Source organism: Terriglobus roseus DSM 18391, from assembly GCF_000265425.1.
Classification (GTDB): Bacteria; Acidobacteriota; Terriglobia; order Terriglobales; family Acidobacteriaceae; genus Terriglobus; species Terriglobus roseus.
Window position 1 is genome coordinate 4,089,938 of the sequence record NC_018014.1, and the last position, 57,671, is coordinate 4,147,608.

Annotated in this window: 51 protein-coding genes (2 of these 51 running past the window's edge); 21 read left to right on the forward strand and 30 right to left on the reverse strand. The window is 61.5% G+C overall.

What is annotated here, in order from left to right:
• Positions 1-659, reverse strand: the beginning of a protein-coding gene (locus tag TERRO_RS16755) for a PQQ-binding-like beta-propeller repeat protein (RefSeq protein WP_014786884.1). It extends 889 nt beyond the left edge of the window; only the first 659 of its 1,548 coding nucleotides appear in the window; it begins with the start codon at positions 657-659; its stop codon lies off the left edge, out of view.
• Between the two features lie 312 nt (positions 660-971).
• Between TERRO_RS16755 and tsaB the strand changes: the two genes are divergently transcribed.
• From tsaB to TERRO_RS16780, 5 genes are all read left to right on the forward strand, one after another.
• Positions 972-1,634 (forward strand): tRNA (adenosine(37)-N6)-threonylcarbamoyltransferase complex dimerization subunit type 1 TsaB, encoded by a 663-nt coding sequence (gene tsaB / locus TERRO_RS22310; RefSeq protein ID WP_014786885.1) that lies wholly within the window; start codon positions 972-974, stop codon positions 1,632-1,634.
• Positions 1,631-2,188 (forward strand): GNAT family N-acetyltransferase, encoded by a 558-nt coding sequence (locus TERRO_RS22315; RefSeq protein WP_014786886.1) that lies wholly within the window; start codon positions 1,631-1,633, stop codon positions 2,186-2,188. Before tsaB ends, TERRO_RS22315 begins: the two co-directional genes overlap by 4 nt.
• A gap of 44 nt (positions 2,189-2,232) precedes the next feature.
• Positions 2,233-2,895 carry a phosphatidylserine decarboxylase gene (locus TERRO_RS16770; protein WP_041592684.1) on the forward strand — a complete coding sequence of 221 codons (663 nt, stop codon included), beginning with the start codon at positions 2,233-2,235 and terminating at the stop codon, positions 2,893-2,895.
• Position 2,896: 1 nt separating this feature from the next.
• The gene (gene pssA, locus TERRO_RS16775; protein WP_014786888.1) at positions 2,897-3,751 is read left to right on the forward strand and encodes a CDP-diacylglycerol--serine O-phosphatidyltransferase; all 855 of its coding nucleotides are present in this window, start codon (positions 2,897-2,899) and stop codon (positions 3,749-3,751) included.
• Positions 3,752-3,812: 61 nt separating this feature from the next.
• Positions 3,813-4,814, forward strand: a complete 1,002-nt coding sequence (locus TERRO_RS16780; RefSeq protein ID WP_014786889.1) for an Asd/ArgC dimerization domain-containing protein — start codon at positions 3,813-3,815, stop codon at positions 4,812-4,814.
• 119 nt (positions 4,815-4,933) lie between these two features.
• Here the strand turns inward: TERRO_RS16780 and TERRO_RS23840 are convergent, their stop codons facing one another.
• From TERRO_RS23840 to serS, 4 genes are all read right to left on the reverse strand, one after another.
• Positions 4,934-5,065: a hypothetical protein gene (locus TERRO_RS23840; protein WP_014786890.1), complete on the reverse strand. Its 132-nt coding sequence runs from the start codon at positions 5,063-5,065 to the stop codon at positions 4,934-4,936.
• Between the two features lie 62 nt (positions 5,066-5,127).
• A complete protein-coding gene (locus tag TERRO_RS16785) occupies positions 5,128-5,805 on the reverse strand; it encodes a LolA family protein (RefSeq protein WP_014786891.1) in 678 nt (225 codons plus the stop codon).
• Between the two features lie 73 nt (positions 5,806-5,878).
• Positions 5,879-6,259 (reverse strand): hypothetical protein, encoded by a 381-nt coding sequence (locus tag TERRO_RS16790; protein WP_014786892.1) that lies wholly within the window; start codon positions 6,257-6,259, stop codon positions 5,879-5,881.
• A gap of 6 nt (positions 6,260-6,265) precedes the next feature.
• On the reverse strand, positions 6,266-7,630 hold the full coding sequence (gene serS / locus TERRO_RS16795; protein ID WP_014786893.1) for a serine--tRNA ligase: 1,365 nt from the start codon (positions 7,628-7,630) through the stop codon (positions 6,266-6,268).
• 85 nt (positions 7,631-7,715) lie between these two features.
• Between serS and TERRO_RS16800 the strand changes: the two genes are divergently transcribed.
• The 9 genes from TERRO_RS16800 (at position 7,716) to TERRO_RS23285 (ending at position 17,619) form a co-directional block, all read left to right on the forward strand.
• Positions 7,716-9,392, forward strand: a complete 1,677-nt coding sequence (locus TERRO_RS16800; protein WP_014786894.1) for an alkaline phosphatase family protein — start codon at positions 7,716-7,718, stop codon at positions 9,390-9,392.
• A gap of 11 nt (positions 9,393-9,403) precedes the next feature.
• On the forward strand, positions 9,404-10,309 hold the full coding sequence (locus TERRO_RS16805) for a dihydroorotate dehydrogenase (protein ID WP_014786895.1): 906 nt from the start codon (positions 9,404-9,406) through the stop codon (positions 10,307-10,309).
• Between the two features lie 27 nt (positions 10,310-10,336).
• Positions 10,337-10,642 (forward strand): hypothetical protein, encoded by a 306-nt coding sequence (locus TERRO_RS16810; RefSeq protein WP_014786896.1) that lies wholly within the window; start codon positions 10,337-10,339, stop codon positions 10,640-10,642.
• Entirely contained in the window at positions 10,629-11,000 is a 372-nt protein-coding gene (locus tag TERRO_RS16815; protein WP_014786897.1) for a HepT-like ribonuclease domain-containing protein, read from the forward strand. The genes TERRO_RS16810 and TERRO_RS16815 overlap by 14 nt, the downstream gene beginning before the upstream one ends.
• On the forward strand, positions 10,987-12,591 hold the full coding sequence (gene purH / locus TERRO_RS16820; protein ID WP_014786898.1) for a bifunctional phosphoribosylaminoimidazolecarboxamide formyltransferase/IMP cyclohydrolase: 1,605 nt from the start codon (positions 10,987-10,989) through the stop codon (positions 12,589-12,591). The genes TERRO_RS16815 and purH overlap by 14 nt, the downstream gene beginning before the upstream one ends.
• A 122-nt stretch (positions 12,592-12,713) precedes the next feature.
• Positions 12,714-14,810, forward strand: coding sequence for a tetratricopeptide repeat protein (locus tag TERRO_RS16825; RefSeq protein ID WP_014786899.1), 2,097 nt, complete (start codon positions 12,714-12,716; stop codon positions 14,808-14,810).
• 56 nt (positions 14,811-14,866) lie between these two features.
• Complete coding sequence (dgt, locus tag TERRO_RS16830) at positions 14,867-15,991, forward strand: dGTP triphosphohydrolase (protein WP_245536134.1); 1,125 nt, start codon at positions 14,867-14,869, stop codon at positions 15,989-15,991.
• A 94-nt stretch (positions 15,992-16,085) separates the two neighbouring features.
• A complete protein-coding gene (locus TERRO_RS16835) occupies positions 16,086-17,357 on the forward strand; it encodes a metal-dependent hydrolase family protein (RefSeq protein ID WP_014786901.1) in 1,272 nt (423 codons plus the stop codon).
• Between the two features lie 13 nt (positions 17,358-17,370).
• Positions 17,371-17,619, forward strand: a complete 249-nt coding sequence (locus tag TERRO_RS23285; RefSeq protein ID WP_014786902.1) for a hypothetical protein — start codon at positions 17,371-17,373, stop codon at positions 17,617-17,619.
• Positions 17,620-17,677: 58 nt separating this feature from the next.
• Here TERRO_RS23285 and TERRO_RS16845 read toward each other — a convergent pair whose 3' ends face one another.
• The 3 genes from TERRO_RS16845 to tsaE all read right to left on the reverse strand — a co-directional run bounded on the left by TERRO_RS16845 (position 17,678) and on the right by tsaE (position 21,277).
• On the reverse strand, positions 17,678-19,492 hold the full coding sequence (locus tag TERRO_RS16845; protein ID WP_014786903.1) for an ABC-F family ATP-binding cassette domain-containing protein: 1,815 nt from the start codon (positions 19,490-19,492) through the stop codon (positions 17,678-17,680).
• A gap of 4 nt (positions 19,493-19,496) precedes the next feature.
• Positions 19,497-20,756 carry an ATP-binding protein gene (locus TERRO_RS16850; protein ID WP_014786904.1) on the reverse strand — a complete coding sequence of 420 codons (1,260 nt, stop codon included), beginning with the start codon at positions 20,754-20,756 and terminating at the stop codon, positions 19,497-19,499.
• Between the two features lie 83 nt (positions 20,757-20,839).
• Positions 20,840-21,277 carry a tRNA (adenosine(37)-N6)-threonylcarbamoyltransferase complex ATPase subunit type 1 TsaE gene (tsaE, locus tag TERRO_RS16855; RefSeq protein ID WP_014786905.1) on the reverse strand — a complete coding sequence of 146 codons (438 nt, stop codon included), beginning with the start codon at positions 21,275-21,277 and terminating at the stop codon, positions 20,840-20,842.
• 39 nt (positions 21,278-21,316) lie between these two features.
• Here tsaE and TERRO_RS16860 point away from each other — a divergent pair, with 39 nt between their 5' ends.
• Entirely contained in the window at positions 21,317-21,562 is a 246-nt protein-coding gene (locus tag TERRO_RS16860; RefSeq protein ID WP_014786906.1) for a hypothetical protein, read from the forward strand.
• On the forward strand, positions 21,562-22,023 hold the full coding sequence (locus TERRO_RS16865) for a type II toxin-antitoxin system VapC family toxin (protein ID WP_014786907.1): 462 nt from the start codon (positions 21,562-21,564) through the stop codon (positions 22,021-22,023). Before TERRO_RS16860 ends, TERRO_RS16865 begins: the two co-directional genes overlap by 1 nt.
• On the opposite strand, the gene TERRO_RS16870 is transcribed toward TERRO_RS16865, so the two are convergent.
• The 3 genes from TERRO_RS16870 to ftsZ form a co-directional block, all read right to left on the reverse strand.
• On the reverse strand, positions 22,015-23,625 hold the full coding sequence (locus TERRO_RS16870) for a bifunctional ADP-dependent NAD(P)H-hydrate dehydratase/NAD(P)H-hydrate epimerase (protein ID WP_014786908.1): 1,611 nt from the start codon (positions 23,623-23,625) through the stop codon (positions 22,015-22,017). The genes TERRO_RS16865 and TERRO_RS16870 overlap by 9 nt on opposite strands.
• 100 nt (positions 23,626-23,725) lie before the next feature.
• A complete protein-coding gene (locus TERRO_RS16875; RefSeq protein WP_014786909.1) occupies positions 23,726-25,207 on the reverse strand; it encodes a penicillin-binding transpeptidase domain-containing protein in 1,482 nt (493 codons plus the stop codon).
• Positions 25,208-25,326: 119 nt separating this feature from the next.
• Positions 25,327-26,898, reverse strand: coding sequence for a cell division protein FtsZ (gene ftsZ, locus TERRO_RS16880; protein ID WP_014786910.1), 1,572 nt, complete (start codon positions 26,896-26,898; stop codon positions 25,327-25,329).
• Positions 26,899-27,191: 293 nt separating this feature from the next.
• Here ftsZ and TERRO_RS16885 point away from each other — a divergent pair, with 293 nt between their 5' ends.
• Positions 27,192-28,517, forward strand: a complete 1,326-nt coding sequence (locus tag TERRO_RS16885) for a sugar porter family MFS transporter (protein ID WP_014786911.1) — start codon at positions 27,192-27,194, stop codon at positions 28,515-28,517.
• Positions 28,518-28,601: 84 nt separating this feature from the next.
• Here TERRO_RS16885 and TERRO_RS16890 read toward each other — a convergent pair whose 3' ends face one another.
• From TERRO_RS16890 to murC, 4 genes are all read right to left on the reverse strand, one after another.
• Entirely contained in the window at positions 28,602-29,195 is a 594-nt protein-coding gene (locus tag TERRO_RS16890; protein ID WP_014786912.1) for a hypothetical protein, read from the reverse strand.
• Between the two features lie 532 nt (positions 29,196-29,727).
• The gene (gene ftsA / locus TERRO_RS16905; protein ID WP_014786914.1) at positions 29,728-30,957 is read right to left on the reverse strand and encodes a cell division protein FtsA; all 1,230 of its coding nucleotides are present in this window, start codon (positions 30,955-30,957) and stop codon (positions 29,728-29,730) included.
• A gap of 121 nt (positions 30,958-31,078) precedes the next feature.
• A complete protein-coding gene (locus tag TERRO_RS16910; RefSeq protein ID WP_169315315.1) occupies positions 31,079-32,470 on the reverse strand; it encodes a cell division protein FtsQ/DivIB in 1,392 nt (463 codons plus the stop codon).
• A gap of 137 nt (positions 32,471-32,607) precedes the next feature.
• Positions 32,608-33,978, reverse strand: a complete 1,371-nt coding sequence (gene murC / locus TERRO_RS16915) for a UDP-N-acetylmuramate--L-alanine ligase (protein ID WP_041592688.1) — start codon at positions 33,976-33,978, stop codon at positions 32,608-32,610.
• Positions 33,979-34,166: 188 nt separating this feature from the next.
• On the opposite strand from murC, the gene TERRO_RS23845 reads away from it, so the two are divergent.
• Positions 34,167-35,618: a YXWGXW repeat-containing protein gene (locus TERRO_RS23845; protein WP_014786917.1), complete on the forward strand. Its 1,452-nt coding sequence runs from the start codon at positions 34,167-34,169 to the stop codon at positions 35,616-35,618.
• A 263-nt stretch (positions 35,619-35,881) separates the two neighbouring features.
• Complete coding sequence (locus TERRO_RS16925; RefSeq protein WP_014786918.1) at positions 35,882-37,018, forward strand: YXWGXW repeat-containing protein; 1,137 nt, start codon at positions 35,882-35,884, stop codon at positions 37,016-37,018.
• A gap of 444 nt (positions 37,019-37,462) precedes the next feature.
• On the opposite strand, the gene murG is transcribed toward TERRO_RS16925, so the two are convergent.
• The 12 genes from murG to TERRO_RS16985 all read right to left on the reverse strand — a co-directional run bounded on the left by murG (position 37,463) and on the right by TERRO_RS16985 (position 51,414).
• A complete protein-coding gene (murG, locus tag TERRO_RS16930; protein ID WP_245536135.1) occupies positions 37,463-38,587 on the reverse strand; it encodes an undecaprenyldiphospho-muramoylpentapeptide beta-N-acetylglucosaminyltransferase in 1,125 nt (374 codons plus the stop codon).
• Positions 38,588-38,594: 7 nt separating this feature from the next.
• Positions 38,595-39,686, reverse strand: coding sequence for a putative lipid II flippase FtsW (ftsW, locus tag TERRO_RS16935; protein ID WP_014786920.1), 1,092 nt, complete (start codon positions 39,684-39,686; stop codon positions 38,595-38,597).
• A 192-nt stretch (positions 39,687-39,878) separates the two neighbouring features.
• Positions 39,879-41,231, reverse strand: a complete 1,353-nt coding sequence (murD, locus tag TERRO_RS16940; protein WP_014786921.1) for a UDP-N-acetylmuramoyl-L-alanine--D-glutamate ligase — start codon at positions 41,229-41,231, stop codon at positions 39,879-39,881.
• Positions 41,232-41,242: 11 nt separating this feature from the next.
• On the reverse strand, positions 41,243-42,379 hold the full coding sequence (gene mraY, locus TERRO_RS16945; RefSeq protein ID WP_014786922.1) for a phospho-N-acetylmuramoyl-pentapeptide-transferase: 1,137 nt from the start codon (positions 42,377-42,379) through the stop codon (positions 41,243-41,245).
• Between the two features lie 177 nt (positions 42,380-42,556).
• Positions 42,557-43,942 carry a UDP-N-acetylmuramoyl-tripeptide--D-alanyl-D-alanine ligase gene (locus TERRO_RS16950; RefSeq protein WP_014786923.1) on the reverse strand — a complete coding sequence of 462 codons (1,386 nt, stop codon included), beginning with the start codon at positions 43,940-43,942 and terminating at the stop codon, positions 42,557-42,559.
• Positions 43,939-45,435: a UDP-N-acetylmuramoyl-L-alanyl-D-glutamate--2,6-diaminopimelate ligase gene (locus TERRO_RS16955; RefSeq protein WP_014786924.1), complete on the reverse strand. Its 1,497-nt coding sequence runs from the start codon at positions 45,433-45,435 to the stop codon at positions 43,939-43,941. Before TERRO_RS16955 ends, TERRO_RS16950 begins: the two co-directional genes overlap by 4 nt.
• A 12-nt stretch (positions 45,436-45,447) precedes the next feature.
• Complete coding sequence (locus TERRO_RS16960) at positions 45,448-45,813, reverse strand: sulfite exporter TauE/SafE family protein (RefSeq protein ID WP_014786925.1); 366 nt, start codon at positions 45,811-45,813, stop codon at positions 45,448-45,450.
• Positions 45,810-48,116 carry a penicillin-binding transpeptidase domain-containing protein gene (locus TERRO_RS16965; protein ID WP_014786926.1) on the reverse strand — a complete coding sequence of 769 codons (2,307 nt, stop codon included), beginning with the start codon at positions 48,114-48,116 and terminating at the stop codon, positions 45,810-45,812. Before TERRO_RS16965 ends, TERRO_RS16960 begins: the two co-directional genes overlap by 4 nt.
• Before the next feature lie 98 nt (positions 48,117-48,214).
• Positions 48,215-48,718: an FtsB/FtsL family cell division protein gene (locus tag TERRO_RS16970; RefSeq protein WP_245536136.1), complete on the reverse strand. Its 504-nt coding sequence runs from the start codon at positions 48,716-48,718 to the stop codon at positions 48,215-48,217.
• Positions 48,719-49,012: 294 nt separating this feature from the next.
• On the reverse strand, positions 49,013-49,981 hold the full coding sequence (rsmH, locus tag TERRO_RS16975; protein ID WP_014786928.1) for a 16S rRNA (cytosine(1402)-N(4))-methyltransferase RsmH: 969 nt from the start codon (positions 49,979-49,981) through the stop codon (positions 49,013-49,015).
• A 45-nt stretch (positions 49,982-50,026) separates the two neighbouring features.
• On the reverse strand, positions 50,027-50,467 hold the full coding sequence (locus TERRO_RS16980; protein WP_014786929.1) for a division/cell wall cluster transcriptional repressor MraZ: 441 nt from the start codon (positions 50,465-50,467) through the stop codon (positions 50,027-50,029).
• Between the two features lie 389 nt (positions 50,468-50,856).
• Positions 50,857-51,414 carry a DUF2127 domain-containing protein gene (locus TERRO_RS16985; protein WP_245536137.1) on the reverse strand — a complete coding sequence of 186 codons (558 nt, stop codon included), beginning with the start codon at positions 51,412-51,414 and terminating at the stop codon, positions 50,857-50,859.
• A 268-nt stretch (positions 51,415-51,682) separates the two neighbouring features.
• Between TERRO_RS16985 and TERRO_RS16990 the strand changes: the two genes are divergently transcribed.
• Positions 51,683-52,234, forward strand: a complete 552-nt coding sequence (locus TERRO_RS16990; protein ID WP_014786931.1) for a fasciclin domain-containing protein — start codon at positions 51,683-51,685, stop codon at positions 52,232-52,234.
• 307 nt (positions 52,235-52,541) lie between these two features.
• Here the strand turns inward: TERRO_RS16990 and TERRO_RS16995 are convergent, their stop codons facing one another.
• The 3 genes from TERRO_RS16995 to TERRO_RS17005 form a co-directional block, all read right to left on the reverse strand.
• The gene (locus tag TERRO_RS16995; protein ID WP_014786932.1) at positions 52,542-53,222 is read right to left on the reverse strand and encodes a Fe2+-dependent dioxygenase; all 681 of its coding nucleotides are present in this window, start codon (positions 53,220-53,222) and stop codon (positions 52,542-52,544) included.
• A 314-nt stretch (positions 53,223-53,536) separates the two neighbouring features.
• Positions 53,537-54,205: a tetratricopeptide repeat protein gene (locus TERRO_RS17000; RefSeq protein ID WP_014786933.1), complete on the reverse strand. Its 669-nt coding sequence runs from the start codon at positions 54,203-54,205 to the stop codon at positions 53,537-53,539.
• A gap of 6 nt (positions 54,206-54,211) precedes the next feature.
• Entirely contained in the window at positions 54,212-56,815 is a 2,604-nt protein-coding gene (locus TERRO_RS17005) for a TonB-dependent receptor (RefSeq protein WP_157178422.1), read from the reverse strand.
• A gap of 354 nt (positions 56,816-57,169) precedes the next feature.
• On the opposite strand from TERRO_RS17005, the gene TERRO_RS17010 reads away from it, so the two are divergent.
• A protein-coding gene (locus TERRO_RS17010) for an SRPBCC family protein (protein ID WP_014786935.1) crosses the window boundary here: on the forward strand, positions 57,170-57,671 show its 5' portion. Its footprint extends 44 nt past the window's final position; only the first 502 of its 546 coding nucleotides appear in the window; its start codon is at positions 57,170-57,172; its stop codon lies off the right edge, out of view.

The window sequence follows — 57,671 nt, forward strand, 5'->3', positions numbered from 1 at the left end:
GCCTTGAAGTTCGCTGCATACAGTCCATTCCCAGCGCCGCCGCAGTTATTGATCGTCGCAGCGAAGAGCGTGCCGTCACCCGAGATATTCAATGCCGGAACATTGCTAGCCGCCGGCACCAGTTTCTGTCCCGGAACATACGTCGGATCGCCATCCTGCTGCCGCAACGGCATCAGGATCCCGTCGCCATTCAGCACGTAGGTCACGGCAACCGTACCGCGACCGAAGCCGCCGCCACCAAACCGTCCCACCGTGCTGCCACCTGCAAGAAGTGGCGGAGCCGTCATCCCACCCGGGCACATGGCCGAACTCTTAGCCGTTCCCTTCGCAGGCACCGTAACATGCTTGAAGTCGTAAGCCAGATCGGCATCCGTAACCCAAACATCGCCGGCCGACGAACCCGTCCACAGCAACTCATGGAACCCGGTAATGCCGATAATCCGCTCAAGGTCGATCGTGGAGGTGACAACACCCTTCGTCTCAAACTTGTGCTTGTAAAGCTGCTTGACGTCCTTGGCGTTCGCCGCGCTTATGTGCGTTTCCGGGTTGACATAGCCATCCCGCTGCGGATTGCCGCCAACGCTGGGCCAGTTGGCAGCCCAGACACAGGCGCAGGATCCGGCCGCCACACATAGCGACCACAACACTCTCTTCTGCATGCAGATGACCTCTCTCGTACCGCAAGTAAATTCAGTTCAGGAACAGCCCTCTGAGACGTCTCATAAGTGCCCGTTCCATCCATCCGACAGCTTGTTTTGCGGCCCAATTTACCCTAAATTCCGGGAATCTGGACGCCCCTGCCGCTCGTTTGGAAGCGCACTACTTATCCCATTGGCGGCAAACGATTGTCAAGCAATTCAATCCACGCAATCCCGCACCCTCACGAGGACGCAACCAAAGCCAAAGAAGTTCCAACCCGACCAACATTTCCCCAATAAACGAAGCAATCAGCGAGACGTATCATCAAAGCGATGCACACCCTCCTCCTCATCGACACCTGCGGTACCGGCGGCGGCATCGCCGTAGCCACCGTCGATGACGCAGCCGCAACCATCCTCGCGCAACGCGATCTCCCCGGCCGCGAAACACAAGAACTACTAATGTCCGCCCTCTCGGAAGTCCTCGCTCAAGCCCCAGTAAAACCAGCCAATCTCGACGCGATCGCCGTAGTCAGCGGCCCTGGCTCCTTCACCGGCGTACGCATCGGCCTGGCCGCCGCGAAAGGTCTCGCGCAAGCCCTCGACAAGCCGCTCATCGCCATCAGCCGTCTCGCCATACTCGCCGCGCAAGCGCCTGTGAACAACGGCGTTCAGGCCTGGATCGATGCCGGGCGCGGTGACATCTTCCGTGGTCGCTACCACAATGGAACCTGTCTCGAAGAGGCCATGATCTCCGGAGACACTGCCCTCGCCGAGATCGCTGACGAGCCCGTCATCGTCATGGAAGACCGCCTCGCAACGCTCCACCCAGCCGCAATCCTGATCCCACCCGTAGGAGTGCAGCAGGCTCTGCCGCTCGCCGCAGCCATGCTCCTCCGGGGCCACTTCGCAGACACTGCACTGCTCGACGCCAACTACCTCCGCATCCCGGACGCCGAACTCCATCGACTGCGCGCAGCAGCCCTCTCCTCATGATCAGTATTCGACCGGCTACGCCCGCAGACGTCCCGGCGATTCAGCGCATCACCACTGCCAGTCCAACCGCACCGCACTGGACGACCGAACAGTTCCGCGACTCCATCGCTGCCCCAACCACCGACTCCGTGCAGCGAATCGTCCTGATCGCAGAAGGTGACGAATCCCGTGTCGAGTTGGAGATCGACGGCTTCGCAGTCGTCTCTGCGCTTGTATCCATCTACCCCATCGAAGCCGAACTGGAGAGCATCGCAGTTGATCCAAATCATCGCGGCCGCGGCACCGGCGCAGCCCTGCTTCAGGCCGTAGAAGACTGGCTGGCTGCCCTGCCTAGCTCCGGCGACGCTGGGACTACCCTGCGACTGGAAGTGCGGACTTCCAATCTTCCCGCCATCCGGCTCTATCGCCGCAGCGGCTTCGCCGACGTCGCCATCCGGCCCGGGTATTACGCAAACCCACTGGAAGACGCGATTTACATGGAAAAGCAGATTGCACCCGCTATGGCACGAACATCTGACGGATTAATGCACTCAAAGGCTCCGTCTGCGCCCTGATGTTGAACCTGAGCGGACACCGAAAGCGGTATGATTACCGCTGTATGGTTCGTGACGGATACTTTTACGCTCTTGGCTTGCTCGTGGTTGCCGGTCTTCTGTGGCAACTAACCGGGTCAAAGGGCATCGGCGTGGTCCCGCTCATTTTGGCGGTCTTCTTTCTGTGGTTCTTCCGCGATCCGTCGCGCCGCATCCCCTCCGGGCCCGGCGAGATCGTCTCGCCCGGCGATGGTAAGGTCACTGAAGCAGAGTGGATCGAGACGCCGGACGGCAGCCGTCTCCGCATCAGCATCTTCCTCAGCGTCTTCGACGTGCATGTGAACCGCTCGCCCATCGAGGGCACGGTGACCGCCGTCAACCATAAGGAAGGCCTCTTCCTGAACGCGATGCGCGCGGACAGTAATGTGCTGAACGAGCAGAATGTCGTCGTGATCGAACACGGCGATTGCTCCATCCAGGTCAAGCAGATCGCGGGCCTTCTGGCACGCCGCATCGTCTGCACCGTGAAGGTGGGCGACCATCTGCAGCGCGGACAGCGCTTCGGCCTCATCAAGTTTGGATCGCGCGTCGATGTCCTGATGCCTGCAGACGCTAACCTCCGCGTTCGCCGCGGTGACCGCGTCCGTGGCGGTAGTTCCATCCTTGCAGTCGTTCCCACCCACTCCGCCTGCGACGACGGATCTTCGGTCGCAGCCACTGAGGTCTAGCGTGGGCGACACCACTGTGCGGCCACGCAAGCGACCGCGCCGCGGACTCTATGTCCTGCCCTCCATCTTCACCGGTGGCAACATCGCGCTGGGCTTCTACGCAATCGCGCAGAGCATGCAGGCATCTGCCGCAGACCACGCGCCGTTTGACCGGGCTGCACTTGCCATCATGTTCGCGCTGCCCTTCGACGCCCTGGACGGTCGAATTGCACGCATGACCAACACCGAGAGTGACTTTGGCCGCGAGCTCGATTCGCTCGCTGACGTCATCACCTTTGGCGTCGCTCCCGCCATCCTCGCGTACACCTGGGGCTTCCGCCTGCTGCCACCGCTGGCGAACGTATCACTGCATCACCGCATCATCGAGTTCGGCCTGGTCGCGGCCTTCCTCTTTCTGATCTGCGGTGCATGCCGGCTCGCGCGCTTCAACGTCACGCTGAACCCTAAGCCCAGCAACCCTGGCCGGCCCGGCCGCCGCTACTTCGTCGGCATGCCCATCCCAGCAGCGGCAGGCGTCATCAGCAGCGTGGTTCATTGCTTCAATGGGTCTCCGATCTACAATCCATGGATTGCACTTGTCTGGCTGGCGCTGCTGCTCTTCACAGGATTCCTGATGGTCAGCCGCTGGCGCTTCTGGAGCGGCAAAGAGATCACGCTGGTCGACAAACAGCCGACACGTATTCTCGTCTTGCTTGTACTGCTCGGCGTTCTCTTGACGGAATTCTCAGAGTATCTGTTGATCTCCATGGCACTGGCCTATATGGTCAGCGGCATGGGCGCTCGTCTGTTGTACGCCGCGCAGTCCCGGCGCGCACGGCGCCTCGGCATGCCGTTGCCCAACGCTACACAAGGCTAGCTCACCACCGTGCAGTCGTAACCTTGCATCAGCCACGACCCTACCGCATCAGATGAGAGCTATGAAAAAGATTCAATACCGCATTGCCGTGGTCGGCGCGTCCTCCCTGCTGGGCAAGGAGATCGGCGACGAGATCGCTGAAAGTCCGTTGGCCGCAGCCAACACCATCCTTCTGGACACGGAAGAGGCCGGCGGAACGTTGGAAGCCATCGGCGACGAAGCCGCCTTCCTGCAGACGCTGGAGCCGGCCTCGCTTGAGAATCTGGATGTTGCGATCTTCGCCGACGCAAAGATGCTCAAGGAGTACGGCCAGACCGCGCGCGCTTTGGGCGCCTCTGTCGTCGACGTGACCGGCTCCGACTTCGATTCGACCGCCCCAGTCCGCTCACCGCTGGTCGGCGACGCCGCTCCGCTGGACCTGGAAGCGAACTCCGTACGTGTCGCACACCCGGTCGCAACAATGCTCGCGCTCGTTCTCGGACTTGCCGGTAGAGCGGGCGACTTACGCAGTGCCGCAGCCACCGTCCTGCAGCCTGCCAGCGAAAATGGCCGCGCCGCTCTCGACGAACTGCAGCAGCAGAGCATCAATCTGCTCAGCTTTCAGGCAGTTCCTACGGAAGAGTTCGACGCACAGGTCGCCTTCAACTTGTTGCCCACGCTAGGCGAGGCCGCGCGCAATCCGCTTGCGCTCAGTGAAGAACGTATCCGGCGCGATCTCCGCGGGCTGGTTTCGACACTGCCGCAGCCCTTACTGCAGTTGATCCAGGCTCCCGTCTTTCACGGCTTCGGCGTCTCCCTGTTCCTTGAGTTCGATCAGCCGCTGACGCCCGGCGCCCTGCAGGCCGCGCTCTCGTCCGAGTACATCGATATCGCGGGCGAAGAGCCGCCCAGCAACATCAGCAGCGCCGGTCAGGGTCGCGTCCTGCTGCAGGTAAAGCCCTCACCAGACAATGCACGCTATGCGATCTGGATGACCGCAGACAATCTGAAGCTGACGGCGCGGACTGCAGTCGCATGCGCGCTGGAATTGACTCGCCTGAAACCCTTGGGCACCGTCCAGTAACCATCGCCCGTAACGCAACAAAGGGATCCGCCTTTCTGTCAGCATCAACGATGCCGACGAGAAGCGGATCCCTGTCGCATGGCTGCACGATAAACGGGATCGGTGGTTAGTCCGAGGGCCTAGTAGGTGCCGAACGGATGGGCATAGCCCGGGTGGTAAAGGGCCAGCAGCGCTACGGCGCCGACACCAAAGGCGATCACCAACACCTGCCAGTTACGCTCAATCCAGGGCTGCTCAACTTCATGGCTCATCGCAAGAATCTCCTCATCAACATCGTAAACGACAGCGGTGGATCCCCTGTACGAAGATCGGCCTAACGTTTCGGCGAGGCGTACTTCTTCGTATCCACTGGCGTGTTGTACCGAACGTTCCGGTAGAACGCCGTGCGGGTATCTCCTTCTGGCGTGTACGTGACCTGCTTCAACGGGATGTCGCGGGATGTGTCGATCCACATCGTGATGTGGCTGAACGTCTGAGCCGTCTCCGCGTCCTTGGGTACCAGGTCAAGCTTGGCCGTGGTCACACCGTCGACGGGCTCCATACCCTGCAACGCGACGGTGTACGACTTCTCAATGTCTTTGCCGCTGCCGCCAAAACCAAGAGCCAGGAAGCTCTCGACACGCGAACGGTTCTCGCCCGCGTTGAACCCCGTCACCTTCTTCGCGACGGCGTCGTACATATCACCCTTGCCGTTCGCAAAGTGGATGTACTTGGTGGGAGCCGCGCCCTGCTTCTGAGCCAGCGTGATGCCAACCTCAATCGTGCCGCCCTTGCGAAGGAAGTACGTCTGACCGTACTGCGAGGTCGTTTCCTTCACGATCTTCTCGTAGTTGTCCCACTGCAGGTCTGCCTCGGCGGACTGGAACTTTACCGAAGAAGTGTCAAGCTGACGCAAGACCTTGTCCAGTACGGGATCAGTCGCGGCGTGTGCGGCCACCGTGGTCGCGGACAAAAAAAGTGCGGCAATCGTCATTCGTGCAAATCGGTTCATGGTGTTCCTGAAGGCCTCGCATGTTTAGACACAAAGATGCGCCAGTAGGTGCGCTGACTCTGCGCGAATAAACCTACCGGTGCGCCCAGACGCGATAGGCCTGCACCGATCCGTCGGTTCCACGGATCGTCTCGTACCGTTCCACCAGCACGTCGCCCGCGATCGGTTCAATCAGCCGGCGCAGAGCGCGGCGCGTACGCTGTTCCGGATCGGAGCCGCCAACCTTCTTCAAGCTCTGATCTACGTCCGTCTGCTTTACCTGGTAGATCAGTTCGCCCGCGCCGTTGTTCTCGACGACGATCTGCGAGGGCAGGTTGTAGACAGGCTTATCGCGGAAGTTGATAAACCGCGGCGAAACGAAGATGAAGAGCAGCACCATCGTCACCATGACGTCATAGTGGAACGAGCCGCGCTCGTAGCTCCAGAAAAGATAGTTGCGAACGATCTTGAACATTGTCTTTTAAAGTCCTGCCTTGCCCGTGGCCAGCGAACCCTTGCCCGAAGCGAGCGGGTGTTGCTGACCGATCGTGGTCTGACCGCCCATATACGGCACCAGTGCTTCCGGCACACGAATGGACCCATCGGCCTGCTGATAGTTCTCAAGGATCGCCAGGTAGGTGCGGCCTACGGCCAGACCGGAGCCGTTCAGTGTGTGCACAAACTCCGTCTTCTTCGCGCCCGCAGGCTTGAAGCGGATATTCGCACGCCGTGCCTGGAAGCTGCCGAAGTTGGAGCACGAACTGATCTCGCGATAGAGCTCCTGCCCCGGCAGCCACACCTCAAGGTCGTACGTCTTCTGCGAAGCAAAGCCCATGTCGCCGGTGCATAGCAGCATGCGGCGATACGGCAGGCCAAGCGTCTCCAGGACGGTCTCCGCGTGCCGCGTCAGCGTCTCATGCTCTTCCGCGCTCTTGTCCGGCGTGGTGAACTTCACAAGCTCCACCTTCTGAAACTGGTGCTGGCGAATCATGCCGCGAACGTCCCGGCCATAGCTGCCGGCCTCACTGCGGAAGCAAGGCGTGTAAGCGCACAGGCTGATGGTCGGATCGCAATCGATCGTCTCGTCGCGGAACAGATTCGTTACCGGAACCTCCGCCGTTGGAATCAGCCAGTGATCGTTCTCCTGCAACTCACCGGGAACGTATGCGCCCTTGTCGTCGCAATGGAACAGATCTTCCGCGAACTTCGGCAACTGACCCGTTCCAAAGAGCGACTTTGAGTTGACCATGTACGGCGGCAGCACTTCCGTGTAACCGTGCTTGCCGGTATGCAGGTCGATCATGAAGTTCGCCAGAGCCCGTTCCAGCCGCGCACCTGCGCCAATCTGAACGACAAAGCGCGATCCGCTGATCTTCGCGGCACGATTGAAATCCAGAATGCCGAGCGCTTCGCCCAACTCCCAGTGCGGCTTCGCCTTGAAATCAAACTTCGGGACCTCGCCCCACGTCTTTTCCGTGGAGTTGCCATGCTCGTCGCGGCCTTCCGGCACGCTGGCATCGGGCAGATTCGGGATTGCCTCAAGGATCGTGCGCAACTTCAGATCATGCGCGGCGGCACTCTCTTCCAGCGCCTCAGTCTCCTCGCGAAGCGTGCGGACTTCTTCCGTCAGCGCGTCGGCGTCACCGCCCGTGCGCTTCAGCTTGCCGATTTCTTCCGACAGGCGATTGCGCCGCGCCTTAAACGTTTCCAGGCTGGTGATCGCCTCACGGCGGGCCGCATCAATATCGGCAAAGTTGCCCAACAGGGCAGCGGGGTCGGCGTTACGCCGGCGAAGTGCGGCTTCCACCTCCGGGAGATTGCCCCGGACGTATGCGAGATCGAGCATCCGTCTATGGTATCGGGTTTGGCGGTGGCGCGGAAAATCATCGGCCTGATACGTTCCTTCCGCGCGTCCGAATTAGCATGGGCGTATGCTCCTGCGCCGTCTTGCTGCTGCCGCCGTCTCTGCCGCCCTGTGCCTGTCCACCGCTGCGCCTGCCCGCGCGGCGGCCTATGACGGCTCGCCAAAGCTCGTCATCGAACTGGTCTTCGACCAGTTCCGCGGTGACTACCTGGATCGCTTCCGAGCCGACTTCAAAGCGAAGAACGGCTGGAACCTCTTCCTGAAGCAGGGCGCTCACTACACCGACTGCTACTACGACTACGCCAACCTGGTCACGGGCCCCGGCCACTCCACCATCGGGACCGGAGCGTACACGGACGGCCACGGCGTGCCCGTGAATGACTGGTATGAAAAGGGTCCGGACGGCAAGCTGCGCTATGTGCAGTCCATCGATGACGACCGCTACACCATCGTGGGTCAGCCGGCGGGAGCCAAAGTTTCGCCGGGAGCCTCGCCGCACTACGAGGTCGCCTCCACCCTGGGCGACGAACTCGTACTGGCGACAAGCGGCAAGGCGCGCGTCTTCGGCGTTTCGCTGAAGGATCGCGCAGCCATCCTGACCAGCGGTCACGCGACCAAAGGCGCCTTCTGGACCGACCATGAGAGCGGTCGCTGGATCACCTCAACCTATTGGCAGAAGCAGCTGCCCGCGTGGGTAGAGGCGTTTAACAGCGGCGATGCCGTGGCGAAGGCGCGGGCTGCTTCGAAGATCCCGGAAGGCAGCTTCTACGAAAAAGTGGGTGCGACGCAGGCCGGTGTGGCCTATCAGCTCGACTTTGCGAAGGCGCTGATCCAGAACGAACACCTGGGTCACAACGAGGCCGGAGTGACCGACCTCATCACGATCTCCGTCTCGTCGACAGACATCATGGGCCACCGCGTCGGGCCGGACGATCCCCAGCAGCGCGCCCTGATCGACGCCTCTGACATTGAACTTGACCGCTTCTTCACGTGGATCGACAGCACCATCGGCCTGAAGAATGTCGTGGTCTCCATGACGGGCGACCATGGTGTTGCGCCCAGCGTGAATGCAGCCGTGGCCATGGGCATGCCAGCCCACGGTGTACCGACGCGGCCCATGTGGGACTACGTCGAGAAGGCGTTGCAGGCAAAGTTCAAGCCTAAGGGCAATGTGAAATACGTCCTCGGCGGTGAATCGCCATGGCTGCAGATTGACCCGGAGCCCTTTCAGGCCCAGGGGATCTCTGAGCAGCAGGCAGAAGATGCGACGGCAGACGCTGTCCGCGACTACTTCGCCAGTCTGCCGGCCTCCACGACAGCCCAGACCGGCGCGCCGGCTGGCCGTCTGCCGGAGCCTTTGCGTGTGCAATTCGTCTACACCGCAAGCCAGCTGCGCAACGGACAGGTGCCCGATACGGATCAGGGTCGCCGCGAACTGCACAGCTACTCCCCCGCCATCCGCTGGGCAGTGCACATGAACTTTGGCGCCTATCAGTACTACGGCTCAGAGATGGGAACGACCCACTACTCCGCGAACTCCTATGACCGGCACGTGCCGCTCGACTTCTTCGGTGCCGCCTTTCAGCCCGGGACCTATCACAACCAGGTCGAGCCGGTAGATATCGCCGCAACCTTCGCATCGTTGCTCCGGGTCAACCGGCCCTCTGCAGCGGTGGGTCATGTGCGCCTGGAGGCTCTGAAGCCAGAAGTGACCTCGATGACCGGAACGGTGAAGCGCAAGTGAGCAAGCCGGATATGCGGGTCAAAATCGCCGGCGTCGAACTCCGCTCGCCCGTCATTGCGGCGAGCGGTACCTTCGCCTATGGCGTGGAGTTCGAGGAGATCCTCTCCACCGACCGCATCGGCGCGTTCGTCACCAAGGGCCTGTCCTTGCACCCCATGGACGGCAACAAGGCACCGCGCATCATCGAGACTACCGGCGGCATGATGAACGCTATCGGCCTGCAGAACATCGGTGTCGACGCATTCATCGCAGACAAACTGCCCGGCATCCGCAAGATGCGTGGCAGCGTCTGCATCGCGAACGTCTTCGGCTACAGCATCGAAGACTGCATCGGCGTCATCGAGCGGCTGAACAAGGCCGAAGGCCTTGTCATGTACGAGCTGAACGCAAGCTGCCCCAACACCAAGCACGGCGGCATGGTCTTCGGCACCGATCCTGAGTCGCTGGGCGAACTCGTCTCGCGCTGCAAGGCCGTCAGCAAGCGGCCGCTTCTGGTGAAGCTATCGCCCAACGTTACGAACATCGGCGGCATGGCACGCGTTGCGGAAGCCGCAGGCGCCGACGCCGTCTCGCTGGTAAACACCTTCCTTTCGCTCGCCATCGACACGGAGACGCGCAAACCGCGCATCGCCAACATCACCGGCGGCCTAAGCGGTCCTGCCATCAAACCCATCGCGGTACGTATGGTTTGGGATGTTGCCCGCTCCGTCAACATCCCCATCATCGGCATGGGCGGCATCGCAAAGGCTGAAGACGCCGTGGAGTTCCTGCTGGCGGGCGCAACCGCCGTCGAAGTCGGCACCGCAAGCTACGCCGATCCTCGCGCCGCAGAGAAGATCGCCAACAACCTCGAGCGCTGGTGCATAAGCCACGATGTCGCGAAAGTGGCTGATCTCACAGGCGGTTTGCGGCTGTAAGAGCGCGCATTGCGCTAGACTTTGGACATGACGGTCGAGGATAAAATCCACGCACACGCAGAAGAGATCGAGCATCTGCGTGTCAAGTCAGGCGCGTTGAGCATTTCTGCATATGTGCGGAACGTCAAAGATCAGGTAGAACCCGTTTTTGTCGTGGACTTCGACACCTCGAAGCTCTCCGGATATTCCGATCGATATTTCGAAATGATGTTCGGTCTGCAGCGCATCTTCCTCCGTCCTGTCGACTTGTGGGAGAAACACATGTTCGAGGAACAGTCTCGAATGCATGACCTACGGCAAGTCTCTTTGAGCGTCTTCCGTGCCACAGCGTGATCCGCAGGAGTGGCTGCACGATATCGTCCGGTACGGCAACCTGGTCCAGGCATTAGTTCAGGATGGCGGACTGGATGCACTCCGCGCTTCGGACGAACGCCTTCTGGCAATCGAACGTGGGTTGCAGATTGTGACCGAAGCGTTCACGCAAGCGCTGAAACAAGACCCCAACCTTGCTTGGCGGATCACTGACTCCGCGAAGATTATCGCGTTCCGTCATCTGCTTACGCACCATTACTACAAGACCTCCCTGTTCCTTCTTTGGGACATAGCAACAGTTAACCTGCCCGTGCTCGCGCAACAGATTTCCATGTTGCTGGAGCCGCAAGCTTTCGGAGAAGAACGTGCCAGCGAATAAGATCACCCGTGCCCTTTTAAGCGTCACCGATAAGTCAGGCCTCCTCGAATTCGCCAAGCGCCTCAGCGCCCTGGGCGTAGAACTCGTCTCCACCGGCGGCACCGCAAAGATGCTGCGCGATGGCGGCCTCGCCGTCCGTGACATCAGCGACCTCACCGGCTTCCCCGAGATGCTTGACGGCCGTGTGAAGACCCTGCACCCCAAGGTCCACGGTGGCATCCTGCACATCCGCGACAACGCCGAGCACGTCGCTGCCGTCACCGAGCACGCCATCCAGCCCATCGACATGGTCGTTGTGAACCTTTACGCCTTCGAAAAGACCGCGTCGAAGCCCGGCGTCGCCTTCGCCGACATCATCGAGAACATCGACATCGGCGGCCCCAGCATGGTCCGCAGCGCCGCCAAGAACTTCAACGACGTCGCCATCGTCACCGCTGCGGCCGACTACGAAGCCATCGCCGATGAGATGGAAGCCAACGGCGCCTCGCTCTCGCTGGCAACGCGCTGGCGCCTCGCCAAGGCTGCCTTCGCGACCACCGCCGCGTATGACACCGCCATCTCCAATGCGCTCGAAACACTCTCCGAGCCGGACGGCACGCACACCCAGCCCGCCACCGTCGACGAGGCTGCCGTGCCCCAGGCGCTGCGCCTGAACCTGCCGCTGAAGGGCACCCTCCGCTACGGCGAGAACCCACACCAGGCTGCAGCCATCTACACCGACGGAACGACCAAGGGCATCGCCAACGCCACGCAGCTCCAGGGCAAGGAGCTCTCCTTCAACAATCTGGTCGATCTGGACGCGTGCTGGGAGCTGGCCAGCGAGTTCACTGAACCCGCCTGCGCCATCATCAAGCACACCAACCCCTGCGGCGCAGCCACCGGCAAATCACTGGTCGATGCCTACCTGAGCGCCCTGGAATCGGATCCCATCTCAGCCTTCGGCGGCGTCATCGGCCTGAACCGTGAGCTGGACGGCGCCACCGCGGAAGAGATCGGCAAGCTTTTCGTCGAAGCCATCGTCGCCCCTTCCTTCAGCCCCGCAGCGCTCGAAGCGCTCGCCAAAAAGAAGAACCTCCGCCTGCTCCAGATCGATCCAGCCCACCCGAAAAAGGCTCTGAAGCAGATCAGCGGCGGCATGCTGATGCAGGATGCTGACCGCGGATCACTCGCATCGGTCGAACTGAAGGTAGTCACCAAGCGCCAGCCCACACCGGAAGAACTTACCGCGCTGCGCTTCGCCTGGACCGTAACAAAGCACGTCAAGTCAAACGCGATCGTCTACGCTCGCGCCGCAACTGCCGCGGATGGAACAGTCTTCGGCCAGACGGTCGGCATCGGCGCAGGCCAGATGAGCCGTGTGGACGCCGCCCGTTTCGGCGCCATGAAGGCCGTTCTGCCGCTCGACGGCACCGTCGCCGGCTCCGACGCCTTCTTCCCCTTCCCGGACGGCCTGGAAACCGTGGCGCAGGCCGGAGCGACGGCCATCGTCCAACCCGGAGGCTCCGTCCGCGACGCGGAGGTCATCGAAGCCGCCGATCGCTTAGGGATTGCCATGGTATTCACAGGAATGCGACACTTTCGACACGGATAAAATGCTGTTCTCCGCAGAACGGCATCCCCCTGCGCCCCATGTTCGTCTAACCTGAAGCACACCTCTTTGCAAGCCTGGTCGCGCAAGCGAGCGGACACCGGGCAGAAGGATTGGTTCTTCTGATGATTGGTCCGCAGAACGCTGTCAGCGTTTCCTCCCTCCGTACCCTGCTTGCAGCGGTAGCGCTCTGCGCTGCCGCACCGCTCATCGCCCAGAAAAACGTGCCCACGGCTCTGCCTCCGCAGACCGTGGCACCGTCTTCCACGGGCAGCAGCGCCGCTTACTATCACTACGGCCTGGCGCATATCTATGAGGACCTCGCGACCACGCAGGGCCGCAGCGACTACGCCACACAGGCCATCGAGCAGTACAAGCTGGCTCTGGACGCTGATCCAAAGTCCACCTTCCTGCAGGACGGCCTGGCTGACCTCTACTTCAAGCTGGGCCGCATCCGCGAGGCTGTCGAGGTTGCGCAGGACCAGGTCAAGAAGAATCCGCAGGATATCGAAGCGCACCGGCTTCTCGGCCGCGTCTACTACCGCTCGCTGGGCGATGCCCAGGGCACGGCGCAGTCGCAGATGGTGCAGCTTGCCACCGCAGAGTACGAAACCCTCGTCAAGCTTGAGCCGAATGTCGCAGAGAATCACCTGCTGCTGGGTCAGCTCTACGAGGTCAGCCACGAGTCTGCAAAGGCCGAGGCACAGTTCAAAGCAGCCCAAGGCCTGGACAACGGCAGTGAAGAATCACTGCTGAACCTCGCACGGCTATACAGCGAGCAGGGCGACACCCAGCGCGTCATCAACACGCTGACTGCCCTGCCCGAGGGCGATCGTTCCGTCCGCATCGAGCTCGCCATCGGCGCCAGCTACGATCAGCTCCATAAGCCGAAGGAGGCTGCCGCGGCCTACCAGCGCGCTCTGGACATCGAGGGCGAAAACACCGACGCGCAGCGTGGCCTCGCAAACGCTCTACTCGCCAGCGACCGCATGGATGACGCGCTGAAGATCTATAACGCCATCGTCGCCGCGGAGCCACAGGACGCACAGAGCTACATCAAGATCTCCGAAATCCAACGCCGCCAGGGCCACTACGACCTAGCACTCGCAACGCTGAAGAAAGCGAAGGCGATGGTGCCCGACTCTGAAGAGCTGGTCTTCAATGAAGCACTGCTCTACGACGCGTTGGGCCGATACACAGACGCCGAAAACTCGCTCAAGGGAGTGCTGACCGCCACCGCAAAGGCACCGGAAGCCTACACCGACGCCGAGCGCAACAATCGCGCCATCTTCCTCGATCGCCTGGCGCTGCTCTATCGCGAGGAGAACAAGATCACGGAAGCCGTCGACGTCTACAAGCAGATGGCATCGCTTGGCGGCGAAATGAAGATGCGTGGCATCGGCGGTGAAGTGGACGCACTCCGCGATGCGCATGAGTGGGATAAAGCAGCCGCCGTGGCCGCGGCAGCCGCGAAGGAATCCCCAAACGATCGCGAGGCACAGATCCTGTACGCAGGCCAGCTCGCCGACACCGGCAAGGCAGAAGAGGGCCTTACCCTGCTGAAGAAGCAACTCAACGGTAAGGCCGAAGATCGCGTCACCTACCTCACGCTGGCACAAGCCTTGATCCGCCTGCACCGCTACGATGAAGCCAACGCGGCTCTCGACAAGGCAGAGGTCTTCTCGCAAAAGAACGAAGACAAGGTCTACCTGTATTTCCTGCGCGGCACCATCGATGACAAGCAGGGCAAGAAGGACGAGTCCGAAACCTGGCTACGCAAGGTTCTGACCATAGACCCCAACAATGCCCAGACACTTAACTACCTCGCGTACATGTTTGCCGAGCGCGGCGTGAAGCTGCCGGAAGCTCTCGCCATGGTAAAGAAGGCCGTGGAGCTCGATCCGCAGAACTACGCCTACCTCGACTCGATGGGCTGGGTCTACTTCAAGATGGGCGAGTATGCCCTCTCCGAAGATCAGTTGCAGAAGGCAGTTGCCCGCAACGCCACGGACCCCACCGTCCACGACCACCTGGGTCAGGCCCTGGAGAAGCAGGGCAAACTGAAGCTGGCCGTCGCCCAGTGGGAGCGCGCGCTGACCGAATACAGCCGCTCCCTGCCGGCCGACATTGAACCGGATGATGTCAGCAAGTTACATAAGCGTCTCGACACGGCCAAGGTGAAGCTCGCGAAGAACGCAGCCTCTGTGAAGGTGACTCCGTAAGCGCGTCCGCTCCAACGCTAAGGGCATCGGACCTGCGCGCACTCAGCGTGCAAGGCGTGGAGGAGCACACCCTCTCCACGCGCGTTTGGAGCGAGCCCGCCGGCCGCACCACCATCGAGAACGACCCACGCAAACCCGCCTTCGCACGAGACCGCGAACGCATCGTGCAGGCGCGCGCTTTTCGGCGCCTCGCGGGCAAGACGCAGGTCTTCACCAGCCGTGAATCCGATCACTTCCGCTCACGCCTCACCCACACCATTGAGGTCGCACAGATCGCCCGCGAGGTCGCACGAGCACTGTGCCTGAATGAAGAGCTCGTCGAAGCACTCGCACTCGTGCACGACATCGGGCACCCACCTTTCGGCCACGCAGGCGAACGCGCCCTCGACAAATGCCTCCAGGCACACGGCCTGCGCTTCGATCACAACCTGCATGCCCTTCGCATCGTGGAGCACTTCGAAGACTGGTACGCCGCCCACCGCGGCCTGAACCTGACACTCGGCGTGCGCGAAGGCATCGTGAAGCACTCGCGCGACTACAGCTCCAGCGATCACCCGCTGCTCGCACCCTACTTCCTCGACCAGCGGCCACCGCTGGAGGCACAGCTCATCGACCTGGCGGATGAGATCGCCTACCTCACCGCCGACCTTGATGACGGCGTGGAGTCCGGCCTCCTTGAGATCGACCACATCTGCGCCAACATCACCATCATGGGCCGCGCTTACGAGCAGGTGGAGCGTGATCATCCCGGCGTAGAACCCAAGTTTCTCTTCCATGAAGCGCTGCAGGTCATGCAGACCGAGCTGACGGAAGACCTGATCACCAACACGGTCCGCAACGTCCGCGAGCACAACCTGCTCTCCCTCGCCGGTGTGCGCGCCTGCCCGCACCGCGTCGCGACCTTCTCGCCTGTCTACGAAGCGCAGCGCCGCGAGGAGAAGGCTTACCTCTTCCGCGTGCTGTACACCTGCGACTTTCTCGAGGCTGAGCACGACAAGGCAGAGAACGTGGTCACCACACTCTTTAACCACTACATGCGTTCGCCGGAGCATCTGCCTGCGGGCTACATCGAAGAGAGCGCAACCGACGGCCTGCCGCGTGTCATCGCCGACTACATCGCCGGTATGACCGACAACTACATCCTGCAGCAGTTCTGGGTCGCATCGAAGCTGCTCCGCTAACGAGCGAGACATCGGCTTCAGAATCAACCTGCAGTGTTCCAAGCAGATAGTCGTGACATCGACTGCACGCTCCCGTTATGCTTGCGAACTAAGCATGAGACTTCCCTTTTCGCTCGCCGTGGTCCTCCTCGGGCCCGTCTCCCTTGTCGCACAGGCTGTGCCGCACGCAACGGTGCTGCACGCTGCTCGTATGCTCGACGCAGCCGCCGGCAAGACGATCTCGCCGGGCGAAGTCCTTGTGGAGGGCAATCGCATCCGCGAAGCCGGCGCGCACGTCGCACGCCCCGCCGGCGCTGAGGTCATCGATCTGGGTGACGCCACGCTGATGCCCGGCCTCATCGACGCACATACCCACCTCTTCCTGCACGTGGGCAACGAAGCCGGCCAGACCGTGGATGAGTCCGTCCCGCAACGCACACTCATCGCCGCCGACGCCGCCAAAGCCGACCTGATGGCAGGCTTCACCGCCGAGCGCGACATGGGCAGCGAGGGCGCTGGATGCGCCGACGTAGCCGTACGCAACGCCATCAACAGCGGCCTGATCCCCGGCCCGCGCATGCGCGTCTCGTGCAATGCCGTCGACATCACCGGCGGCCATGAAGACAACAGCGGCAAGAATCCCGAGCAGCACCTGATGAGCAACGCCGACCGTGCCGATACCGCGGACGACCTCATCCGCGTCATGCGCGAGCAGCACAAGCAGGGCGCCGACTTCACCAAGATCTACGAAACTGGGCCGGACCGTCTGCGCGACCGTGTCTTCAACACACCCTTCCAGTACACACAGTCGGACTTGGCAGCAGCCGTCGCCGAGGCAAAGCGCACCGGCTCACGAGTGGCCGTCCACGCTACCGGCGAACCCGGCACAGGCTACGCTGTCGCAGCAGGCGTCGTCTCCGTCGACCACGCCGATAACCTGTCCCCGACCACGATGAAGCTGATGAAGGAGCGCGGCATCTTCGCGGTGCCCACCTTCACCATCGGCCAGTACTTCGCCGACCACGCCGAGACGCCGGCCTCGTCCGCACGCCGCCACGAGACCGAAGCCTTCCACGCCGCTGAGTTCAAAAAGCAGTTAGCAGCAGGAGTTCCCTTTGCCGTCGGCTCCGACGTGGGCCCCTTTCCGCACGGCACCCAGGCGCATGAGATGGTGCTGATGCACCAGTACGGCATGTCCGCTGCCGACGTGCTGCGCGCGGACGTGATCAACGGGGCCAAGCTGCTGGACTGGGAGAACGAGATCGGCCAGCTACGCGCAGGCTTCCTCGCCGACATCGTCGCAGTGCCCGGCAATCCGCTGGAAGACATCGGCGTCGTCGAGCGCGTCTCCTTCGTCATGAAAGACGGCACCGTGGTGCGTCGCTGATGAGGACGGATCGTTGAAGCTCATACCGGTGCCGATACGGCACCTCTACCATCAGATCTCAGGCTTAGGGCTCGCCAGCGAAAGGCGTCGCGTCTGCACCGGCTGCCGCGGCGTGCGCTTCGAACGCGTGCCACGCATCGGCCTTGTCCAGGCACAGATACTGCCCTTCTTCAACCTCTACCCATGGCGCTGCGTACTCTGCAACCGAGTCATCTACCGCACCCTGCGCACCAATGAACAGGATCCGGGAAACCGTTTCTAGAACCCACGGTGAGATGGGATCCCACATCTCACCGTCGAGACGTGGGATCCCGAGAAACTTACCCTGCCCGCTCCGCCAGCTCTTCCCAACGAACGTACATATCCAGCACCGCAGCCTGGGCATCCTGCTGCTCCGTCATGGCACGCTGCAGAGCCGTCGCATCGCTCGCAATCTTGGGATCCGCAAGCGCTTCGTCGGCCTTCGCCACGCGAGCCTCAGCCTCTGCAATGCGAGCTTCCAGCGTGTTCCATTCGCGCTGCTCGTTGTAGCTCAGTTTCTTCTTCGCGGTCCCATCGCCAGCAGCGCCCGCCGCTGCCGAAGCTGCAGCAGCCTTCGACTTCGCCGTGGGCACCGGTGCTTCCGACTCGCGCATCCAGTCTTCCCACTGCGCAAAGTCCGCAAACTTCTCCGCGCGTCCCTTGCCATCCAGACCAAGCACGGTCGTGCTGACACGGTTCAGCATGTAGCGGTCGTGCGTCACCAGGATCAGAGCGCCCGGATATTCCAGCAGGCTCTCTTCCAGGATCTCCAGCGTCGGAATATCCAGATCGTTCGTCGGCTCATCCAGCAGCAGCAGATCGGCAGGCTGCAACATCAGCCGCGCAATCAGCACACGAGCACGCTCGCCACCGCTCAATCGCTCCACCGGCTGGTTCAGCTGCTCCCCGGTAAACAGGAAGCGAGCAGCCCAGCTCGCCACATGGACCTCGCGTCCATTGTGCACAACCGCATCGCCCTCAGGAGCCAGTGCCCGGCGCAACGTCAGCGATGTGTCGATCTCACGCGCCTGCGAGAAGTACACAATGCGCAGCATATTCGCCGTCTTCACGGTGCCGCGTGTCGGCTTCAGCTCGCCGGTCAGCAGGCGCAGCAGCGTCGTCTTGCCGCTACCGTTCGGTCCCACCAGGCCAACACGCGTTCCCGCGCTGATCACGTAGTCCAGCTTGTCCAACAGCGTGCGTCCGCCCAGGTCCAGCCCCGCGCCCTCAAGCTCCACCAGTCGCTTCGTCTGGCGCTCGGTCGCATTGAACTCCAGCCCCGCGCTTGACTTCGCCGTCCGCTGATTCACATCGGCCAGTTCGCCGATCATCTCGTGCGCACGGTCGATGCGCGCCTTGCTCTTCGTCGTGCGCGCCTTGGGTCCACGGCGCAGCCACTCAATCTCGGTCTTGACCTCGTTCTTCAGGCTCTGCTGCTGCCGGGACTGCGCCTCAAGAAACAGTTCGCGATCTTCAAGGAACTTTGAGTAAGTCCCCTTCACCCGCAACACACCGCCCGGGTAGACGCGGTTCAGCTCGACAATCTCATTTGCCGCCGCTTCCAGGAAGTAGCGATCGTGCGAGACCACAACACAGGCGCAGCCGATACCGGCGAGCAGTTCCTCGAGCCACTCGATGCCACCCAAGTCCAGATGATTCGTAGGCTCGTCAAGCAGCAGCACATCCGGCTGGGAGATGACGCCTTCCACAATCGCCAGGCGCTTGCGCCAGCCACCGGAAAGACTCGTCGCAATGGCATGTTCGTCTGGAAATCCGGTGCGCCCGACGGTCTCGCGGATGCGTTGCTCGCGCTCGTTCTCAGGCACATTCGCGATGTCCAGAGCTCGCTCCAGCACCTCGCGCACGGTCGCGCCCTTGGGAAACTCGGACGTCTGCAAAATCGTGACGACACGCGCCCGCTTGCGGACGGAGACCTCACCGGTATCAGAATCCTCAGTACCGGAGAGGATGCTCAGCAGCGTCGACTTGCCCGCTCCATTCGGCCCCACCAGACCAATGCGATCGCCGTCGGCAACGACGAGGGAAACGTCCTGAAACAGGACCTTGGCGCCGTAGCGCTTACTGACTGACTGCGCGTTAAGAATCGGCGGCATCCGCCTAGTTTACCGGTAAAGCCGTGAATTCTTCTGCATAGGCGTTCGCGACTGTCGAAGTTGGCTTCGCAGGGAAGAAAATGCGCACTACCGTCCCCACCCCAACGCGGCTGCGGACACGCACCCGCGCGCCATGTTTTTGGAGGATTCCCTTGCTCACCCAAAGTCCAAGACCGGTGCCGCGAATGCCCTTGGTCGTCGTAAACGGCTGAAAAAGGCGGGCCATCGTCTCCGGTGCAATGCCGCGCCCCGTATCCGCGACGGTCAGAAAGACACCTTGCGCTCCGGAGATGATCCCATCCCGAACCCGAACCAGCAGCCGTCCCTTGCCGCCGCCAGACAATGCATCCAGCGAATTCGACACCAGGTTCGTCACCACTTGGCGCACATCGTCCGCAAGGCACACCAGCGGCTCCGTCTGCCCGTCCGTCACAAGCACTTCAGCCGACGCATGCGAGAGGCGCGTACGAAATAACAGCAGGACCGACTCCGCCAACTCCGCCAGCCGCACCGGTGCAGCCCGCTTTGACTGCCTGTGAAAATGCAGCGTCTGCGTTACCAGATGCGACACGCGCGCCAATGCATCTTCAGCCTGCTTCAGGTAGTTTCGGCGTTCCGCGGCATCTTCCGTGATCTCAACCATGTACAGCAGGTTGGTCACCGACTGGAGAGGATTGTTGATCTCGTGCGCCATCGCACTTGCCATCCGGCCCACCGCGGCAAGCTTCTCCGCAGTACGCATCGCGTCCGCGGTCAGCTTGTTTTCGCGCATCTGCCGGCGCAACTCCATACGAGCCATCACCTGCCGCGCCAATGCTTCCAAGGCTTTGACTTGATCAGGACGCAGCGTCCGCGGCTTCTGGTCGATCACACAAACCGTTCCGACAACATTCCCATCCGGCGTCACCAACGGAGCGCCCGCGTAGAAGCGAATCCCAAGCTCCCCCGTGACCAGTGGATTGTCCGTAAAGCGCTCGTCCTCGTGTGTGTCCTGCACCACCAGAACGGACGGACCACCGATCAGATGCGAACAGAAGCTGTCCGCCCGCGTCGTCTCCCGCAGTTCACCGGTGCCAATGGCCGACTTGAACCATTGCCGCTCGGTATCAACCAGCGTGACCAGGGAGATGGGCGTCTCGCAGATGTACTGCGCCAGGAAGGTGATGTCGTCGTAGCCCCGCTCGTCCAGCGTGTCCAAAAGCTCATAGCTGCGCAGGTCGGCTGCGCGCTCGGCTTCGTTCGATGGGATTGCTGCGGGTGGCACACCTTTATTTTATGTCCAACCGTCGCGCAGTATGTCGCCAGTCGACATATCACCCTACCCTGTGGACCTGCTACGCACGCAGATCAGAGCATTTGCACGAAAAACCAGCGCTCATCCGGCTCGTCACCCGGCTGGATCACCACCTGCCCGCGCGCCCGCTGCAGCAGCGACGGGAATTTCTCGCCCCACTCCACCAGCACCAGCGCGTCCGGCTCCGCCTCCATCTCCTCGATCCCAAGCGAGAGCAGCTCCTCATCCTTTTCCAGCCGGTAGAGGTCCAGGTGGTAGAGCTTCAGCTTCGTGCCCCGGTACTCCTGCACCAGCGTGAACGTCGGGCTGGTTACGTCATCTGCACTGGCACCGATCGCCTGCGCAATCCCCTTCACCAGCGTCGTCTTCCCCGCGCCCAGATCACCCCGCAGGATCACCAGCCGCGGCGCGGGCAGCATCAGCTCATAGATGTTCTGCGCCAGTGCCAGCGTCCCCGCCACACTCCTCGTCTTCAACCGCTTCTCAATCAAGGCTTCTTTTCCCTCTCACCCGTGCGATAGGCTATCAGCATGCGGGTCACCATCGAAGTTTCGGATGCGATCATTGCGCAGGCTGCCGCTGCCGGAATGTCGCCGGAGGCATATGCCGAACAGCGTATTCGCGAGCATATGGCCCGTGAAGCAGCCGCCGCTCAGCCAAAGACTGAAGCAGAGATGCGGAATTTCGTCGACGCGATGACGAGATATTCAGACTCGATTCCCGCGTCTCCCCGGGGGACATACTCTCGGGAAGAGATCTACTCCGACCGCGACTGATGGCGAGCTTCCTAGCGTTAGACACCAATGTCCTGCTGGCCCTCAGCGAGACCTCGAATCCAAAACACGAAGTCGCAACCTTGCTGTTTCTGCACCTGGCCACAAGTGAGAAGATTTGCTGCTTCACAGCCCAGAACATCCGGGAGTTTTGGAGCGTCTGCACGAAGCCACTGTTGAACAACGGATTCAATCTTTCGACCGACGACACAGCCTCCCTTGTCTTTGAGATCGAGCGGTCCCTCACGCTACTGGCCGATGATCAGCGAGCTTACGATCTTTGGATTCGACTGGCGACGCAACACAAAGTGCGTGGTGCGCAGGTCCACGACACCTATCTCGCTGCTACGCTCGCCGCGCACAATGTCAGCACACTTGCCACATGGAACACGCGCGACTTCAAGCGCTTCGAGTTCCTGACCTGCCTCACACCAGAACCAATCCTCGCCGGTGCCCTAGCCTAGCCGCAGGCCACACACCCACTCAGCCCCATTTGCATCCAGCGTCCGGTAGCGAAACGCATCGCTCAGGTGCGCAACTGTGTCCGTCGCCAGCACCGTGTGCTCGTCCATGCGGTGCGCCGCAAAATCCGCAGCCAGACCGTGCAGGTACACCGCAGCATTCACCGCATCCCGCACGTTGCTCTTCTCCTGCGCAAGGCACGCAGCGACGATCCCCGTAAGGATGTCGCCCGAACCACCCTTCGCCATCGATGGATTCCCCGTCGTATTCACCGCGACATCTCCATTGGGATGCGCCACCAGTGTCCGCCAGCCCTTCAGCACCAGCGTCACACCATGCTCCTGCGCAAACTTCCGCGCCAGGTTCAGCCGTTCCGCCTGCACCTCTTTCGTGGTCATGCCAAGCAGCGTCGCCATCTCGCCCGGATGTGGCGTCAGCACAATCGTCCGCGCACCACCTCTGCTCGCATCCTTCAGTAACGACGCCTGCCCTTTAAACGCATTCAACCCATCGGCATCGATCACCAGGGGCAGGTCCGTCGAAGCGACAAGCTGCCGCACGAACGCGGACGCCTCGCCCTCGGTCCCAATCCCCGGTCCAACGGCGATCACGCTGATCTTCTTCAGCAGCTTCTCCAGCCGCTCGGGCGATGCATTCATGAGAGCCACCGCCCCGCTCGCATCTTCTTCCAGCGGTGTCGTCATCAGTTCCGGCGTGATCAGCGCAACCGTACTCAGAATCGACTTCGGCACAGCAGCCGTCACCAGCCCGGCGCCCGCCCGCAACGCAGCCAGCGACGCCATCGAAGGCGCGCCGGCCTTGCCAGCGGCGCCCCCAACCAGCAGCACATGGCCGTACATTCCCTTGTTGGAATCGATCACACGAGGCGTCTCGAAGATGCGCTTCGAAGCGCCCGTCCAGGTCATCCCCGTCGCGCTCTCAACCGCAGCATCTGGCGATCCGATGGGCGCAACCACGATGGGCCCAAAGCCGTTCGAGCCGGTCAGGTGACCAAAGAGATGCGCCAGTTTGGGAGCCGTAAACGTCACTACAGCATCCGCGCGAAACGCGCCCTCGGCCGTCGGCTCAACGGAGTCCGCATCCCACCCGGAAGGCAGATCGACCGCCATCACGGGCTTGCGAATCTCCGTCAGCAACTCCCGTACCGCAACCGCAACGCCTCGCAGCGGCGGCTTGAAGCCCGTGCCCACCACCGCATCCAGGATCACATCCGAGCCATCCAGCAGACTGCGCAGCCCGGCAACCGCACCATCCTCCGTGACCAAGCTGATTGCAATCGTCGATCGGTCCAGCCGTGCAAAGGCATCTGCCGCAATGCCTTTTAGCTTCGATTCCTCGCCCAGCAACACCACGCGCACACGGATGCCCGCTGCCAGCAGCGACCGCGCCGCCACAAAACCGTCGCCGCCATTGTTTCCCGTGCCGCACAGGACGCAGACCGTCAACGCACGCGGATACCGCAGACAAACGAACGAAGCGACAGACGCACCCGCGCGCTCCATCAGGTCACGCAGAGGCACACCAAAACGATCAGCAGTGGCACGGTCCGCCGCGCCCATCTCTGCCGCAGTCAGTATCTTCATAATGTCTTGGATGCTACAGCCCTGGCCGACTGCTGACCCACGTCTCGCCGCAGAGACGAGGGAGCGGAAAATCTAGGAGGCACAACGTAAGCGGCTCCGACTAGCAGACGGTTGCGTTCACAGCACACGGCGCAGGCGATGTGCCCGGCAAAGGAGCCATCCGCGGCGTCCCCGTCGGTTCCGTCGCCGGAATGATCGACGAAGCCGGAATCGCCGCAGGCGTCGGACTCATTCCCGGAACCGAGGTCGTCGCTGCTGCCGGATCGGTCGCCGGCATCTGCGACGCCACATTCGGGATCGCGGTCTGCTGGAAGTAGCTCTTGTCCGCCAGCGCCCGATAAAACAGTCCCGTCAGCTCCGCTGCCTTCGGTCCAAAGGTCGGCCGTCCGCCTGTCAGGAAGAACACCGTCACAATGCGGCCATTCGGCCCATCGCCATACCCGGCGAACCAGCCAAATCGTGTGCCATTGTCGCTGCAAGTGCCGGTCTTGCCGAAGACGGGAAACTCGTGGAAGTTCGCGCGCAGACTCCGCGCCGTACCGTACGAAGCCTCAACCGCCCCCGCCATGCCTGGCAGGATCTCGGGAATGTGCTTCTGAATGTTTAACGTCCGCTTCAACCGCGGCGTGAACTGTGCGACCTCTTCCGGCGTCGTCGGGTGCTGCAGGTAGAACAAACTGCCGCCATTCGCAATCGAAGCCACAATCGCACCCAGTTGCATCGGCGTCATCTCAACACTCTCGCCGAACGAACACATCCGGCCCACGCCGCCCTTCGACTCCGGCAGCGCATGATCCGGATACCGCCCCAACTGCTCACCCGCAACGTTGTAACCGGCCAACTCTCCCAGCCCAAACTCATTCGCGTAGTGCTTCACACGCTCAAAACCAAGCTCGCGACCCAATTCTTCGAAGTACGGGTTCACACTCCGCGCAAGCGCATACGTCAGGTTCAGGTGATAGCCATGTCCCAGGTTGACCGGCGTGTCCTTCGTGATGATGCCCTCAGAGAGAGCCGCCAGCGCCACCGTCAGCTTGATCGTCGAGCAGGGCTCAGCCCCCGGTCCTAACGCGACCTTCTGGTTCACCATCGCCAAAATACGGCCATTCTTCGGATCGATCGCGAGCGCCGTGCCGTTCATGTTGCCTAACGCCTGGATCAACGAAGCGCGAACCAGAGGATCTTCGCCGGCAGTCACATCGCCCAGCGTAATGTTGTCCACGTTCTGCGCGAAGGATGGCGACGAAAAGTGCTCGACATACCGCGCCGGAACCGCCCGGCGACCACGCCGTCCGCGAACCACCACGACCACATTGCGTCCGGCGCCAGCGCGACCGGCAGACCGCCCGGCGACCGCTCGCCCCTTCGCTCCGCGGCTTTTCGAAGCACCCCCCGAGGACGCGGCGCGGCTATGCGAGCGCGATGACGCTGCAGCATGAGCAGGAGCATGGTGCGAAGCACCATAAGTTTTCGTCATCGCGGCGACAGCCTGCGGCGCGCCGGCGCAAACACACGCAAGTGCAACAGGAAGGATGGCAGCGACGGCCCGGTCGCGCAGTCTCTCGAACAGGTCAAACTTCATCGTCGCTTGCCTCCAGGTACGCGTACTTCACGGCACCGCGTGCCTAACGTGCGCTACCACTGAAGATATAGACGCAAGGAAAGTCGTGCACTGCAACCTTTGCGCAATAGAGAACCGTTTTACATACTTCCACGGCGTAAAAAGGCTGGGATATCCAGTTCATCGTGCTCATTCTGTTGCGGCTCAGCCGGAGCATGTCCGGCAAACGTCGGCACACGAATCTCCGGCCGAAAGACCGGCTCGTTCGAGACATGCGGCTCGGTCTGCTCGGCAGGCCGCCGATTCCGCAGGAAAAAGTCGTCGTCGAAGGCCGATGCAGGCACCGGCACCAACTCCGTCGGCTCCGCTGCGGCAAGGTTCTGCGCAGATTCGGTCGGGAAGGTAGGCGGTGTAGCAAAGATGGACGCCTCCTGCGAGAAAGTCGGCGTCTGGCCCGCAAACGCAGGCGCAGGTTCACCAAAGGCAGGTGCCGGTGCTCCCGACACAAACGTCGGATTCAAGGGGGCAGCAGGCGGCGTCACCGTCTGCATCACCGGCGGCGCTGGCGGAGGCGTAGGAGGTGCGACATAAACCGGTGCTTCCACGCGAGGAGCCGGCGTCGGCGCGACATACCGCGGCTGAATCGGCGGCACAAAGCCCTGCTCTACCGCCAGCGCGCCCCGCGAAAGGCCACTCTGCTCCAGCATCCGTTCGCGGCGGTCACCGCTATCCGCATTCGGCTGGCGGAAGCCCGTCGCAATGACGGTGATCTTCACCTCATCACCCAGCCGTTCGTCCAGCACCGCACCGAAGATGATGTTCGCATCCTCATGCGCCGCGTCCTGAATCAGCGTCGAAGCCTCATTGACCTCGCTCAGCTTCAGCGAAGACGAACCCGTAATGTTGATCAGGATGCCGCGCGCACCGTCGATCGCGCCCGCCTCCAACAACGGCGAAGCCATCGCTGCGATTGCCGCCTCGCGCGCACGGTTCTCTCCGCTGCGCACACCGGTTGCCATCACCGCATAGCCCATGCCCGCCATGGTGGTCTTCACGTCGGCAAAGTCGCGGTTGATGATGCCCGGAATCGTAATGATGTCCGAGATGCCCTGAACGCCCTGCCGCAGCACGTCATCGGCAATGCGGAACGACTCGAAGAAGCCCGCATCCTTCGCCACAGCCAGCAGCTTTTCGTTCGGGATCACGATGACGGTATCGACCGCGTCCAGCAACTCCTGCAGGCCGCGCTCCGCCTGCATCATGCGGCGCTTGCCCTCGAAAGCAAACGGACGCGTCACGACCGCAACGGTCAAGGCACCCATCTCGCTCGCCAGCGACGCAATCACCGGCGCAGCTCCGGTACCGGTGCCACCGCCCAGTCCCGTGGTGACAAAGACCATGTCCGCGCCTTCGAGCGCCTCAATGATCTTGTCCGAATCCTCCAGCGCCGCGCGACGGCCCACATCCGGATTGGCGCCCGCGCCCAGGCCGCTCGTAAGCTTCACACCCAGTTGCAGCTTCACCGGCGCCATCGACGACTTCAGAGCCTGCACATCCGTGTTGGCGGCGATAAACTCAACACCCTCAACATTGGCCGCAATCATGCGATTCACCGCATTGTTGCCGCCCCCACCCACTCCAATCACCTTGATCCGCGCGCCGCGTGGCATGTCTTCGTGGTAATGAATTCGCAGATCTTCGTCAGGCATCATAGGGGGCTCCTCTGTCATGCAGGCAGAACAATTCAATCTTGAATCGCCAACAGCACTGCGCATTTGCGCACGCGCATAACATCCTGATTCTGGCACGTTGAGACGACAGCACGCCCGTGCAAAACCCGTCCATACTTCGGGACGTTCCCCTCTAGATACCTCTTTGTTCGAATCCGTCTTCCCCGGGCCACTTTGCTCAGGTTTCCAGCCGCCACATGCAAGCGTCGAAGCTTCCGTGTACAGTGCGCTGAGAGGCGACGAGCGCCACCTGCACGCAGGAAAATCGGAGGCATATGGAGATCAACGCACAGGTCGCACGAGCGACCGTGGTAGCTGGACTGGGCGGCCTGCTCTTCGGCTTTGACACTGTGGTCATCGCAGGCGCCAACGCTGCGCTCACGGCCCTGTACCACCTCACCTCGGGCTGGCTCGGATTCACCGTGGCCTCTGCACTCATCGGCACCGTCATCGGCTCTATCTTCGCGGGCATCCCCGGCCAGCGGCTGGGCCGGCGAGACAGCCTCCGACTTATGGCCGTGCTCTACCTGCTCTCTGCCCTCGGCTGCGCACTCGCGTGGAGCTGGCCCTCACTCATCGTCTTCCGAGTGCTCAGCGGACTCGCCATCGGCGGCTCATCCGTGCTCGGCCCCATGTACATCTCGGAGCTCGCACCCACCAAGTGGCGTGGCCGCCTGGTCGGCTTCTTCCAGGTCAACATCGTCCTCGGCATCCTGCTCGCCTACCTCTCAAACTTCCTCATCGGCCGCATGCACATCGGCGCAAATGAGTGGCGTTGGCAGCTCGGCGTCGCCGCCCTCCCCGCACTCCTCTTCTTCATCGCCCTCTTCGGCATCCCGCGCAGCCCGCGCTGGCTCGTCATGGTGGGCCGCCGCGAGGAAGCGCTCCGCGTCCTGAATCTGCTCGGCGACCCCGATCCGGACCGGCGACTCGCGCGCATCCAGGCTGAGATCGACGAAGAGCGCGCCGCTCACTCCACCCCGCTCTTCACAAGACACCACTCGCGCGGCATCTTCGTCGCCATCACCGTCGGCGCCTTCACCCAGCTCGCCGGCATCAACGCGATCCTCTACTACTCCAACACCATCTTCGGCCTGGCCGGAGCAAGCACCATCTCCGGCTCGCAGCAGTCCGTCGTGGTGGGAGCGACAAACCTCATCGCAACGCTCATCGCCATGACCCTCATCGACCGCATCGGACGCAAGAAGCTTCTGCTGGGCGGGACGGTCGGCCTCGCGCTGACGCTTGCGGCTGTAGGCTGGATCTTCTACACACACTCGCACATGAACCTGCTGCTGCCGCTGCTCATGCTCTACATCGCATGCTTCGCCGTCTCGCAGGGAGCCGTGGTCTGGGTCTACATCAGCGAGGTCTTCCCAACAGCCGTTCGCGCCAAGGGACAAGCACTCGGCAGCAGCTCGCACTGGGTCTTCAACGCAGCCATCTCCTACGCGTTCCCGGTCATGCTGCGCTGGTCCACACCCGCAACCTTCTGGTTCTTCGCCATCATGATGGTCGTCGATCTGATACTCGTCAGCACCATGTATCCAGAGACAAGCAACATCTCGCTGGAAGACATGCAGCACCATCTACAGCACTAAATCCAACGGGCGCTCGCGCCCACGCAGTAAAAAGGGCACGGCTCGCGCCGTGCCCTTTCTGCTGTAACAAAAGATCAGCTGCGACTAGCGGCGAGGCATGTGGAAGACCACGCCAACACTCACTGCCTGCACGCCATTCGTCGGCTGACCGTTGTGACCAATGTTCTGGCCGATCTCAAACTCCGGCAGACGCAGGTCCATGAACGGCAGAGCATTCACATCCAGACCGACAAAGCCGCGGTAAGCCAGAAAATTGTACGAACCAAGCGGCTGCGGATTCACACGACGGTTCCATCCCAGCGAAACCTGGCCATACGCACGCACCGGCTTGATCGGCGTCCGGAAGCTCGCGCGCACACCTGCCAGCACAGAGTCCATGCGCACCGCGTTCGTTCCCGCAATCGGGATCGAAGCAGCCTTGTTGCCACGCAGCGTATTCGCCCGCAGATCGATGCCCAGCCGTGCCGGGCCAACGGTCATGAAGTCGTAGTAAGCGCCGCCACCGCCGCCAATGACGTTATCGGTCCCGGCGCCCGGGCACGAGGTCGTTGTGCTGGAGCACTGCACACCTGTTACCCGTTCGCCGGTGATCGTGCCATAAACAGCAAGCTGAGCGTGCGCGACGAACGAGGAGCCAACGACAAGCGTGGCCAGGGAAAGCAAATGCCGGAAAGTCATGAAATCTAGTCTACCGAAGTCGACCCCATGTCCATCTGCCAATCCCGACCTGCGTAGATCAGTGCCAGAATCGTCACAGTCTGCGACTTCACGCGGAAGTGTATAGAGACGCGGTTGCGAAATGCGACAACGCGATGATCAGGGCCAAGCTCCGTCCTCCCTCTTCCTCGCATCGGAAGACGGCAAGTGACCGGCACTCCGCGACAAGATCCTTAGTAAAAGCCGAGGAGATGCGCAAAGAAGACTGCTTCGTGATGTACTCGCGGATTTCGAGTACATCGTGTTTGCGGATGCGGACAGGGCGACCCTCTAGGTCACGCGGGGCGCTTGAGTGCAGCATCGTCCGCCGCGTCTGCTTCATCCAAATCTCGCAGAAGGCCTTCGATCTCCTCGATCGGGATACAGCTGGACGGTTCCCGCTCCGCCGCCTCAGCGATCGCAGGAAGTTCCTCACGCAACCAGGTTTCGCATTGTTCGCGGCTCTGGAAGACAGGCATGGTTCCCTCGTAGAAGGAGTTCTAGCCGAAAGCCGCTAGAAGCTACCCGCAAAGATCGACTTCAGCTTTTGCTTCAGACCCATCTCTTCGCTCGCGCGGCGCACCTGCGTGCGATGGGTATACAGCAGCATTCCAATCGCCGTCGCAAACTCCGGCTGTGCCAGTTCCTGCGGCATGCGCGACAGCGGCACCGGCGACCCGACCCGCGCAGGCGTCCTCAGTAGACTCTCCGCCACATCCAGCAGCCCGGCCAGTTTCGCTCCGCCACCGGTCAGCACCGCACCCGTCCCCAAGGCCTCCAAAACGCCGCCCTGCCGCAGATTGTCCCGCAGCATCGTGAACAACTCCCGCGCACGCGGCTCCAGAATCTCAGCCAGGAAACGCTGCCGCACCAGGCGCGGCGCCGTACTGCCACCCGTCGCCAGGTTGCCGCCTACCTCAATCTCATTCAGGGAAGGGACGCTGGTCACAACGCAATTGCCGTAGGTCAGCTTCAGGTACTCGGCCTCTTCGGTGCTCACATGCAGACCAACGGCCAGGTCGTTGGTAAAGTGGTCGCCACCAATCGGCAGCACAGCCGTGTGCGCGACCGATCCCTCAAAGAAAACGACCAACTCCGTCGTGCTAGCGCCAATGTCCGCAATGCAGACACCCAGCTCACGCTCGTCCGCGCTCAGCACAGATTCAGCAGAAGCCAATCCCTCGTAAACCGTGTCCACAACCTCAAGTCCCGCGCGATTCGCGCACGTCACCACGCTCTGCGCCACGCCACCGCTGCAGGTCGACAGGTGAAGATTCACCTCGAGCTTCGTCCCAACCATCCCGATCGGATCGTGAATGCCCGGCTGATCGTCCAGGATGAACTCCTGCGGCAGCAGGTGCAGAATCTCCCGATCGGCCGGCAGCGCCACGGACCGCGCACGATCCACCGCCGCACGAACTTCCTCACGCGTAATCTCCCGCATGCGGCTGCCCATGGAGATGCCGCCGCGCGAATTAATCCCGCGCACATGCGTTCCACCCACGCCAACCACTGCGGTTTCGATTCCCATGTTGGTAATGCGCTCGGCCGTCAGCGCTGCACGATTGATCGCATCCGCCGCCGGCCCTAGCTCCGCGATCAGGCCCTTACGCATGCCCTTCGACTTCTCAATGCCGTGGCCGCGATACCGCAGAACGCCATCCTGCAACTCCGCCACCAGCACGCAGCTCTTCGAGCTACCGGCGTCCAGAACGGTAATCAGGTTGTCGTTCTTTTCCTTCAAAGCAATGCCCTTGCGTGCATGATACCCGTGGCCAGCGGACCAACGCGTCGTTCGTTACGCCCGGGGCGCATCCTTCCAGATGCTCCCCCGCGTGGGGGAGGCGAAAACACACAGGCAACCGCTAATTGCCACCGGAAGAATGGTTCTGAGCCGCATGCCGCTTCGCCATCCACGCCTTGATGGCTTCTACCCGTTTGTGCGTCGCGGCATCCTTCGCAGAAGACTTCGTCGCGGGCCGTGCCGCATGAACAGGCTTTGCAACGGCGTGCACAGCAGGCTTCGCAACAGGAGCAGCCTTCGGCGGAACGGAAGCGGTCGTCGTCGGACCAGCAGTCTTCACCGGCATCGGAGCAGGCTTCACAGAAACAACAGGCCTTGCGGGAGCAACAGCCTTCGCGGGAGCAACAGGCTTCGCAGAAGCAATCGCCTTCGACGGCGCAGACGCTGCAAGCTTGGAGGCAGCAGCTCCCGTCGCGGCATCACCCTTCGGCGCAGCGCTATCCCCAGCGCCACCCGATCCACCCACCGTGGAATCCTTCGGCGGCATCTGCAGCACCACCTGCCGCTCATAGCGCATGTCCACGCTGCTCAGGCGCGCATACTGCGACCGCCACTCCGCGATGTGCTCCTCAAACTGCTTGTAGCGCGTCAGGAAGTGCTCTGTACCAAAGTGAACCAGCACCTCGCTGTTATGGTCCGGGATCAGCGCCTTCACGTCTTCCGGATCCGAAAGATCGATCTCGCTCAACTGTGCGCTCGTGCTCTTCCCATCCGAATCCAGATCCCTCAGAAATGCCGCATAGAGCCGCATCCGCTGCGCACGCGCCTCAGGCTCCTGCTCCGCCTTCAATCCGGTGAGCACCGGGAACGAGTAGCTAGGATTGCCCGGCGCATCCGGCGGAATATCCAGCAGAACGCCACTTTTGTCGACCAGGCCGATGTTGCTGCCCTGCCGCACAAACGCCACCGGCACCCGCTCAATCACATGAACACGCATGCGGTTCGGCAGCAGACGCATCACCGTCGCATGCTCCACCCACGGCATCTGTTCCAACTGCTCCCGGCGCTGCTCCATCGGCACGCGGAAGATGTTGCCATCCACATCCTCGCCAAACACGCTCAGCATCTGCGCGCGGGACAGGTGGCTGTTGCCATCCAGTTCAATATTCTGGGACGACGTCATCCGGAACTTCTCATTCGTCGTCATGAAACGCAGCGTCGCAAATCCACCCGCAGCAATCGCGCCCAGCGCTACGGCAGTCGCAACACCCGCGGCAATCCAGCCATTGCGAGTCTTGGGGATCAGACCACGGCGAATCCGGCGGGCACGGCCGCTCGCGCGCAGATACGCTTCCGTGTCTTCATCGTCGGCATAGTCATCCACCAGTTCGCGGCGCGGACGCGGCGCATCCGCCACGATCCGCAGCGCCGGAACCTCCGGGCGCGAAACCGCGTCGTCCTCAGCGTCCAACATCGCCGCTGCCGTCCCACCGAACTGATGTAGCTTCCGCATGCCTGAGCCGGGCCGCAGAGAATCGCCTGCGGCCATCTTACAAGCCCTAGAATGCCATCCCCATCGCAATCGCCGGACACGGGGAACCTACGTGGGTAATGAAAAATGCACCCGCGTCCCACTTTGTCGCTGAACAGCTACCGCTTCAAAGCCGCCAGAATCGTAGCCCCGGCCTGCGAAACGCTCCCGGCACCCAGTGTCAGAATCGCCTCACCCTTCGCCGCAACCTCGCTCAGCCGCAGCGCCGCAGCGTCAAAGCTCGCCGCATAGTTCGCATCGATCCCAACCGCCCGCATCGCACGCACCAGCGACTGCGCCGTCACGCCCTCGATCGGCTGCTCACTCGCCGCATAGATATCGACGATCTCCACCCGGTCCGCCGCCGAAAACGCACCCACAAAATCCTCAAACAGATCGCGAGTCCGCGTGTACCGGTGCGGCTGAAACAGCACATGCACCTTCTTGAATCCGCAATCCCGCGCCGCCGCCAGCGTCGCCCGAATCTCCGTCGGATGGTGGCCGTAATCATCCACCACCGTCACGCCGCGCTCCACACCCTTCGACTGGAAACGGCGATCCACGCCACGAAAACGAGCCAGCCCCGCGGCAATCTGCTTTGGCGGCACACCCAACTCAACCGCAATCGCAACCGCCGCAGTCGCATTTAAAACGTTGTGCTTTCCGGGCACATGCAGCTTGAACGGCCCCAGAACAATTCCCCGCGCATTCACCTCAAAGCTCGAATAGCTGTCCGTCTCCTTCGGCAGAATCACCAGCCGAAAATCCGCCTCGGCACTCTCGCCATACGTCATCACCCGGCGCTGCACCCGAGGCAGAATCGCCCGCAACATCGGATCGTCGATACAAGCCGTCGTCGCGCCGTAGAACGGCACCTTGTTCATAAAGTCCACGAAGCACTGCTCGACATCCGCCATGTCGCGGTAGTTCTCCATGTGCTCGCGATCCAGGTTCGTCACCACCGCAAGAATCGGAGAAAGCTTCAGAAAGCTGCGATCGCTCTCATCCGCCTCGGCGACCAGGTACCGCGACTGCCCCGCCCGGGCATTCGACCCGAACATGTCCACGCGTCCACCGACGACCACCGTCGGATCCAGCCCGCCCGCGTCCAGCACCGCAGCAATCATGCTCGTCGTCGTCGTCTTGCCATGCATCCCAGCAACCGCAACGCCATACTTCAGCCGCATCAGCTCCGCCAGCATGTCCGACCGGTGAATCACCGGGATCTTACGCGCATGCGCCTCGACAACCTCAGGATTGTCCTTCGCAACCGCAGAACTCACCACCACAACATCCGACGGCCTCACCTGCTCCGCCGTATGACCGGTGTAGATCGTAGCGCCCAGCTTCTTCAGCCGGTCCGTCGTCGGCGAAGTCCGCAGATCCGAACCGCTCACGGGAAATCCCAGGCTCAGCAGAATCTCTGCAATCCCGCTCATCCCGATGCCGCCAATCCCAATAAAGTGCACGCGTTGCGCCGCTGCGAACAAAGCCTGTGTCTCTCCTGTATGCAAACCAAAGATCAATCTAGCAGCGGTAACGTTGCCTAGAACCAACTTCTTATGCCAGGGCATTTCTTTTCAAAGCGTTGGCACAACATATGTCGCAAATCCGCGTTCCTACCACCATCGCCAATCTCACCCGCAAATGCGGGGCGATAGGTAAGAGGAGCAGGCCCATGAGCACGACACGTAATCTCCGCCGCACCCTCGTCGCAACACTCGCCATCGCCGCCACCAGCATGGCCGTAACTCCCCTCCACGCACAGTTCGGCCTCTCCATCAGCATCGGCGCGACCTCCCAGGTTCCACCGCCGCCCCTGCCGATCTACGAGCAGCCCGAAGCTCCCGGCGACGGATACATCTGGACGCCCGGCTACTGGGCATGGGATGACGAAGTGCAGGACTACTTCTGGGTCCCCGGAACATGGGTCATGGCGCCCGAACCCGGCCTCCTCTGGACGCCCGGCTACTGGGGCTTCGACAACGGCGCCTACGGCTTCCACGACGGTTACTGGGGTCAGCATGTCGGCTTCTACGGCGGCGTCAATTACGGCTTCGGCTACTTCGGCTCCGGCTACGAGGGCGGCTACTGGAACGGCAACAACTTCTACTACAACACCGCCGTCAACCGCATCAACCGCTCCTTTGTGCGCAATACCTACGACCGTCCGATGCGGCCCGAGTGGAACAATCGCGGACCTCGCTATGCCTTCAACGGCCCCGGCGGCGTCAACGTTCGTCCCAGCCGTGGTGAGCAGCAGGCCTTTCGCGAGCACCACTTCGACGCCACCGGATTCCAGCGCAATCAGCAGAGCTTCGCCCGCCAGGACCGTGGCCAGTTCTCTAACTTCAACCACGGCGCGCCTCCCGCCGCGGCAACGCCCCGCCCCGTGCAGAACGCCAACGGCTTCCGCCAAGGCGCAGCACCCGCACAGGGAGCACCCACCAACCCGCCAAACTTCACGCGCGGCAACGGCTTCGACCGCGGCAACGGCGGCTTCAATCAGAACCGCCCCGGCGGCGACAACCGTGGCCAGGACAACCGCTTCAACGGCGACAACCGCGGCAACACGCCCCAGGCAACTGATCCCCGCACAAACGGCGGCAACGGCATGAACTACAACGGCAACGGAGGCCGGAACGGCTTCAACGGCCAGCAGGGAGGACGTCCAACGCAACCAGGACAACCAGCCCAGCCGGCACAACCCGCGCAGCCGATTCAACCAGCGCAGCCAGTTCAGCCCAACCAGCCGAATCAGCCCAACCAGGGAAACCCGCGCGGCAACTTCCAGCCCGGTGACGGTCGCTTCCGCCCCCAGCCCGCCAACCCGCCGCGCATGCCGATGCCGCAGGACAACGGCAATGGCAACAACCGCTTCAACGGCGGTCAGCCCGGCCAATCCCAGCAGCCACGTCAGTTCCAGATGACGCAGCCGCAACCCGGCCAGCAGCCCGCACAACAGCAGCCCCAACAGCGGCCCGCCCAGCAGCAACCGGTGCCTCAGCAACCCGTGCAGCAGCAGCAACCGATGCAGCAGCGGCCCGCCGTCAACCAACCGGCACCCAACAACCCCGGGTCCATGCGCGATCAGCGTGGACCGGGTAACGCAAACTTCCGCCCGCGGTAATCTCACTCGCGACGGATTCACCAGAACGGCAAAAACAGGGGCATGGCGCACAACGCCATGCCTTTGTCCGTTTACCGTCGAGCACCCCGCCTTGACGCGCCGCCCTCCCTGTCATACCGCAACCCCCGGCGCAAACCTGTGTTCTAACCAATGAACCTGCACTCCAAGGCATGCGAAAGCGCCGGGGGCAAGTGGGCGACCCGTCTCTGAAGAAACCGCCGCACGCCGACGGAAACGGCGAGGACGACGGGAGAGGTGAACCAATGAACACGAAGATCAACATCGGACGGACGGCGAAATTCCTGGCAGTTGCCGCACTCGCGGTAGCTCCTCTCACGGCGCTGACCACGTCGACCGCGCAAGCACAGGTCGTTGAAGTCGGTGCCAGCTTCGGCGCACCGCCCGCAATCCCTGAATACGATCAGCCGCCCGCACCCGGCGACGGTTACATCTGGACACCCGGCTACTGGGCCTGGGACGACGCCGCAAACGACTACTACTGGGTCGAAGGCGCATGGGTTCTGCCTCCCTATAGTGGCGCACTCTGGACGCCCGGCTGGTGGGGCCCGGGCTACGGCGACGGCTTCCTCTGGAATGCCGGTTACTGGGGTCCCAGCGTCGGCTACTACGGCGGCATTAACTACGGCTTCGGCTACTTCGGCACCGGCTACTACGGCGGCTACTGGAACGGCGGTCACTTCTGGTACAACCGCGGTCTCAACCGCTTTGGACCCGGCTTCGGCGGCCACTTCTACAACGGTGGCTACGGCAACTTCCGCGGCAACATCCGCGGCGGCGGCTTCGCCTTCAATCGCTCGCCCGCAGGCGGCTTCGGTCGCGGTGGATTCGGCAACCGTGGTGGCTTCGGTGGTAACCGTGGTGGATTCGGCGGCAACAACTTTGCCGGCAATCGCGGCGGATTCAACGGTGGTGGCAACTTCAACGGCGGCAACCGCGGAGGCTTCAACAGCGGCGACCGTGGCGGCTTCAGCGGCAACCGTGGTGGCTTCGGCGGCGGTGACCGTGGCGGCTTCAACGGTGGCGCCAACGGCTTCCGTGGCGGCAGTCCCGGCGGAGCGCCCAACGGCGGCGGCGGACGCGGCTTCGCACAACCCGGCGGCCAGGGCTTCAGCGGCGGCGGAGGACGCGGCTTTGCGTCACCGGGCGGTGGTGGTGGCAACTTCGGCGGCGGACGAGGCTTCTCAGCTCCCAGCGGCGGCGGAGGCGGCAACTTCGGCGGCGGCTCTCGCGGATTTTCAGCCCCCGGAGGTGGTGGTGGCGGCTTCCGTGGCGGATCGCCCGGTGGTGGCGGCGGATTCGGCGGCGGTGGTGGCGGATTCCGCGGCGGCGGCGGTGGATTCGGCGGAGGCCGCGGCGGTGGCGGAGGCGGTCGCCGCTAAACAAGTTCCCTCCCCCAGAGGGTTAAGAGGAAGGCCCGGCGAAACTGCCGGGCCTTTTCTCTGTCTCATCCGCAAGGGAGTATCGACCTAAGGCTCACGGCTTGCTGCTGACAAACCGCGGACTGAAGGCCCGCGACTTCCCAGCCCAGGACAACGCCCTGGGTACGGTCACAACGACAAGGGTATGGTTACAACGACAACCCGTGGGGCTGAAGGCCCGCGACTTCCCAGCCCAGGGCAACGCCCTGGATCTGGTCACAACGAAAATCCTTTGCGGGCTGAAGGCCTGCGACTTCCATACCCAGGGCAACGCCCTGGGTATGGGTTACAACGCAAATCCCGTGCGGGCTGAAGGCCCGCGACAAAGACTGGAAATTGCCGACTACTTGTGCGCGAAGAGAGTTCGTCGCACCTTCGGAGGACCGTCGGTACGCATGAATCGCTCTACCGAACCGTCCCAACCGGCACACCCTGCGCCAGCCCCGCAATCATCATCCCGATACGCTCCAGCGCATCCGGCTTTCCAGCCTGTCGCGCATTCGTCGCCATTCGCTTCAGGCGATCGTCATCCTGCAACAGCATCAGCAAACCCTCCAGCAGCGAAACCGGCGTGATCTCCGCCTGCGCCAGCATCTTCGAGGCGCCCTGCTTCACCATGGCCGCAGCATTCTTCGTCTGGTGATCGTCCGCAGCCTGGGGAAACGGCACCAGCAGCGAAGGCCGGCCCGCCGCCGCCAGCTCTGCAACCGTACTCCCCGACCGAGCCAGCACCAGCGTCGCCCGATCCAACTGCTGCGGCATGTCATTCAGAAACGCGCGCACATCCACCTGCGCCTCATCGATCCCCGCGTCGCGATACGCCTGCCGGGTCGCCTCAAACGCACGTTCTCCCGTCTGGTGCACCACCGTCAATCCCGGTATCGCCAGCAACAGCTCCCGCGCAATCTGCGGCAGCGTCTCGTTGAAGACCTTCGCACCATTGCTGCCCGCTGTGATCAATAGGCGGGGCGTCTCCAGCGGCAGCGGCCCAGTCTTGAAGATCTCCTGCCGCACCGGCACACCCGTCACCACCGCATTGCGAAAGAAGTTCGCCGTATCGGCAAACGCCACGGCTGCGCCGTTCACAAACCGCCCAATCATCCGGTTCACCATGCCGGGCGCCGCATTCGGCTCATAGGCCAGCGTAGGAATGCGAAGCATCAGCGCCGCCAGCATCGCAGGTCCGCTCGCATAGCCACCTACACCCACCACCACCTGCGGCCGAAACGCACGCAGATACGTAATGCAATGCAGCACACCGCGCGGCAGATCGGTAAGAGTCTTCAGACGCGTCGCCAGCGACACATTCGCTAACTGCCCCACTTGAATCAGCTCAAGCGGAAAACCAGCCGCAGGCACCAGCCGCGTCTCAATGCCACGCGAAGTCCCAATCAGCCGGACTTCTGCCCCATGCGTATCCCGCAACTCCCGAGCAATGGCCAGCGCCGGAATCACATGACCGCCAGTCCCACCGCCGGCAATCAAAACACGCAGACGGTTCCCTGTTCCCGGTTCCCACGTCTCTGCCACAGGCACTTCAGTCAATCTCGCGCGTAATGTTCAACAGCACGCCCATACTCGCCAGCGTAATAAACACACTCGTTCCACCGTTCGAAATAAACGGCAGCGTAATACCCTTGGTCGGCACCAGCGCCAGCACCACGCTGATGTTGAAGAAAGCCTGGATCAGAATCGCGCACGTCAACCCGAACGCAAAGAACCGCGCAAACGGATCGGTCGATAGGTACGCAGCACGCAAGCCGCGATAGCCCAGCAGGACAAAGCCCGCCAGCACCGCCAGAGCACCCAGCAGCCCAAGCTCCTCGCACACGGTGGCGTAGATAAAGTCGGTATGCGGCTCCGGCAGGTAGAAGAGCTTCTGCATGCCCTCGGTCAGGCCGCGGCCAAAGAATCCGCCGGTACCCACAGCAATCAGCGACTGCAGAATGTGGAACCCGGCGCCACGCGGATCCGCATCCGGATTCATAAACGCCAGCATGCGAGCCCGACGGAACGCCACATGAAACAGCATCCAGTACAGCCCCGGCGCAGCCGCCACAGCAGCCAGCGCAATCCACCGCAACTGAATTCCCGCCAGCAGCAGCATCAATGCCGTGACACCCGCGCACACCATCGCCGTGCCCAGGTCTGGCTCTTTCAGGATCAGCAGGATAAACAGCACCGGCACCGCAATCGCGCGCAGCAACGTGTTACGCCAGTCATCGATCTGGTGGATGCGGCTCTGCAGAAAATACGCAAGAAACAGTACGATAAGCGGCTTCGCCAGCTCACTCGGCTGCAGCGTCAGTCCACCGATACGGATCCACCGATGCGCACCATTCATGCCGCCCATGAAGAACACGCCCAGCAGCAGGATCGCAGTGATCGCAATCGCCGGAAACACCACCTTGGGATTGTTGTATTTGCGGTAGTCGACGCGCATCAGGACAAACAACGCGACGATACCCAGCACCACAAAAACCAGCTGGCTCCACACAAACTTGTACGGCGATCCAAACTGCGCCTTCGCCATCACAGCCGAAGTCGAGAAGATCATCACCAGGCCAAAGAGCACCAGCGCCAGCACAGTCCCAAACAGCCACTTATCCGCGCCAACACGCTTCGCCATACACTCCGAAGCTTATGTCCTCACACGCAGAAATGATGCACCACGATCGCAGCAAGGTATCTCGCGTGGTTCGCGGAGCGAACGCCCGCCGAACCCTCGACCAAATGGGTGCCCCATTCATGACGGCTCTTTCGTCATGAGTGGGTTCGCAGAATGTCAGGACCTGCGCGCAAATTCCAAAGGCATCTGCCGCTAAAGCCCCGCCACCAACTCCATAAACACCCGCCCACGATCCTCATAACTCGTGAACTGATCAAAACTCGCACAAGCAGGAGCCAGCAAAACCGTCTCACCCGCCTTCGCCTCTGCCGAAGCCATCCGAACCGCCTCCGCCAAGGTCCCCGCAGGCGTCAACGAAACCTCACTCCCAATCTGCGCAGCAATAATCTCCGCAGCAGCACCGATCGTATAAACGGCCACCGTCCGCTCCTTCAGCAACGGCAGTAACTCCGTGTAATCCGACCCCTTATCCTTCCCGCCCAGGATCACCCGCACACCACCCGCAAACGAAGCCAGCGCCTTCGCAGTCGCATCCACATTCGTAGCCTTCGAGTCGTTGTAGTAGTCCACACCGCGAACGCTGCGCACAAACTGCAACCGGTGCTCCACAGCAGTAAACGTGCCCACCGCCTCGCGCACAACCTCCGCCGAAACCCCGGCAAGTCGAGCCATCGCAATCGCCGCCAGCACATTTTCCACGTTATGCGCACCCGGCAAAGGAATCTCAGCCACCGGCATCACCGGCTCCGGCGTACCGCCCTCTTTCGCCAGGAAGTACACACCATCCGCATGCACAAACGCGCCCTGCTTCACCCGCCGCACGCCGCTGAACCAGTAGATCTGCGGCTTCGTCTTCGCCGCCACCATCTGCGTCGGCTTGTCCTCCGCATTCAGGACAAGGAAATCCTCCGCCGTCTGGTTCTCCGTAATCCGAGCCTTCGCAGCCGCATAGTTCTCGAACGACCCATGACGATCCAGGTGGTCCGGCGTGATGTTCAACACCGCAGCAATATGCGGCCGAAAGGTCTCGATCGTCTCCAGCTGAAAGCTCGAAACCTCCAGCACACTCCACGTCTTCTCTGTCGATCCCTCGACCAGCTCCACCACCGGCAGGCCAATATTCCCGCCCACCTTCGTCTCCAACCCCGCATGCTCCAGGATGTGCCCCACCAGCGAAGTCGTCGTGGTCTTCCCATTCGACCCCGTAATCGCGACCACCCGGCCCCGCAGCCCCTGGAAAGCCAGCTCCACCTCGCCAATCAAAGGCATCCCCAGCGCCATCACCTGCTGAATCTCCGGCGTCGAAAGCGGCACCCCCGGCGACACCACAATCAGGTCCTGCCGACGAAACGTCAGCACCCCATGCCCGCCGGTCTCCACCATCACGCCCGCATCCAGCAGCGCAGGAATCTCCTTCGCCAGCGCCTCACCCGCCCGAGCATCGCTCACGGTCACACGAGCACCCAGCCGCCGCAAATACAACGCAGCGGACACCCCGCTCTTACCAAGGCCAACAACAAGGACGCGTTTGTTCTTCAGATCCATGGGCTATCAGCCTACCGCAGCTTCAGCGTAGTCAGTGCAAACAAAGCAAACACCAGCGCCATAATCCAGAACCGCGCAATGACCTTGCTCTCACTCCAACCGCTCAACTCAAAGTGATGATGCAAGGGAGCCATCTTGAAGATCCGCTTCCCGCCCCGCAGCTTGTAACTGCCCACCTGCAGCATCACGCTGACCGCCTCCAGGATGAACACGCCACCAATAAACGGCAGCAGCAACTCCTGCTTGATCAACACGGCAACCGTCGAGATCGCACCGCCCAGCGCCAGCGATCCCACATCGCCCATAAACACTTCCGCCGGGTGTGCGTTGTACCAAAGGAACCCGATCGAAGCCCCCACCATCGCCCCGCAGAAGATTGTCAGCTCACCCACCATCGGCATACGCTGCAGCTCAAGATAGTCGCTGAAGACAACGTGACCGCTGACGTACGTCAGCACAGTCAGCGCACCCGCCGCAATGATCGTGCAGCCAATCGCCAGCCCATCCAGACCATCTGTCAGGTTCACTGCATTCGAGCTGAAGCTGATCACCAGCATGACGAAGATCACAAACGGGATAAAGCTAAGCCAATAGAACCCATGCGTGAAATGCAGCGAATCGATGATCAGATCCGGCCGGAACTTCTTCACAAACGGCACCACCAGCCGCGTCGAATACATCCCCCGAGACTGCATCCAAACCAGCGCCGCGGCCACCCCAAAGCTCGCCAGAAACTGCAGCATCAGCTTCTGAATACTCGTAAGTCCAAGGTTCCGCTTGTGCAGCACCTTGATGTAATCGTCCGCAAATCCAATCGCACCAAACGCCGTCGTCGACAGCACCGCCACCCACACAAACGGGTTCGACAGATCACTCCAAAGCAGCGTCGGCACCAGGATCGAGATACAGATCAGCACGCCGCCCATCGTCGGAGTACCGGTCTTCTTCTGGTGACTCGCCGGTCCCTCTTCGCGTATGTACTGACCAATCTGAAACTCACGCAGACGCCGGATCACAAACGGCCCGATCAGCAAACCGATCAGCAACGCCGTCAGGCTCGAAAACACGCAGCGAAACGTAAGGTACCGAAAGATACGAAACACCCGGAAGACCGGATAAAGCTTTTGATAGAGCAGCCAGTAAAGCAACGGTCCTCCGTGCGCGAAAACTCAGCGCAGACACAATCGAGTTTCAGCTTACGCGGCCCGCACCAACATCGCCGCACGCACGCCCCAAATCAGATACTCCCGAAGCGCCACGAACCCGGGTGCCCCATTCTTTTGCGAAGCAAAAGGGTGGGTTATTCGTGCGACAGCACGAATCAACTAATGCCCTGCAGCAGCACCCAACCCAAGCGCCACCAGCGACCGCTCCAACCGAACCCCACGCGAAGCCTTCAACAAAACCGCATCGCCCTCCCGCAGATTCGCCAGCATCCACATCCCGGCATCCTCAGGACTCGCCACAAACACCCCGCGATCCCCCGCGCCCTGCACCAGCGCCGCCGCATGACCGCGGACACCCAGCACCACATCCACACCGCGCGACAACATGTAAGCACCACACTCCGCATGCAGCACATCCGCATCCGGGCCCAGCTCCAGCATCTCGCCCGCAATCACGATATGCCGCGTCGCCTCCACCGCCATCAGCGCATCTACCATCGCATCCAGCGCACGCGGATTGCTGTTGTAGCTATCGTTGATGATGCGCGCTCCGCGCCACACCACCTGCTCGCCACGCTTGTCGCTCGGCTGCAACACCGCCAGCGCATCGATACACGCCTGCAGCGTCATCCCACTCTCAAGCCCCACCGCAATGCCCGCCAGCGCGTTGTAAACATTGTGCTCACCCAGCAGCGCAATCGAAGCAGCCACCCGCTCGCCGCCAGCCTCCACAGTGAACCGCATCCCATCAGCGCCCGCACTCACAACATCCGTCGCCAGCACCGTTGCAGACGCACCACGCAACCCAAAGTACCGCGCCTCACGCCCACGCCCAAACGTCGACACATACGGATCGTCCGCATTTAGAAACGCAACACCATCCGGACGCAGCGACTGCACCAGCTCAAACTTCGCCGCGGCAATTCCCGCAATGCCATCCGCAAAATGCTCCAGATGCACCGGCGCGACATTACTCACCACAGCCCAATCCGGCTCGGCAATCTTCGCCAGCGCCGCAATCTCACCGGCATGATTCATGCCCATCTCAATCACGGCAACCTCATGCTCCGGTTGCAGCCGCAGCAACTGCAGCGGCACACCAAAACCATTGTTCAGATTCCCCGCAGACTTCAACACCTCGAACTGCGCAGACAGCACAGCAGCAACGCACTCCTTCGTCGTCGTCTTCCCAGCCGACCCCGTAATGCCGATCAAGCGCTTGCCCCAGTGCTGACGAACTTTATGCGCCAGCCCCTGCAACGCCTTCAGCACACAGTCTTCGCTCTCGGGCACACGCAACAACTTGCAAGGATCAACCTCCGCCGGCACCACCCAGTGCGTACTCACCACAGCCGCGGCAGCGCCTGCCTTCAGAGCTGTCTCCACAAACTCATGCCCATCGAACCGCTCGCCCATCACCGCGAAGAACAACTCACCGGCGGCCACCGTACGCGAATCGATCGAGTAGCCAAACACCTTCGTCTGCAGATCAAAATCACCCTCTGCATGGATCCAATCCGCAACCTGTCCCAACGTCAACATCATGCCTTTGCTTCCCTCTCGCGCAGCGCCGCCGCGGCAACCGCGACATCATCAAACGGCATTGCCACGCCGTGCGACGTCTGCGTCTTCTCATGACCTTTGCCTGCAATCAGTACGATGTCGCCCGCCCGCGCTTCGTTCACTGCCAGCGCAATTGCAGCCGCACGATCCAGCACAACCCGCACACTCATGTTCCCGGTCTCGCGAACACCCGCAAGCGCTTCGTCTGCAATCACCGCAGGATCTTCACTCCGCGGATTGTCACTCGTCACGATCACAACATCGCTGCCCTCACCCGCAGCGCGACCCATCTTCGGCCGCTTCGTCTTATCGCGATCACCGCCACAACCAAACAGCGTAATCACGCGAGCCTCACCCGCAAGCTCACGCGCCAGCACAATCAGGTTCCGCAACGCATCGTCCGTATGCGCATAATCCACCACGACGCTGAACCCAAGCGCGTTCGTCACCGTCTCAAAGCGTCCCGGCACCGGCGGCAACGCAGCCGCTCCAGCAACAACTTCGTCCAGCGTCAGTCCCCGGCCCATCGCAGCCGCAACCGCCGCCAGCAGGTTGTACACATTCACCCGCCCCGTCAGTTGCGACGTCACCTCCGCATCGCCAAACGGAGTGGCCATCACAAAGCTCGTCGCACCCGCACGCAGCACCACATCACTCGCCTTGAAGTCCGCCGCACCATCGACGCCGTAACTCCAGCGCGTCTCGCAATCCTTCGCCGCCGCCACCATTACTGCCGCGTAAGCATCATCCGCGTTGATCACCGCAACCCGCGGCGCAGCAGCACCCACACCCTCAAACAACCGCGCCTTCGCCGCCGCATACGCATCCATCGTGCCGTGATAATCCAGGTGGTCCTGCGTCAGATTCGTAAACACCGCCACATCCACCGGCAACGCCCACACACGCTCCTGCTGCAACGCGTGCGAACTCATCTCCATCACCGCCTCGGTCGCGCCCGCAGCCGCACCGTCCGCAAAGATCGCCAGCACATCGCGGCTCTCCGGCGTCGTATGCGCACTCGGCCTCACAGCGCCCGCTACGTGCGTCTCAATCGTGCCGATCAACACACACTTGCGCGCCACACTGTTCAGCAGGCCTTCCAGCAGGAACGCAGTCGTCGTCTTACCGTTCGTCCCGGTGATACCGCACAGCTTCACCTGCCGCTCAGGATGCCCAAAGAAGTTCGCACTCACCTCGGCCAGCGCACGCCGTCCATCGGCAATCAACGCAGCCGGCACGCCACGCGCATCCGCAAAGGCAAAGCTCTCACGTGAGTCGGTGACGATCGCGACAGCGCCCGCATCCAGCGCCGCACGCACATACCGGTTGCCATCCGTCGTCTCGCCACGCATCGCGACAAACAGCGATCCGGCACGCACGGCACGCGAGTCATACTCCACGCCCAATATCTCCGCGCGCGCTGCGTCGCCAACGGCAAGCACCGGTACACCGGCAATTATTTCGGTCCAATTCATACTCGCGCGATTCTACCGCTGGAAGAACATGCGCACAGCAACGGCTGCCAGCATCAGCGCGAACCCGCGCTTCAGGAAGACCGTTGGCAACTGCATCGCCAGCTTCGCACCATAGATGCTGCCCACGGCCATGCCCGTCGCCAGCAGCAGACCCAGCCGCCACTCCACATGGTTCGCACGCGCGTACACCAGCATCGGCGCAATCCACAAAGGGCAGGAAGCCATCAATAGCGCCGTTCCCTGCGCACTCGTCTGTGACAGCCCGAACACGAACACCAGCAGCGGAATCATGATCGCGCCGCTCGTCCCGATCGTCCCCACGACGACACCGACCACCGCACCAATCAGGATGATGATCGTCCAGTGCGCGTCCATCATCGCGTGAACCGCACAACCACTTCCGTACCCAGTGGCACCATCGTTCCGGCCGCTGGAACCTGCTCACGCGCCAGGCCACTGCCCACCGGCTGCACCCGCAGCCCTGCACCAGCAGCCTGCTGAATCACTGCGCGCAATCCACCCTGCATCACCGGCACCGCAACCTTCGTACTCGCATCCACCACCACCGCGCCGTCAGTCCGCTGTACATGGTCCACAATCGGCTTCGCTGCAATCTTTGCGTTCTCCGCCTCGTCCGTCATGAACGACGATCCACCATGGTCGCGGAAGGCCTTCAGCATCTTCTCCGGCAGCGCCGCAAAGACACCCTTCCTCTCCGTCGACGTCACAGGCTTCGGCGCGGCACTCGCGGTCGCTGCCACCAGTGCCGCATCGCTCTTCTGACGCAGCGGATCATCCGCAGGCAGCGCGTTGATCTCTTCATACATCGCCGTCAGATCGCCAGGGTCCTCGCTCGGCGCATCGCCCGCAATCTCCAGCTTTGGCTCGGTGCCAGGCTTTACCTCTTTCAACGGTTGATCGTGCGGTACACCCAGGTACTCCAGCACCTCCTGCGCAACCTGCTTGAAGACTGGAGCGCTGGTCTCAGCACCATAGCGCGTTCCAACCATCGGATCGTCGATAACCACCGCGACGGAGATCGCCGGGTTGTTCACCGGCGCGATACCGGCAAAGCTGGCCACCGTGCGAGTATGCGAGTAAGTGTGCGTGACAGGATCAATCTTCTGCGCCGTGCCAGTCTTTCCGCCCGCACTGTAACCGTTCAGTGCGCCCGACTTGCCCGTACCTGTCACCATGGTGCCCTGCATCATCGACCGCATCTTCGCAGCAGTCAGCTCCGTGATCACGCGGTGCGCTCCATCGGGCATCTTCGCGGGCAGCGAGTTGGAAGGATGAAAGGCAGCAGGCTTCAACCGGTTGTCGCCCTTCATGTACTCCGTCTCATCCAGCAGGATGTGCGGCGGTAGATACGTACCACCATTCGCAATCGCAGAGACCATCGTCACCAGTTGCACCGGGGTCACACCTACTTCATGCCCAATGGCGATCGACATGATGCTCGTCGCCTCCCACTTACGCGCAGGACGCAGCAGACCACGCGTCTCACTCGGCAGTTCAATGCCTGACCGGTCACCGAAGCCAAAGCCGCGGATGTAGTCATAGAACTTACTGTTGCCAACTTTCATCGCCATCTTCGCCGCGCCCACGTCGCTCGAGTGCTCCAGCGCATACTGCACCGTCACACGGCCAAAGTGATCGGACTTATCGTCATGCAGCGTACGGCCGTACATGGTCATGGCGCCGCCCTGGCAGTCCACGATATCCGTGGGCTCCACACCCGCACCATCCAGCGCCGCGGCATACGTCACCAGCTTGAAGGTCGATCCCGGCTCATACACGTCACTCACAGCCAGGTTCTTCAGGATGCTTGGATCCTGGTGCTTCAGATCATTCGGGTTATAGCGCGGCGAGATAGCCAGTGCCAGAATCTGCCCCGTGTGCGGATCCTGCACCACCACCGTGCCGTGCGCCGCCTTCATCTTCAGCATCTGCGCATCCAGCGCGCGCTCCGCCATGTACTGAATATTGGTGTCGATCGACAGCACCAGGTTCTCGCCCGGCAGCGGCTCACGCTCTTCACTTCCCAACGCGTGACGCTTCGCATCCACAGCCGTCAGCACATGGCCCGGCGTGCCATGCAGGTCTTCCTCAAACTCGCGCTCCATGCCACCCAGGCCGGTGTCGTCAATGCCCACATAGCCCAGCGTCTGCGCTGCAAGATCCGTGTTTGGATAGAAGCGCTTGAACTCCTTCTGCAGGTACACGCCCTTCAGATTCAGCTCCCGCACACGCTGCGCCTGCTCCGGCGTCAACTTACGAGCGATCCACGCAAAATTTCTCGAGGCAGTCAGCCGCGCCATGATGCTGCTCTGCGCGGTGAACGTATCGGTGGGATCGATGTGAACGATGCCGGAAAGCAGTTCTGCGACATTGCCCCTGTTATCGCCAAGCTCACTGGGAACGGCGTACACCGACTCCGCAAGGACAGTTACAGCCAGTTCGCGCAGATTCCGGTCATACAGAACACCACGCCGTGGCGCCACTTCAAACGTCCGCTGCTGCTGCTTGGAGGCGCGCTCCATCCAATCGTGATGCTTCACCACCTGCAGCCAGACCAGCCGCAAACCGATAGCCGACGTCCACAACGCAAAAAACAGCGCGACATAGACAAAGCGAACGCGCCGGATAGGTGCAGTCAGTGGTTGGCGAATGTTACTCATGGCGGGCTCGACCTTATCGAAGCTGGGGAACGAAGTCGTAACGGCCGGTTCCCTCGACTATCGCAGCGGAGCCTGCCGGCCGTTACAAAAAATTGAACTTAGCGGAGAACCGCCGAAGGTACCTGCGCCTCAGCCAACACCGGGCCGTTATTCGCAAACGATCCGTCCGGACGAACGACCTGTCCAGGCTGCGGTGTATCCAGGCCAAGCTGCCGTGCAATCCGATCAATGCGGTCCGGATCCGACAATTGGGCCTCCGACAGATGTAACTGCCGGTTTTCCTCGCGCATGTGTTCCACCTGTAGCTTCTTCGCCTCAATGGCATAGCCCATTTCAATCGAGGAAAAATGCTGCCAGACATACGTCATTACCAGGAAAAACAACATACCCATGGCAATGGTGAACTGCCGCATCTCCTTGCGGCGCTCAGGATCATCCGCCTTCACAATGCGGCTGTTGTCGAGATGCTTGGTGAAGAAAATCTCAGGCGTGGGACCGCGGCGCGCACGGCGCTGCTGATCGAACACCGAACGGTTGTGATCACGAAACGACTCGGCGCGCTCGCGCTGTGCGCGTCCCGCCACCATTCCAACTGCCGGCATCGTCTGTTCCATCACGCTCGCCACCCTCTCACTCTTCAGGGGAATCAAGGTTGATTCCCAGCCCGTTTGTTTTCTGGACTTAGCCGCTTCTCTCGCGTACGAGGAGCGTCTTATCTACCAGAACCGGATTGGTTACTAACCCATCCGATGTATTACCCGCTACTTACTCGGCGGTCCTTCGTCCTCGTGCCCTGAGCGTCTTCTGCTCTAACCATGAGGACGGATGAGCGCCCTGTTTTACACCGTGGGGAGGAGTTTTCCTAAGTTCCCACAGGTTATCCACAGTTACTGCCGTCAACTTACTCCGGGTCGGCTACCGCGACTACTTCCGCCAACCGGAGGAACCTTCTTTGTAAATCTCGGACCGGATTTCACCCGCTCCGCAACGCGTAACTTCGCACTCCGTGACCTTGGATTGCGATCGACTTCCACTTCACCCGCAATCACCGGTTTCCGCGTGATCACGTTCCAAACACCACGTTCTGCGCCCTCTTTCAGCGCATCCTTCGCCAGCCGGTCCTCCAGCGAATGAAAGCTGATGACCGCCAGACGTCCTCCGAACTTCAAAAGAGATGGCGCGCTCTCAAGCAGCGACCGTATCTCCCCAAGTTCATCATTCACACGAATTCGAAGTGCCTGGAAAGTTCTGGTCGCTGGATGAATCTTGTCCTGTTTCATTGCTGGGGCAGCGGCCGATATCACTCTGGCTAATTCCGCCGTCGTACGTATCGGCCGTGCCCTCACAATGGCTCTGGCGATTCTCCGCGACCTCCTTTCCTCTCCGAATTCGTAAATCAGGTTCGCGAGATCTTCTTCGTCCGCCTGATTTACCACTTGCTCGGCTGTCTCACCGCTGCGCGTATCCATGCGCATATCCAGCGGTGCATCCATCCGAAAACTGAATCCTCGGTGCGCCTGGTCCAACTGCATGCTGCTCACGCCAAAATCGGCGAGCAGTCCATCCAGCGATGCCGGCTCCAACTCCTCTGCAGCCGATGAAAAAGCCCGCGGAATCAGCCGCACCTGCGGCATCTCCGATCCAAGCTCCTCACGCAGCGCATCCAGTCGTGCTGTGGCAAGCTCCATCGCCTGCGGGTCCCGATCGAATCCGATCAGCAATCCCTCCGGCCCAAGCCGCCGAGCAATTGCGCTCGAATGCCCTGCCAGCCCCAGCGTCGCATCGGCATAAGTCCCGCCGCGGCGCACCTGTAGAAGGTCTAAAACTTCCTCTAAAAGAACCGGCACATGTTGCGGACCGCTCACTCTCCGCCTCCATGCGGGCCCACTCGGGGCCTTACGTTCAAATCTCTAAAGTCCCAAATCCGCCAACGCCGTCATATCGGCCTCGGTCAACGGCTCCAGGTCCAGCTTTGCCTTGAAGTCGTCATGGTTCACGACCTCCAGATATGTCTGCGATCCCAGCACCACCACCTCGGCGGTAACCTTCGCGCTCTCCCGCAGAATTAGCGGCAGGGTCAAACGCCCCTGCGCATCCAGCTCTGCCATCTGGCCGTAATAGTTCGTCACGTCCAGAAACTTCTTCTTCGCGGGATTCATGTTCGGAATCTCCGCCAGCTTCGCCTCCACCAGCTCCCACTCACGGATCGGGTAGATCTCCGCCCGCTTGCCGTCTTTGCTGGTGATGTAGAACTGCGGACCGTAGCTCTCATCCACGCGACGCTTGAACTCAGCCGGCAGCTTAAGCCGGCCTTTGTCGTCCACACGCGCTGGGTGATTGCCACGAAACATCGTCTTCAAACCCCGCCGGTACCGCTCTGGGTTCGGGTTTTGTACCGCTGGGGCCCGAACCGGCTACTATTTGCGTGTGAGATCAAAAGATCGTTCCCTTTTGCTCCACTATTTACCACCACGCTCCACATCGTTACTGATACCGAGCAGAAGAGCAAGTGGATATTTGCCCCTCTTTTCCTCGGTAAATTCAGCTGAATGTGGAAATCACAACGGGCAGGGCCGATAAACCCAAACAGCACTACAGCTTGTGTTGATGAGGCCGGTTCTGTACGCCTGTTGCTACTTGTGGATAACACGGAAGACGTAGTACAGCAAAGAAAAAGCGAAAGTTATTCTGCACAGATCGCACACCGTCCTCGCGGAAACGGCATTCCCTCAGCTTTTGATTAGGAGCGACCGCCCTGGCGGCTCTTCTTCCGCCGCAGCATCCACAGCAGATACGCCACAACCACCAGGTTCGCCAGCAGAATCGCCGCATGCCACAGGCTTGGCACGCGAGCCAGCTCCCACGCCTCCCACGGCACAAACGACACGCTTAGCCAAAGCGTAACGAACTCCGCCCACACCTTCCGGCGCAGCAGACCGTACGCCTCCGTGCAGCAAAGCCCCGCATACAGAAACGTACCCAGGCTGATCAGCCGCAGCTTGTGGTGGGTCAGCAGCGCCAGCTTGTCCGTCACCAGATCCACGACACGACTCTCAGGATCGAAGTGCAGCTCCAGCAGGAACCGCTCCGCCGTCTGGGACAGGTCATGGTGAATGAAGTGGAGCGCACCCAGGCTCACGCCCAGGAAGAAGACAGCCTTGCAAAGCTTGAACAGGCCGATCACAAACAGGCCGGAGTCCCGCGCTTCAATGTGCGGATGATCGTTCTCGTCTCCGTGGCGGTGTCGCACGAGTACCCGCGCCTCACCGCTGTCCTGCTCTGATCCTGTCAAGAACACCCCTGTAGTTTTGTAGCCCTGCAGCAGCTTGTCAATTGGTGGACAGTCCGAACACCCAATTGGTCAACACAGCCATCTTCACGTCAGATGCACCGGTACCCGTGCTCGTCGTTTCTTCATCAGTATCCGGCAAGTACCGCAAAGAAAAATGCAAACCCACGCAATCCGCTTTCGCTCTGTACTCGTTCCTACAGTGCAGCAAGCGATTTCCGCCCGGCCGGTGGACAGGTTCAAGCACAAGTAAGTTACGCACAACAGGAGAGTCACCATGAACAAGTTTGCAAAGGTAGTACTGGCCGTAGCTCTGATGGGCGGCAGCATGACCGCAATGGCACAGAAGGATCCCGATGTCGGCGGCGCTCCCATGTACCCCAACAAGACCATCGTTGAGAACGCGGTGAACTCGCCCATCCACAAGACTCTCGTCGCAGCCGTCAAGGCAGCAGGTCTCGTCGACACGCTCAATGGCACCGGCCCCTTCACCGTCTTCGCACCGACCGACGATGCCTTCGCAAAGCTCCCTGCAGGCACCGTCGACACGCTCGTGAAGCCTGAGAACAAGGCAACCCTCACCAAGATCCTCACCTACCACGTCGTCCCCGGCAAGATCAGCTCCAAGCAGCTCGCAAAGATGATCAAGAAGGGCAACGGCACGGCAACGCTGAAGACTGTTCAGGGCGGCACGCTCACCGCGAAGATGTCCGGCTCCATCATCATGCTCACCGACGAAAAGGGTGGCTCCTCCACCATCACCACCGCAGACGTCTTCCAGAAGAACGGCGTCATCCACGTGGTCGACACCGTCCTGATGCCCAACTAGTTCACCGCACCACTTGGCAACCAGGAGCGCCCGGAACATCGGGCGCTCTTCTTTTTTGACCGCCAGCAACTGACCGGAAGAATCCTGCGTACGCCACAAACCGTGTGCCCATTCTTTGTGAAGCAAAGGGTGGGGCATCGCGAGGAACACGCGACCCGTTCCCAAAGCTGCGCACCGAGTTTCTTACATCCAAAAACAGCGAGGGACCGGTGCCGTGAGGGCGGCATCCGGTCCCTCGTTTTCTGCCCACATCAAATGCGGACAGCTCATTGGCACGCTGTTTCAGGGGGAAGCGCGTGCCTGATCTCTAAAGCTCCACCCACTGCCGCAGCAGGTTGTGATAAACCCCCGTCAGGTCAACGCCCGACGGATGATCCGGCACATCCTGTGCCAGCCGTTGGATCGCCATATCCAGCGTCAACAGCAACGATCGCTGCTCATCGCTGCGCACCATGCTCTGCAACCAGAAGAACGAGCACACACGCGCTCCCGCCGTCACAGGACGCACATGGTGAAGACTGGTCGATGGATACAGCACCGCGTCGCCCGCAGGCAGCTTCACGCTCTTTGTCCCGTACGTGTCTTCAATGACCAGTTCACCGCCGTCATACTCATCCGGATCGCTCAAAAACAGCGTCACCGAAAGGTCCGTGCGAACGTACTCGCCCGTCGAAGAAATACGGCGCACCGAGTTATCCACGTGGTTGCCAAACGACTGACCGCCTTGGTACCGATTGAACAGCGGCGGAAAGATCTTCTTCGGCAGCGCAGCAGCCACAAACACCGGCGAGCTGTTCAGCGCCTCGACAATCTGCCTGCCCAGATCGGCAGCGACCGGATTGTTCTCGTTGAGCTGTGCGTTGTCCTTCACCCGCGCAGACTGGTAGCCGGCAGTAACCTTGCCATCGATCCACTCCGTCGCATCCAGCGCTTCGCGGAATCGCTTCACCTGCTCACGCGTTAAAACATCAGGAACCTGTACCAACATTTGCTTCCTCACCGCCGGTTCGTGTCGACCGACATACGCATAGGTGTCCGTTTTCGGAGACGCATAGCTTCAGCCATGCCATTCCGCACCGCCCTAAGGTTGGGCCACAGCCCCTTAGGGATATCGCCGATCTGTGTCTACCGACATACGCAATGGGTGTCCGTTTTCGGAGGGGCATGGCTTCAGCCATGCCATCTCCCGTCGCCCTTAAGACTGGGCTTTAGCCCCTGAGGGATTTCGCCTCTTCGGCTATAGCCGGAAATTCTTACTGCCTCGTATGGCCTGGCGAAAGGCCAGCGTCCACCGCTTCACCTTCATAGTTCGACCGCGAAAGTCCGTAACTCTGCCACGGGCATTTGTTCTAAGAAGCGCTTCATCTTCAAAAGAAAAGCAGGCGTCGCAGTCTGTGGCACCTTCTGCAGCCATGACAGTGCGCTGCTGATCTCGCCCGCATCCGCCAGCAGACGCGCGTAATTAAACTGCCCGCGAAAGTCCCCTGCAATCGCGGCTCTGCGATAACAATCCTTTGCAGCGGCCATATCCACCGCCACAACCCATCCATCCTCGTAAAACCCACCGACAATGTTGATCGACTTAGCATGACCAAGATCGGCAGCCTTGCGGAACCAGTGCAGCGCTTCGTACTTGTCTTCGTTCACGCCGCTACCCATCGTCAGCAGCGTTGCCAGGTTGTACATACCCCAGTCCAGCCCCCGCTCCGCAGCCTTCCGAAACCACGGCGCGGCAAGGTGCGGACTCGCAGCCACGCCCCATCCCTGGTCCAGGCAACGGCCCACCATGTTGATGGCCATCACGTCGCCACCCACAGCGGCACGCTCGAACCAATGCAGCGCCAGCGAAGGATTCTGTGGCACCAGCTTGCCATCCAGATGCATCTGCCCATAGAGCGCCTGGGCCTGGCACACGCCGCGTTCCGCTGCGGCGCGTACCAGTTCCAACGTCTTGTGATCCGCTACCTGCATCGCGTGTTAGAAGTGCACGTTCAGCGTCAGGCGACCCTGGCGGCCCGGTGCCATCTGCGCATAGTGCGTCGTGTAAGCCTGCAGGAAGTAAGTCTTGTCACCCACGTTCTGCAAGTTAGCCTGCAACTCCACGTGCGGGTTGAAGCGATACGATCCGTACAGATCCACACGCGCATATCCAGGAACCCACTTCGGTGCTGTCGGAGAATCGGCACCAAAGACCTTGCCCGCACCGTAGATACCGCCACCCAGGTTCAACTTATGCGTGACCGAGTAATAACTCGTCACACTGAAGCTATGCTCCGGAGTATTCGGGAAGCGCCGGCCATCCATCAGGCCCGCCGCTGCTCCCGCACCACCAGAGTTCAGCAGAATGGCATTCATAAAGGTGTAGCCGCCAAACAACTGCCACTTACGACTGACATAACCAGTAATGCCAAAATCAAGTCCGCGATTACGGCGTGTTCCCACCGCTGCGATCGTGCTGTCCGCCTGCGTGATCCGGACATTCTCCGTATTCGACTGGAAGTAAGCACCGGTTGCGAGAGCCTTCGCGCCGAACAGCTCCCACTTCACACCACCCTCAACCGAACGCGTCTTCTCAGGCGGCAGCGCCTGGTTCACAGCGCTTGTAATCGCAGATGGATCCTGTCCCTGCCCCAGAGAGTTACCCGGCGGCGTCGCAGAACTGCTCACCGAACCGTAGATCGTAGCCGCCGTCACCGGCTTATATCCCACACCCACCTGGTAGTTCACAAGGTTCGAGATCGTCGGGAACGTCGTGACCGGCACCGCCGTCAGCGCAGAACGGTACACCGAATCGTAGTGGTCATACCGGATGCCCACCGTCGCCTGCAGCTGCTTGATAAAGCGGATCGTATCGAAGCCGTACACCGACCGTGTTCCAGTCACCTGCTTGTTCGGTGCAAAGTTCTTGACGAGTGTGTTGGTAACCGGTGCACTCGGTGCTGCCGTCGTCAGGTTCGTCGCAGACGTCACACCATAGAACGGATCGTCCGGCGTTGGGTTCGTCAGATCCGTGCAGTAGTAACCGCCCGCCGCGCCCGTGCCCAGCGGACAACGCGTTGCACTCACGGCCGTCGCAGCACCCGTCGCCACATTGCGTACCGTGTACGTCGGAATCGCTACAACACCGGCCGAATTACGGCCGCCCAGCGTGTACGTGCTGTTCCAGCCACGCTCCCGCGAGAACTCAAAGCCCGTCGCAAAACTGTGCTGAATGCTGCCCGTCTTGCCATGGCCCGAAAGGTCCGTCTGGTTGATCGAAGTATCCACCGCCGAGAAGCGCTGCTGCGCGCGGCGATAGACCAGCCCGTAGTAGATGTTGCCCTGGCTGTCATCCACCATCGAATACACGTAGTCCTGGTTCGACTTGCCGAAGCGGTAGCTGTTCCGCAGCACCACGCCTTCCGTCAAATCCACTTCCACACGGCCCAGAGCAGTCTTCACCTTCTCATTGCGGAAGTCGCGCGAGTTGATGCCGTAGAAGTTATTCCGGTTCACGACCAGCGGCTGTCCATCGCCAGCCTGAAGCGTCCGCGCTCGGCCGTCGATACGCGCAAAGAACGTCGGGTTGTTGTACGGCATACCCGGATCAGGAACGTCGTTCGTCATCAGGTGGTAGTAGTTCGTGTTCAATCGCACGCGGTGGCCCAGGTTGAACAGCAGCGCCGGTGCAAAACCATAACGGCCGTTGCGAACATAGTCGCGGCCCGCCGTGTCCGAATCCTGCCACACGCCATTGAGCCGGCCTGCGATCGAGTTCGTCAGCTTCAAACCGCCATCCGCACTTCCACGGAAGAAGTTCGCCGTACCGGGACTAAACGTGCCAGCCAGAAAGCTCTCACGCCGAGCCATCTTCGTGTTCAGGTTCAGGCTGCCGCCCGCAGCACCACGACCGGCAAAGCCGCCGCTCGGCCCCTTGGACACTTCCACAGATTCCAGGTTGAACACTTCGCGCGACTGGGCGCCGATATCGCGCATGCCGTCGACAAAGGTGCTCGACTGCGAGTCCACACCACGAATGTAGGGACGATCGCCAACTGGATTGCCACCCTCACCCGCGCCAAACGTAATACCGGGAACCGTGCGGAGCGCCTCCACCAGAGTGGTCGAACCGGTGTTCTCGATGATCGCCTGCGGAATGATCGTCAGCGTCTGCGGCAGATCACGCAAAGGTGCTGTGTACTTCGGCGAGATCAGCTCAGACGTCGCCACAACCGACACACTCTGGTCCGCTCCCAGCAGATCAAGCGAAACACGCTCCGGCGACACAAAGTTCGCCGCCATGCTCGTGTCCTTCAGCGCCGCCGTCAGCGCCTCTTCAATAGTCAACACGCCCTGCACGCCCGGCGACTGCACACCAGCGTAGCGCTTGGACGAGATCACCATCCGCAGCCCGGTCTCCTTCTCCAGTGCTGCAGCCACCTCGGCCAGCGTCCCGGGAGGAATGTTGAAGGTATGAACCGTCTGGCTCGGCCGCGTCTGGTCGGCGACTTCGTCGTACACGCGCCCGCCATTCGCGTTCGGCTCCGGCTTGTGGTCGTCCTTATCGGTAGAAATGGCTGCTTCGGCACGAAGGCCGCTCATGGCAAACATTGCAAGGGTACCGGTGAGCATAAGTTTGCTCCGCCGCCCGTTCAGTTCTTCTTTGCACTTCATACTGGATACGCTCCGGGAATGGGCGCGCTTTCACGCTGCCTCAAAAATCAACTTGCGATGTCCCTCAACGTCGCCTCGTTCGTTTTCCGGACCGAGCGCGGAGAAGCCGACCGGGTCTCCCCAGGAATCTCCGACAACATAGGTCCGATATGGATGAGATTACATGATCTAGGACTGAATCGGTCCAGTATTTTTCGGACCGAGGTGGTCCTGATTCGATTACCGCCGAAATGCTCTGCCGGCACGGTCAACCTATAAGGGTGATCTGGACTCATATCGCTCATGCGCCACAACTTCCAGGCCGACCAGTGGCTGCCCTTTCCGGTTCCCATCGTCTTCGCGTTCTTCGCCAATCCGCAGAATCTGCCGCCGCTCATGCCTTACTGGCAGCGCGCGAAGATTGAAGAACTACGCTTGATCGCGCCTCCCGCACCGCCACCCGGATCACCCGTGCGCCTGGGCACCGGCGTCGGAACCACCATGATCCTCAGCTTCCGCATGCTCCCCGGCCTGCCCATCCGCATGAACTGGCACGCCCTCATCCCGGAGTTCGAGTGGAACGACCACTTCTGCGACTCCCAGACCTCAGGGCCCTTCCAGTACTGGCGCCACTGCCACACCGTCCGAGAAGAGACACGCAACGGCATTGCGGGCACCCTCGTCCACGACAACGTCGACTACGAGTTCCCCGGCTGGCTCCTCGGCGACCTCGCCAACTGGGCCGCAGGACGAGCCCAGATCCGCTACATCTTCCGCTTCCGCCACCGCCAGACAGAGAAACTCA

What these genes read in the sequence shown, in the direction of transcription:
- tsaB (WP_014786885.1), top strand. Translation starts at nt 972, where the DNA reads ATGCACACCCTCCTCCTCATCGACACCTGCGGTACCGGCGGCGGCATC.
- TERRO_RS22315 (WP_014786886.1), top strand. Translation starts at nt 1,631, where the DNA reads ATGATCAGTATTCGACCGGCTACGCCCGCAGACGTCCCGGCGATTCAG.
- TERRO_RS16770 (WP_041592684.1), top strand. Translation starts at nt 2,233, where the DNA reads ATGGTTCGTGACGGATACTTTTACGCTCTTGGCTTGCTCGTGGTTGCC.
- TERRO_RS16780 (WP_014786889.1), top strand. Translation starts at nt 3,813, where the DNA reads ATGAAAAAGATTCAATACCGCATTGCCGTGGTCGGCGCGTCCTCCCTG.
- TERRO_RS23840 (WP_014786890.1), bottom strand. Translation starts at nt 5,065, where the DNA reads ATGAGCCATGAAGTTGAGCAGCCCTGGATTGAGCGTAACTGGCAGGTG.
- TERRO_RS16785 (WP_014786891.1), bottom strand. Translation starts at nt 5,805, where the DNA reads ATGAACCGATTTGCACGAATGACGATTGCCGCACTTTTTTTGTCCGCG.
- TERRO_RS16790 (WP_014786892.1), bottom strand. Translation starts at nt 6,259, where the DNA reads ATGTTCAAGATCGTTCGCAACTATCTTTTCTGGAGCTACGAGCGCGGC.
- serS (WP_014786893.1), bottom strand. Translation starts at nt 7,630, where the DNA reads ATGCTCGATCTCGCATACGTCCGGGGCAATCTCCCGGAGGTGGAAGCC.
- TERRO_RS16800 (WP_014786894.1), top strand. Translation starts at nt 7,716, where the DNA reads ATGCTCCTGCGCCGTCTTGCTGCTGCCGCCGTCTCTGCCGCCCTGTGC.
- TERRO_RS16805 (WP_014786895.1), top strand. Translation starts at nt 9,404, where the DNA reads ATGCGGGTCAAAATCGCCGGCGTCGAACTCCGCTCGCCCGTCATTGCG.
- TERRO_RS16810 (WP_014786896.1), top strand. Translation starts at nt 10,337, where the DNA reads ATGACGGTCGAGGATAAAATCCACGCACACGCAGAAGAGATCGAGCAT.
- TERRO_RS16825 (WP_014786899.1), top strand. Translation starts at nt 12,714, where the DNA reads ATGATTGGTCCGCAGAACGCTGTCAGCGTTTCCTCCCTCCGTACCCTG.
- TERRO_RS16835 (WP_014786901.1), top strand. Translation starts at nt 16,086, where the DNA reads ATGAGACTTCCCTTTTCGCTCGCCGTGGTCCTCCTCGGGCCCGTCTCC.
- TERRO_RS16845 (WP_014786903.1), bottom strand. Translation starts at nt 19,492, where the DNA reads ATGCCGCCGATTCTTAACGCGCAGTCAGTCAGTAAGCGCTACGGCGCC.
- TERRO_RS16860 (WP_014786906.1), top strand. Translation starts at nt 21,317, where the DNA reads ATGCGGGTCACCATCGAAGTTTCGGATGCGATCATTGCGCAGGCTGCC.
- TERRO_RS16865 (WP_014786907.1), top strand. Translation starts at nt 21,562, where the DNA reads ATGGCGAGCTTCCTAGCGTTAGACACCAATGTCCTGCTGGCCCTCAGC.
- TERRO_RS16870 (WP_014786908.1), bottom strand. Translation starts at nt 23,625, where the DNA reads ATGAAGATACTGACTGCGGCAGAGATGGGCGCGGCGGACCGTGCCACT.
- TERRO_RS16875 (WP_014786909.1), bottom strand. Translation starts at nt 25,207, where the DNA reads ATGAAGTTTGACCTGTTCGAGAGACTGCGCGACCGGGCCGTCGCTGCC.
- ftsZ (WP_014786910.1), bottom strand. Translation starts at nt 26,898, where the DNA reads ATGATGCCTGACGAAGATCTGCGAATTCATTACCACGAAGACATGCCA.
- TERRO_RS16885 (WP_014786911.1), top strand. Translation starts at nt 27,192, where the DNA reads ATGGAGATCAACGCACAGGTCGCACGAGCGACCGTGGTAGCTGGACTG.
- TERRO_RS16890 (WP_014786912.1), bottom strand. Translation starts at nt 29,195, where the DNA reads ATGACTTTCCGGCATTTGCTTTCCCTGGCCACGCTTGTCGTTGGCTCC.
- TERRO_RS16910 (WP_169315315.1), bottom strand. Translation starts at nt 32,470, where the DNA reads ATGCGGAAGCTACATCAGTTCGGTGGGACGGCAGCGGCGATGTTGGAC.
- TERRO_RS23845 (WP_014786917.1), top strand. Translation starts at nt 34,167, where the DNA reads ATGAGCACGACACGTAATCTCCGCCGCACCCTCGTCGCAACACTCGCC.
- TERRO_RS16925 (WP_014786918.1), top strand. Translation starts at nt 35,882, where the DNA reads ATGAACACGAAGATCAACATCGGACGGACGGCGAAATTCCTGGCAGTT.
- ftsW (WP_014786920.1), bottom strand. Translation starts at nt 39,686, where the DNA reads ATGGCGAAGCGTGTTGGCGCGGATAAGTGGCTGTTTGGGACTGTGCTG.
- murD (WP_014786921.1), bottom strand. Translation starts at nt 41,231, where the DNA reads ATGGATCTGAAGAACAAACGCGTCCTTGTTGTTGGCCTTGGTAAGAGC.
- TERRO_RS16950 (WP_014786923.1), bottom strand. Translation starts at nt 43,942, where the DNA reads ATGATGTTGACGTTGGGACAGGTTGCGGATTGGATCCATGCAGAGGGT.
- TERRO_RS16955 (WP_014786924.1), bottom strand. Translation starts at nt 45,435, where the DNA reads ATGAATTGGACCGAAATAATTGCCGGTGTACCGGTGCTTGCCGTTGGC.
- TERRO_RS16960 (WP_014786925.1), bottom strand. Translation starts at nt 45,813, where the DNA reads ATGATGGACGCGCACTGGACGATCATCATCCTGATTGGTGCGGTGGTC.
- TERRO_RS16965 (WP_014786926.1), bottom strand. Translation starts at nt 48,116, where the DNA reads ATGAGTAACATTCGCCAACCACTGACTGCACCTATCCGGCGCGTTCGC.
- TERRO_RS16970 (WP_245536136.1), bottom strand. Translation starts at nt 48,718, where the DNA reads ATGCCGGCAGTTGGAATGGTGGCGGGACGCGCACAGCGCGAGCGCGCC.
- TERRO_RS16980 (WP_014786929.1), bottom strand. Translation starts at nt 50,467, where the DNA reads ATGTTTCGTGGCAATCACCCAGCGCGTGTGGACGACAAAGGCCGGCTT.
- TERRO_RS16990 (WP_014786931.1), top strand. Translation starts at nt 51,683, where the DNA reads ATGAACAAGTTTGCAAAGGTAGTACTGGCCGTAGCTCTGATGGGCGGC.
- TERRO_RS16995 (WP_014786932.1), bottom strand. Translation starts at nt 53,222, where the DNA reads ATGTTGGTACAGGTTCCTGATGTTTTAACGCGTGAGCAGGTGAAGCGA.
- TERRO_RS17000 (WP_014786933.1), bottom strand. Translation starts at nt 54,205, where the DNA reads ATGCAGGTAGCGGATCACAAGACGTTGGAACTGGTACGCGCCGCAGCG.
- TERRO_RS17005 (WP_157178422.1), bottom strand. Translation starts at nt 56,815, where the DNA reads ATGAGCGGCCTTCGTGCCGAAGCAGCCATTTCTACCGATAAGGACGAC.